General features: G+C 54.4%; 48 protein-coding genes (2 of these 48 running past the window's edge). 24 read left to right on the forward strand and 24 right to left on the reverse strand.

Going from position 1 to position 57,671, the window contains the following annotated elements; translation table 11 throughout:
• Positions 1-628, forward strand: partial view of a crotonase/enoyl-CoA hydratase family protein gene (locus GOX61_RS14410; protein ID WP_254436871.1) — the 3' portion only. It extends 203 nt beyond the left edge of the window; the window shows 628 of its 831 coding nt (coding positions 204-831); the start codon falls outside the window, past its left edge; its stop codon occupies positions 626-628.
• A gap of 75 nt (positions 629-703) precedes the next feature.
• Here GOX61_RS14410 and GOX61_RS14415 read toward each other — a convergent pair whose 3' ends face one another.
• Entirely contained in the window at positions 704-1,510 is an 807-nt protein-coding gene (locus GOX61_RS14415) for a ferredoxin--NADP reductase (RefSeq protein ID WP_170334786.1), read from the reverse strand.
• Positions 1,511-1,519: 9 nt separating this feature from the next.
• A complete protein-coding gene (gene fdxA / locus GOX61_RS14420; RefSeq protein ID WP_155149564.1) occupies positions 1,520-1,852 on the reverse strand; it encodes a ferredoxin FdxA in 333 nt (110 codons plus the stop codon).
• 160 nt (positions 1,853-2,012) lie between these two features.
• Between fdxA and GOX61_RS14425 the strand changes: the two genes are divergently transcribed.
• Both GOX61_RS14425 and GOX61_RS14430 read left to right on the forward strand, forming a co-directional pair.
• A complete protein-coding gene (locus tag GOX61_RS14425; protein ID WP_170334788.1) occupies positions 2,013-3,179 on the forward strand; it encodes an amidohydrolase family protein in 1,167 nt (388 codons plus the stop codon).
• 55 nt (positions 3,180-3,234) lie between these two features.
• A complete protein-coding gene (locus GOX61_RS14430) occupies positions 3,235-4,347 on the forward strand; it encodes a CaiB/BaiF CoA transferase family protein (RefSeq protein WP_170334790.1) in 1,113 nt (370 codons plus the stop codon).
• Here GOX61_RS14430 and GOX61_RS14435 read toward each other — a convergent pair.
• From GOX61_RS14435 to GOX61_RS14485, 11 genes are all read right to left on the reverse strand, one after another.
• Complete coding sequence (locus GOX61_RS14435) at positions 4,342-4,767, reverse strand: MarR family winged helix-turn-helix transcriptional regulator (protein WP_170334792.1); 426 nt, start codon at positions 4,765-4,767, stop codon at positions 4,342-4,344. The genes GOX61_RS14430 and GOX61_RS14435 overlap by 6 nt on opposite strands.
• A gap of 70 nt (positions 4,768-4,837) precedes the next feature.
• Positions 4,838-5,539 (reverse strand): ABC transporter ATP-binding protein, encoded by a 702-nt coding sequence (locus tag GOX61_RS14440; protein ID WP_170334793.1) that lies wholly within the window; start codon positions 5,537-5,539, stop codon positions 4,838-4,840.
• Positions 5,532-6,305 (reverse strand): ABC transporter ATP-binding protein, encoded by a 774-nt coding sequence (locus GOX61_RS14445; RefSeq protein ID WP_170334795.1) that lies wholly within the window; start codon positions 6,303-6,305, stop codon positions 5,532-5,534. The genes GOX61_RS14440 and GOX61_RS14445 overlap by 8 nt, the downstream gene beginning before the upstream one ends.
• Positions 6,302-8,146 carry an ABC transporter permease gene (locus tag GOX61_RS14450; protein WP_170334797.1) on the reverse strand — a complete coding sequence of 615 codons (1,845 nt, stop codon included), beginning with the start codon at positions 8,144-8,146 and terminating at the stop codon, positions 6,302-6,304. Before GOX61_RS14450 ends, GOX61_RS14445 begins: the two co-directional genes overlap by 4 nt.
• Before the next feature lie 67 nt (positions 8,147-8,213).
• Complete coding sequence (locus GOX61_RS14455) at positions 8,214-9,428, reverse strand: ABC transporter substrate-binding protein (protein WP_155149575.1); 1,215 nt, start codon at positions 9,426-9,428, stop codon at positions 8,214-8,216.
• Between the two features lie 88 nt (positions 9,429-9,516).
• On the reverse strand, positions 9,517-10,098 hold the full coding sequence (locus GOX61_RS14460) for an amino acid synthesis family protein (protein ID WP_170334799.1): 582 nt from the start codon (positions 10,096-10,098) through the stop codon (positions 9,517-9,519).
• Complete coding sequence (locus GOX61_RS14465; protein ID WP_170334801.1) at positions 10,095-10,676, reverse strand: amino acid synthesis family protein; 582 nt, start codon at positions 10,674-10,676, stop codon at positions 10,095-10,097. Before GOX61_RS14465 ends, GOX61_RS14460 begins: the two co-directional genes overlap by 4 nt.
• Positions 10,669-11,532, reverse strand: a complete 864-nt coding sequence (locus GOX61_RS14470; RefSeq protein ID WP_170334803.1) for a UPF0280 family protein — start codon at positions 11,530-11,532, stop codon at positions 10,669-10,671. The genes GOX61_RS14465 and GOX61_RS14470 overlap by 8 nt, the downstream gene beginning before the upstream one ends.
• On the reverse strand, positions 11,533-13,032 hold the full coding sequence (locus GOX61_RS14475; protein ID WP_170334805.1) for a 6-hydroxynicotinate reductase: 1,500 nt from the start codon (positions 13,030-13,032) through the stop codon (positions 11,533-11,535).
• Positions 13,022-15,772: a molybdopterin-dependent oxidoreductase gene (locus tag GOX61_RS14480; RefSeq protein WP_170334807.1), complete on the reverse strand. Its 2,751-nt coding sequence runs from the start codon at positions 15,770-15,772 to the stop codon at positions 13,022-13,024. Before GOX61_RS14480 ends, GOX61_RS14475 begins: the two co-directional genes overlap by 11 nt.
• Entirely contained in the window at positions 15,765-16,607 is an 843-nt protein-coding gene (locus GOX61_RS14485; protein ID WP_170334809.1) for an FAD binding domain-containing protein, read from the reverse strand. Before GOX61_RS14485 ends, GOX61_RS14480 begins: the two co-directional genes overlap by 8 nt.
• A gap of 371 nt (positions 16,608-16,978) precedes the next feature.
• Between GOX61_RS14485 and GOX61_RS14490 the strand changes: the two genes are divergently transcribed.
• From GOX61_RS14490 to GOX61_RS14510, 5 genes are all read left to right on the forward strand, one after another.
• Positions 16,979-18,226 (forward strand): branched-chain amino acid ABC transporter substrate-binding protein, encoded by a 1,248-nt coding sequence (locus tag GOX61_RS14490; RefSeq protein WP_170334811.1) that lies wholly within the window; start codon positions 16,979-16,981, stop codon positions 18,224-18,226.
• Positions 18,227-18,305: 79 nt separating this feature from the next.
• On the forward strand, positions 18,306-19,262 hold the full coding sequence (locus GOX61_RS14495) for a branched-chain amino acid ABC transporter permease (RefSeq protein ID WP_170334813.1): 957 nt from the start codon (positions 18,306-18,308) through the stop codon (positions 19,260-19,262).
• On the forward strand, positions 19,259-20,545 hold the full coding sequence (locus tag GOX61_RS14500; protein WP_170334815.1) for a branched-chain amino acid ABC transporter permease: 1,287 nt from the start codon (positions 19,259-19,261) through the stop codon (positions 20,543-20,545). Before GOX61_RS14495 ends, GOX61_RS14500 begins: the two co-directional genes overlap by 4 nt.
• On the forward strand, positions 20,542-21,306 hold the full coding sequence (locus tag GOX61_RS14505) for an ABC transporter ATP-binding protein (protein WP_155149595.1): 765 nt from the start codon (positions 20,542-20,544) through the stop codon (positions 21,304-21,306). The genes GOX61_RS14500 and GOX61_RS14505 overlap by 4 nt, the downstream gene beginning before the upstream one ends.
• Complete coding sequence (locus GOX61_RS14510; protein WP_170334817.1) at positions 21,306-22,007, forward strand: ABC transporter ATP-binding protein; 702 nt, start codon at positions 21,306-21,308, stop codon at positions 22,005-22,007. Before GOX61_RS14505 ends, GOX61_RS14510 begins: the two co-directional genes overlap by 1 nt.
• Positions 22,008-22,079: 72 nt before the next feature.
• Here the strand turns inward: GOX61_RS14510 and GOX61_RS14515 are convergent, their stop codons facing one another.
• Positions 22,080-23,519 (reverse strand): coniferyl aldehyde dehydrogenase, encoded by a 1,440-nt coding sequence (locus tag GOX61_RS14515; protein WP_217353869.1) that lies wholly within the window; start codon positions 23,517-23,519, stop codon positions 22,080-22,082.
• A 181-nt stretch (positions 23,520-23,700) separates the two neighbouring features.
• On the opposite strand from GOX61_RS14515, the gene GOX61_RS14520 reads away from it, so the two are divergent.
• Together GOX61_RS14520 and GOX61_RS14525 are read left to right on the forward strand one after the other, a co-directional pair.
• Positions 23,701-24,198 carry a flavin reductase family protein gene (locus GOX61_RS14520; RefSeq protein ID WP_170334822.1) on the forward strand — a complete coding sequence of 166 codons (498 nt, stop codon included), beginning with the start codon at positions 23,701-23,703 and terminating at the stop codon, positions 24,196-24,198.
• A 183-nt stretch (positions 24,199-24,381) separates the two neighbouring features.
• A complete protein-coding gene (locus GOX61_RS14525; RefSeq protein ID WP_170334823.1) occupies positions 24,382-25,941 on the forward strand; it encodes a class I adenylate-forming enzyme family protein in 1,560 nt (519 codons plus the stop codon).
• Between the two features lie 90 nt (positions 25,942-26,031).
• Here GOX61_RS14525 and GOX61_RS14530 read toward each other — a convergent pair whose 3' ends face one another.
• Positions 26,032-26,316, reverse strand: a complete 285-nt coding sequence (locus GOX61_RS14530; RefSeq protein ID WP_170334825.1) for a hypothetical protein — start codon at positions 26,314-26,316, stop codon at positions 26,032-26,034.
• 21 nt (positions 26,317-26,337) lie between these two features.
• On the opposite strand from GOX61_RS14530, the gene GOX61_RS14535 reads away from it, so the two are divergent.
• From GOX61_RS14535 to GOX61_RS14545, 3 genes are all read left to right on the forward strand, one after another.
• Entirely contained in the window at positions 26,338-28,107 is a 1,770-nt protein-coding gene (locus tag GOX61_RS14535) for a DUF1800 domain-containing protein (RefSeq protein ID WP_170334827.1), read from the forward strand.
• A 3-nt stretch (positions 28,108-28,110) separates the two neighbouring features.
• Positions 28,111-29,496, forward strand: coding sequence for a DUF1501 domain-containing protein (locus tag GOX61_RS14540; RefSeq protein ID WP_170334829.1), 1,386 nt, complete (start codon positions 28,111-28,113; stop codon positions 29,494-29,496).
• Positions 29,497-29,702: 206 nt separating this feature from the next.
• Positions 29,703-30,557: a glycosyltransferase family 2 protein gene (locus GOX61_RS14545; RefSeq protein WP_170334831.1), complete on the forward strand. Its 855-nt coding sequence runs from the start codon at positions 29,703-29,705 to the stop codon at positions 30,555-30,557.
• 436 nt (positions 30,558-30,993) lie between these two features.
• Here GOX61_RS14545 and GOX61_RS14550 read toward each other — a convergent pair whose 3' ends face one another.
• Positions 30,994-31,587 (reverse strand): TetR/AcrR family transcriptional regulator, encoded by a 594-nt coding sequence (locus tag GOX61_RS14550; protein ID WP_170334833.1) that lies wholly within the window; start codon positions 31,585-31,587, stop codon positions 30,994-30,996.
• Between the two features lie 117 nt (positions 31,588-31,704).
• On the opposite strand from GOX61_RS14550, the gene GOX61_RS14555 reads away from it, so the two are divergent.
• The 6 genes from GOX61_RS14555 (at position 31,705) to GOX61_RS14580 (ending at position 36,546) form a co-directional block, all read left to right on the forward strand.
• Positions 31,705-32,082, forward strand: coding sequence for a hypothetical protein (locus GOX61_RS14555; RefSeq protein ID WP_170334835.1), 378 nt, complete (start codon positions 31,705-31,707; stop codon positions 32,080-32,082).
• A gap of 1 nt (position 32,083) precedes the next feature.
• Positions 32,084-32,521, forward strand: coding sequence for a GFA family protein (locus tag GOX61_RS14560; RefSeq protein WP_170334837.1), 438 nt, complete (start codon positions 32,084-32,086; stop codon positions 32,519-32,521).
• Positions 32,518-33,408: a haloalkane dehalogenase gene (locus GOX61_RS14565; protein ID WP_170334840.1), complete on the forward strand. Its 891-nt coding sequence runs from the start codon at positions 32,518-32,520 to the stop codon at positions 33,406-33,408. The genes GOX61_RS14560 and GOX61_RS14565 overlap by 4 nt, the downstream gene beginning before the upstream one ends.
• Positions 33,409-33,530: 122 nt before the next feature.
• Positions 33,531-34,481, forward strand: coding sequence for an HlyD family secretion protein (locus GOX61_RS14570; protein WP_254436874.1), 951 nt, complete (start codon positions 33,531-33,533; stop codon positions 34,479-34,481).
• Positions 34,478-35,404: an ABC transporter ATP-binding protein gene (locus tag GOX61_RS14575; RefSeq protein ID WP_170334842.1), complete on the forward strand. Its 927-nt coding sequence runs from the start codon at positions 34,478-34,480 to the stop codon at positions 35,402-35,404. Before GOX61_RS14570 ends, GOX61_RS14575 begins: the two co-directional genes overlap by 4 nt.
• Positions 35,401-36,546: an ABC transporter permease gene (locus tag GOX61_RS14580; protein ID WP_170334844.1), complete on the forward strand. Its 1,146-nt coding sequence runs from the start codon at positions 35,401-35,403 to the stop codon at positions 36,544-36,546. Before GOX61_RS14575 ends, GOX61_RS14580 begins: the two co-directional genes overlap by 4 nt.
• Before the next feature lie 121 nt (positions 36,547-36,667).
• Here the strand turns inward: GOX61_RS14580 and GOX61_RS14585 are convergent, their stop codons facing one another.
• From GOX61_RS14585 to GOX61_RS14595, 3 genes are read right to left on the reverse strand one after another with little or no spacing between them, the layout of a single operon-like run.
• Positions 36,668-37,240 (reverse strand): DUF4760 domain-containing protein, encoded by a 573-nt coding sequence (locus tag GOX61_RS14585; protein ID WP_170334846.1) that lies wholly within the window; start codon positions 37,238-37,240, stop codon positions 36,668-36,670.
• Positions 37,237-37,671: a hypothetical protein gene (locus tag GOX61_RS14590; protein WP_170334848.1), complete on the reverse strand. Its 435-nt coding sequence runs from the start codon at positions 37,669-37,671 to the stop codon at positions 37,237-37,239. Before GOX61_RS14590 ends, GOX61_RS14585 begins: the two co-directional genes overlap by 4 nt.
• On the reverse strand, positions 37,658-41,794 hold the full coding sequence (locus tag GOX61_RS14595; protein ID WP_170334850.1) for a caspase family protein: 4,137 nt from the start codon (positions 41,792-41,794) through the stop codon (positions 37,658-37,660). The genes GOX61_RS14590 and GOX61_RS14595 overlap by 14 nt, the downstream gene beginning before the upstream one ends.
• A gap of 895 nt (positions 41,795-42,689) precedes the next feature.
• On the opposite strand from GOX61_RS14595, the gene GOX61_RS14600 reads away from it, so the two are divergent.
• The gene (locus tag GOX61_RS14600; RefSeq protein ID WP_217353870.1) at positions 42,690-43,676 is read left to right on the forward strand and encodes a metallophosphoesterase; all 987 of its coding nucleotides are present in this window, start codon (positions 42,690-42,692) and stop codon (positions 43,674-43,676) included.
• A 303-nt stretch (positions 43,677-43,979) separates the two neighbouring features.
• Here GOX61_RS14600 and GOX61_RS14605 read toward each other — a convergent pair whose 3' ends face one another.
• Together GOX61_RS14605 and GOX61_RS22360 are read right to left on the reverse strand one after the other, a co-directional pair.
• Positions 43,980-45,308, reverse strand: a complete 1,329-nt coding sequence (locus GOX61_RS14605) for a response regulator (protein ID WP_170334854.1) — start codon at positions 45,306-45,308, stop codon at positions 43,980-43,982.
• Between the two features lie 1,134 nt (positions 45,309-46,442).
• A complete protein-coding gene (locus GOX61_RS22360) occupies positions 46,443-47,030 on the reverse strand; it encodes a hypothetical protein (protein ID WP_217353871.1) in 588 nt (195 codons plus the stop codon).
• A 94-nt stretch (positions 47,031-47,124) separates the two neighbouring features.
• Here GOX61_RS22360 and GOX61_RS14615 point away from each other — a divergent pair, with 94 nt between their 5' ends.
• Positions 47,125-47,997, forward strand: a complete 873-nt coding sequence (locus GOX61_RS14615) for a LysR substrate-binding domain-containing protein (RefSeq protein WP_170334856.1) — start codon at positions 47,125-47,127, stop codon at positions 47,995-47,997.
• A gap of 347 nt (positions 47,998-48,344) precedes the next feature.
• Here the strand turns inward: GOX61_RS14615 and GOX61_RS14620 are convergent, their stop codons facing one another.
• A complete protein-coding gene (locus GOX61_RS14620) occupies positions 48,345-49,139 on the reverse strand; it encodes an Mbeg1-like protein (protein WP_170334858.1) in 795 nt (264 codons plus the stop codon).
• 728 nt (positions 49,140-49,867) lie between these two features.
• Between GOX61_RS14620 and GOX61_RS14625 the strand changes: the two genes are divergently transcribed.
• Positions 49,868-50,146: a hypothetical protein gene (locus GOX61_RS14625; protein WP_170334860.1), complete on the forward strand. Its 279-nt coding sequence runs from the start codon at positions 49,868-49,870 to the stop codon at positions 50,144-50,146.
• Positions 50,147-50,780: 634 nt separating this feature from the next.
• On the opposite strand, the gene GOX61_RS14630 is transcribed toward GOX61_RS14625, so the two are convergent.
• The gene (locus GOX61_RS14630; protein ID WP_170334862.1) at positions 50,781-51,707 is read right to left on the reverse strand and encodes a LysR family transcriptional regulator; all 927 of its coding nucleotides are present in this window, start codon (positions 51,705-51,707) and stop codon (positions 50,781-50,783) included.
• A 102-nt stretch (positions 51,708-51,809) separates the two neighbouring features.
• Here GOX61_RS14630 and GOX61_RS14635 point away from each other — a divergent pair, with 102 nt between their 5' ends.
• A complete protein-coding gene (locus GOX61_RS14635; protein WP_170334864.1) occupies positions 51,810-54,245 on the forward strand; it encodes a GcvT family protein in 2,436 nt (811 codons plus the stop codon).
• A gap of 837 nt (positions 54,246-55,082) precedes the next feature.
• On the opposite strand, the gene GOX61_RS14640 is transcribed toward GOX61_RS14635, so the two are convergent.
• Positions 55,083-55,589, reverse strand: a complete 507-nt coding sequence (locus GOX61_RS14640) for a ClbS/DfsB family four-helix bundle protein (RefSeq protein ID WP_170334866.1) — start codon at positions 55,587-55,589, stop codon at positions 55,083-55,085.
• 375 nt (positions 55,590-55,964) lie between these two features.
• On the opposite strand from GOX61_RS14640, the gene GOX61_RS14645 reads away from it, so the two are divergent.
• A protein-coding gene (locus GOX61_RS14645; protein ID WP_254436875.1) for an autotransporter family protein crosses the window boundary here: on the forward strand, positions 55,965-57,671 show its 5' portion. 666 nt of this gene lie beyond the right edge of the window; only the first 1,707 of its 2,373 coding nucleotides appear in the window; it begins with the start codon at positions 55,965-55,967; the stop codon falls past the right edge of the window.

The raw sequence follows: 57,671 nt of genomic DNA on the forward strand, positions 1-57,671 counted from the left end.
CGCAGTTGTGATCCGCAGCTCGGGCCAGCATTTTTGCGCTGGTCTGGATTTGTTAGAGCATTCGATGCGCGATACCGCAGGGGCCATGCAGGAATGCCGCCTGTGGCACAGAATTTTCGACAAGATCGAGTATGGCAGAGTGCCGGTTGTCGCTGCGATGAATGGCGGTGTTCTGGGCGGAGGGATGGAGTTGGCGATGACAGCTCATATCCGGGTCTCGCAGCAGGACACATTCTACGAATTACCCGAAGGACGCCGTGCGATTTTTGTAGGCGGCGGCGCTACCGTGCGCGTGGGGCGGATCATTGGTGCCAGCAGGATGATGGAGATGATGCTGACTGGACGTCGCTATGGGGCCGAGCAAGGGTTGCAGCTGGGTTTGGCCCATTATGTCGAGCCGAATGGTACCGCTTTCGACAAAGCGATGGAACTGGCCCGGCGCGTTACTGAAAACGCACCTTTGTCCAACTACATGATGATGCAGGCGATCACGCGCATCAACGACATGTCGGCCAGCGATGGATTCTTTGCAGAGAGTCTGGCTGCGGCGATTGCTCAATCCTCTCCCGAAGCGCGGGCGGGGATGGAGGCGTTTCTGACTAAAACAGGGAAGCGGGACAATCAGTGAGGTCCGAAACACGCGGGATCTGGCGTGAGAGCGTTTCACCAGATCCCGGTGTCGGGCGGGGCAGAGCCCCGGTGGTTAGTCGACGAAGGCGCGTTCGACGACAAATGTTGCAGGCTTGTTGTTGGCGCCCTCTTCCAGTCCGAACCCTTCCAGCGCGGCCTTGGTATCCTGAAGCATTGCCATCGAGCCGCAGATCATTCCGCGATCATGTTCCGGAGAGATCGCGGGTACGCCCAGATCATCGAACACTTTGCCCGACGCCATCAGATCGGTGATCCTGCCCTGAAACTGATAATCCTCACGCGTGACGGTGCAATAGTGGCGCAGGTTCTGGGCCATCTCACCCACCAGCGGGTCGGATTTCAGTGCTGTGACCAAGTCTTTACCGTATTGCAGTTCAGCTGTCTCCCGACAGGTATGAGTCAGGATAACTTCATCGAATTTCTCATAGGTTTCCGGATCGCGGATCAGGGACGCAAAAGGTGCTATGCCTGTGCCGGTTGAGAACATCCACAGCCGCTTGCCTGGCAGCAGCGCGTCGTTCACCAGCGTACCTGTCGGCTTTTTGCGCATCAAAACGGTGTCACCTTCGCGGATCTTCTGCAGATGTTCGGTTAGAGGACCATCCGGCACTTTGATCGAATAGAACTCGAGCTCTTCATCCCAGCTGGGTGAGGCGACAGAGTAGGCACGGAACACCGGCTTTTCGACATTCGGCAGACCTATCATCACGAATTCACCGGACCGGAATCGAAAGGTCGATGGGCGGGTGATACGGAATCTGAACAGGCTGTCAGTATAATGCTGAACTTCGGTCACCGTTTGGGCAAACACGCCTGCCGGTATGTGAAAATCCGTCTTTGATTGGGTGTCCAGCGACATCATGCTCTCCTATGCGTCCGCGGGGGCTTCGGACAGAAGCTCCAGTTTGCTGTCCTTGCCGTTCCAGTCATCGGCGTCGGGCAGAGGGTCTTTTTTTTCCGTAATGACGGGCCACTGTTCTGCATATTTACGGTTCAGATCGACCCAGTCTTTCATTCCTTCTTCGGTATCCGGGCGGATTGCATCTGCAGGGCATTCCGGTTCGCAAACGCCGCAATCAATGCACTCATCAGGATGGATGACCAATGTGTTTTCGCCTTCGTAGAAGCAGTCCACCGGGCAGACTTCGACGCAATCGGTAAATTTACAGTTGATGCAGTTATCCGTCACTACATAGGTCAACGCGGCTATCCTTATCATTAGTATACAAATGAATATTTCTGAACCGCGTCGCCTGTCAATACGTTTTTGTACTAACGATTATTTGGAGCGCTTCGTGCTTGACCCAGAGACTTATATAATTAGTATACTAACGAAATATCCAAATCTTCGAGAGGGACAGATGGCTGATAAACTGGTCGTGAAAAACATCGGACTGCTGCTATCAGGAAAGATGGAGAACCCGATTCTCGATGCGGACTGCGTGATTGCTATAGACGGCAAGATTTCGGACTGGGGATACGAAAAGGACCTCGATTGTGACGATGCGGACACCGTGGTGGACGCCAATGGTGTGACTCTGGCACCGGGCCTTATCGACAGCCATATCCATCCGGTCGTTGGCGACTATACCCCCAGACAACAACAGCTTCACTGGATCGATTCCACGTTGCACGGCGGCGTGACCACACTGATTTCGGCGGGTGAAGTGCATATGCCGGGTCGGCCTAAGGACGTGGTGGGCCTGAAGGCGATGGCGATTGCAGCGCAGCGTTGGTATGAGAATTTCCGACCTTCTGGCGTAAAGGTTCATGCCGGAGCGCCGGTAATCGAACATGGAATGGTCGAGGAAGACTTCAAAGAGATGGCTGACGCTGGCGTCAAGCTGCTGGGTGAGGTCGGGCTGGGTACGGTCAAGGACGGCAAGACTGCCAAACAGATGGTCGACTGGGCGCGAAAGTACGGTATCCAGTCAACAATCCATACTGGAGGGCCGTCGATTCCGGGGTCCGGCCTGATTGATGCGGATATGGTTCTGGAAACCGGAACCGATGTGATTGGGCATATCAATGGCGGGCATTCCGCGTTGCCTGACGATCAGATCACCTGCCTTTGCGAAAGCTGTACCGCCGGGTTGGAGATTGTGCACAACGGGAACGAACGCGCCGCACTTCTGACTCTGAACACCGCGCGTGAGCTCAAGCAGATGGATCGGATCATACTGGGTACGGATGGACCAGCTGGCTCTGGTGTGCAGCCGCTGGGTATCATGCGGATGGTCGCGATGCTGTCAGCTTTGGGCAACGTTCCCGCCGAGATCGCGTTTTGCTTTGCGAACGGAAATACCGCACGTCAGCGCGAACTGGATACGGGCCTGATCGAAAAGGGGTATTGTGCAGATTTCGTGCTGATGGATCAGGCGCAGCACGCACCAGGTAAGACGATTCTAGAATCTGTTCAGTTAGGAAATCTGCCGGGTGTCGGCATGACCATCATCGATGGTGTTGTGCGTTCGGAACGCAGTCGCAATACGCCTCCGGCAACGCGTTTGCCGCAGATTGTTAGCTGAACAGATCACTTCTGGATGTTGAAGACATTAGGGCACGACGAGACTAGGACATAAGATGAGCGCACCTTTGCAGGGGCTGAAAGTGGTCGAGCTAGCCAGGATTCTGGCGGGTCCGTGGATCGGTCAGACATTGGCTGATTTGGGGGCCGAAGTCCTCAAGATCGAAAGCCCGGATGGTGATGACACCCGCAAATGGGGGCCGCCATTTATCGAGCGTGACGGAGATCGGACGGCCGCATATTTTCACGCCGCAAATCGAGGAAAGGACAGCATAGCACTGGACTTTGCGGATGCGGAGGACCGGTCAAAATTGCTCGACCTGATCCGCGAGGCGGATGTTCTGGTCGAAAACTTCAAAGTCGGCGGCCTGCAAAAGTTTGGCCTGGATTATGACAGCGTCAAAGAAATCAATCCCCGCCTGATCTACGCCTCTGTTACGGGGTTTGGTCAGGACGGGTCATATGCACATCGTGCCGGTTATGACTTTCTGATCCAGGGCATGAGCGGCATCATGGATCTGACCGGCGATCCACAGGGCGAACCGCAAAAAATCGGTGTGGCTTTTGCGGACATATTCACCGGGCTTTACGGGGTGATCGGAATTCAGGCTGCACTGGCGGAACGAGAAAGATCAGGGCAAGGGCAACATGTGGATCTGAGCCTGCTGGATTGCATGACAGGGGTGTTGGCCAACCAGGCCATGAACTATTTGGCTTCGGGGATTTGCCCGACCCGTCTGGGGAATGCGCATCCAAACATTGTCCCGTATCAGGTGTTCCCGGTTGCGGACGGCCATATCATCATCGCGTGTGGAAATGACCGTCAGTTCGCATCTCTTTGCGGGATTCTGGGGTGTTCCGAACTGGCCGATGATGCGCGGTTTGCAACCAACCCGGATCGCGTGGCCAACCGCTCTGAACTGAGCGATATGCTGACCGAAGCCTGCCAGAAATGGACCAAGGCTGACTTGTTGGCAGCGCTTGAACACGGTGGAGTGCCAGGGGGGCCGATCAATACGGTCGCCGAAGCGCTGAGTGATCCGCAAATTCATCATCGTGTTATGCAGATCGAGCCGGAAGGTGTGCCGGGGCTGCGCACACCAATCCGGTTTTCACGGTCGGCGTTGCGTCTGGACAAAGCATCGCCCAAACGGCCGGTCAGATCATGAGATTTTGCGCAGGATTTTGATCAGGTTGCGTTGCTCGGCGGCGGTCAGGGGTTTCAGCGTTTCGCCCGTGATCTTCTGGCCGACTTCTTTCATCCGTTCAACCAGCGCCTCTCCGGCCGGCGAAAGCGAAATCAAAGTGCGGCGTTTATCGTCCGGATCGGCCTCGGTAATCGTGAAGCCCTTTTGCTTCAAGCGGTCCACAACACCTTTAATCGTCGCGACATCCATGGCGGCCAACCGGCCCAGGCGGTTTTGCGAACATTTGCCGAGCTCGGCAATTCGCACCAGAGCCGCAAATTGAGTGGGCGTCAGGCCTTCCAGGGTGTGCGACTGAAAAATCGAAGCGTGACGCTGATTGGCCAGACGCAACAAATAGCCGACCTGACTGTCGAGCAGATAGCTGTCGTCTGAGTCTGTCATGGTTGCTCCTGACCGGTATTTTCGTTTGTGTTATAATAAACGTCCGGGCGACCGCTACAATAGCCAGGGGTCATACCGCAAGGTAGGAATTGGAAATCTCAGGATTTTCGTCCAGATCCGCGAAACTACCTTCGAACCTCATCTCTCCTTTTTCTATGATATATGCCCGGTCCGAGACCAGCCGTGCAAAATGCAGGTTCTGTTCACTGATCAGTACCGACAAACCTTCGCGTTTCAATTCGGCTATGACACGCGCCATCTGTTCGACAATTACCGGAGCGATCCCCTCGGATGGTTCATCCAGCAAGACCAGTTTGGGGTTGCCCATCAGGGTGCGGGCTATTGTCAGCATCTGCTGTTCACCCCCAGACAACTGCTTGCCGAGGTTTTTCCGACGCTCATCAAGGTTTGGGAACAGCTCGAACAGATGTTCCAGCGTCCATTCCGGGGCACCCGGGCGGGGTGGGCGACGACCGACCTCCAGATTTTCTTCAACGGTCAGATCACCAAATATCCGCCGTTCTTCCGGAACATAGCCGATGCCTGCGCGGCAAATGGCATGGGGCGTGCCACCCAGGATGCTGCGTTCGTCATAGTGAACTGTACCTGCAGTGTGGCGTACCAGCCCCATGACTGATTTCATTGTCGTAGATTTTCCGGCGCCATTGCGCCCCATCAGCGCGACAACTTCGTTCTCTTGGATATTCAAGGAGACGCCGTTTAGAATCTGTGCGCGGCCATACCATGCACCGAGGTTGGTGACTTCAAGCATAGGCACCCTCCGCTTCGAAAACGCTGCCGCCACCCAGATAGACTTCCTGTACCGTGGGGTTTGCCCGGATTTCCGAGCCGTTGCCTTCAGCGATCAATTCACCACGATTCAGGACAAGTATGCGGTGGGCATGGGCAAAAACCACATCCATGTCATGTTCAGTGAAGACGACGCTGACCCCTCCCTTTGCAACGATTTCTGCGGTCAGGGACATTAGCGCAAGCCGCTCGGAAGGGGCCATACCAGCGGTTGGCTCATCCATCAGCAACAAGGCGGGTTCGTGGGCGAGTGCGATCGCCAGTTCCAGCCGTTTGAGATCACCGTAGGCCAGTTCCGAACAGGCGCGCCCGGCCTGATCCTGCATCGAGACGAGCTCCAGCAATGCCATCGCCTCATCCACGTACAAATGTGTCGCACGAGAAAACAGGTCAAACACCCGACGATGATGCGAGATCAGCGCCATCTGCACGTTTTCGACAACTGTCATCGAAAGGAAAGTCGCCGTGATTTGGAACGTGCGGCCTACACCCATTCTCCAGATTTTCCGCGGTGGATGGCCGATCAGGGCCTGGCCACGCAGCGAAACCGAGCCACTATCAGGTTTCAAATACCCGTTCAGCATGTTGAAACAGGTTGTCTTGCCTGCACCGTTTGGGCCGATCAGGGCCAGAAACTCACCTTCGTTCAGATCAAAGCTGACATCCTTGACTGCCTGCACGCCTCCAAAGCGTTTGGAAAGGTCACGTACCTCAAGAACCCGAGTCATGCCCTCTCTCCCTTCAGCATGCGCAACAGTCGCTGAATGCCACCTGCGATTCCATCCGGAGCCAGCAGAACGACGACCAGAATGATGGCGCCGAAGATGAATCGCCAGTAGTCCAGCCGCGTGACCCAGTCCTCAATCAGAACAAAGGCACCGGCACCCAGTATTGGTCCAGCCAGTGCGTGAATACCGCCCACCAACACCATGATCAGGCCGTCGATACTCTGAGCAATCCCCAGACTGTCAGGAAAGACGCTGCCTTTGGAAAAGGCAAATACAACGCCGGCCAAACCTGCAAAGCCTCCGGCCAGAACAAAGCCCATCCATTGGTGGAAGCGGGTATCGACACCGATCGCTTCGGCCCGGGTCTGGCTGTCGCGTATGCCGCGCAGCACATAACCGAAGGGCGAGAATGCCGCGCGGCGCAACATCCAGATACCGCCAACACACAAAACAAAAGCGATATAGAAAAAGACCTTGTCCGAACTGGCCCACTTGGCAGGCCATACCCCAAGGATTCCATCATCGCCTCCGGTAAACTCCTGCCACTGGAAGGTGACACCCCATAGGATTTGAGCGGCGGCCAGCGTGAGCATCGCCAGATACACGCCGGAAAGCCGTACGCAGAACCAGCCAAAGAACAGGGCTGCCATAGCGGCGCAAATCGGGCCAAAGATCATCGCCGGGAGCATTCCAAATCCGAGAAACTTGACGGCCATCGCCGCAGCATATGCCCCGACACCAAAGTAAGCGGCATGCCCGAAGCTGACCATGCCTCCGACGCCCATCATGAAATGCAATGACACTGCAAACAGCGTTGCCACCATTACATCCACCATTAGGACGGTCGTGAAATCGGCGGTGAAGAACGGGCTGAGTGCAAGTACGCCCAAAGCCGCGAAAAGAACCATTGCCGATTTCTGGTCCATCAGCGCCAGAGGCCGCTCGGGTTCTTCTGGCGCGCCTTTCTCGCTGCCCGGTTTTCCGAACAATCCATGAGGCCGGAAGATCAGGACAATCGCCATCACGATAAAGGGCAGGACAATCGAGATTTGGGGGAAAATCAGGATCGCAAACGCATTGAGAACCGAGATGAGAACTGCCGCGACAAATGCCCCTGAAACACTGCCCATACCGCCGATAACGACGACAACGAAGGCTTCGCCGATGATTGAAAGGTCCATTTGCAGCGACACCGCTTCACGCGGAATTTGAAGCGCACCGCCCAGCCCGGCCAGAAATGAACCCAGCACAAAGGCCGCCGAGAACAACCAGGCCTGATTGACGCCAAGCGCGCCGACCATTTCGCGGTCCTGTGTGGCTGCACGGACCAGCACACCCCAGCGCGTCTTGTGGAACAGCAACCAGATCGCCAGCAGCACGACAGGTCCGATCGCAATCAAGGCGAGATCATATTCAGGGATTGGCTCACCCATGATCCGGACCGCTCGATCAAGTCCAGGCGCGCGCGGCCCCAGCAGATCCTCAGCCCCCCAAATCGCCAAAGTCGCATCCTGAAAGATCAGTACGACCCCAAAGGTTGCGACCAGCTGGAACAATTCGGGGGCGTGATAAATGCGGCGCAGGATGGTCAGTTCGATCACCAGACCGATCAGCCCGACGATCATCGCAGCCAGAATCACACTGCCCCAAAAACCGATGATGCTGCCGCTCCAGATTGAGACCAGCGTATATGCGAGATACGCGCCGATCATATAGAACGAACCATGTGCGAAGTTCACGATCCGCGTAACGCCGAAGATGATCGAAAGCCCGGAAGCGATGAGAAACAGCGAAGAAGCATTCGCCAATCCAGTCAGTAGCTGAGCAAAATAGAACCCCATCGGGCCACCGTCCCTTGTTCGTGTTCTTATTGTGGGGCGGGGCAACATATGCCCCGCCGATTTCGGCTTATTCCGCCGGACGCAGGGCTGTTGCGTCTTCTTCACTGGGCAGATAATCGGCCCCATCAGCATAGGCCCAGTCGACCATCACAGGGTTGCCATCCACCATGCCGGTCTTGCCGACATAGGCACCCATCGTGGACTGGTGGTCCGCCGCGCGGAAAGTGAATGGGCCTGTGGGGCTGGTGTCAACGGTAAGTCCCTCCATTGCAGCCAGCAATGCCTCGGTGTCTGTAGAACCGGCTTTCTCGAGTGCAGCAGCAATCGCCAGAACTGAGTTGTAGCCGACTATCGAACCCGTCTTGGGTGCTTCGCCAAATTTCGCGATATAGGCATCGGCAAAGGCTTTGTGGTCGTCGGTCTCGATATCTGTTGATGGATACCCGGTTACGATCCAACCCTCAGGCGCTTCACCCCCCAACGGAGCAAGATACTCGGGCTCACCAGTCAGAAGAGACGCCACATCGCGGTCTTCGAAGAGGAAGCGCAATGACCCTTCACGGACGAATTTTGCCAGATCACCACCAAATGTGACGTTGTAGATCGCATCCGGTTTGGCCGCTTCCAATGCGCGTACAGTTGACCCTGCGTCGATCTTGAACAATGGGGGCCACTGTTCTTCGACAAACTCCACATCAGGGCGCAATTTGGTTAACTCCGATTTGAAAGCCTTCACCGCATCCTGCCCATAAGCATAGTTTGGCGCGACGGTGGCCCATTTCACCGCGTCCAGCTTTGCGGCTTGTTCGGCCAGCATGGCAGCCTGCATGTGGGTCGAGGGGCGCAGCCGGTAGGTGTATTTGTTACCCTTGGACCAAACGATCGCGTCTGACAGAGGTTCGGACGCGAGGAACAGAACCTCTTTCTGTTTGGCGAAATCCGATACGGCCAGGCCGATATTGGACAGGAATGTACCAAAAATCAGCACGGCTCCGTCTTTCGAAACCAATTCTTCAGCGATGCGGATTGCGGTCGCCGGATCCCCGGTATCGTCGCGGCTGATGACTTCCAGTTGTTTGCCATTGACGCCACCTGCGGTGTTGATTTGTTCAACAGCCAGCTGCCAGCCTTTTTTGTAAGGCTCCGTAAAAGCCGGAAGCCGGGTGTAGCTGTTGACTTCGCCCAGCACAATGGTGTCTTGGGCCAAGCCGCTGCCGGCTGTTAAGCCGGTCAATGGCAACGCGGCGAGCGCGCCAAGTACCGTGCGTCTGATCAGATTCATATCTAGTCCTCCCTATGATCATTTTTCACGGCCAGTTGTGCCCGGCTTCTTGGTTGTTGTCAGTGCCAGATTGAGGTCAATTACATTTTTAGCGAAGCCCGTCCTTGCCTTTGGCATCTTCAGAGGTTAGCCCTCCAACGCGTGGCAACGGGCGGCCACTGTCTGTGACCGCTACGGCCACCATGATTTCATTGGCCCGAGGAGCGTCGTTCAGCTGCACTTCGATCCCATCAAAATGAGAACGTACATAGGCCGCATCCTTGTGGCCCAGAGGTACGTCCAGCACTTGTCCGGGACTGCCCATCTTCTTTGATGACGGAACCAGAGCCGCACCTTTCTCGACCTCTTTGCGTAACGGAGCGCCCAGTTTCGGATGCAGGATCGCAGCGGCATGCTCCAACTCGCCGTTTTCACCGACCATCGCTGATTTGCCATAACTTTCGGCTTGTTCCGGTGTGATACCCAGGGCTTCGACGCAACGGCGGCCAAGTAGTGCGCCCAGTTCCGCACCTGTCTCCATCAACGGCGTCAGATCCTCGACATACTGTCCAGCGAACGGGTTTTCGATTACTGCGACGGCCACTGCCTTGCGGGTGGCAGGTGATATCTGCCGTCCTGCCTCGATGTGTGTTTCTTCGATGTTGACGGCAATCTTGCGAATTTTGGTCATCGCAGCCCATCCTCTCCTTTGATATCCCAAGCTTCAAGCCCGCCCGAACGCGAATGAACACGCGGCCCGGTGGTCATGACCAAAGCGAATGCAAGCTCTCCTGCGCGCGGTGCATCGTTGCTTCCGACCTCCATGCTGTCGAAATGACTACGAACGTAAGAAGCGTTGATGTGAGTGATTGGCACATCCAGCCGCGCACCGACGCCACCCACTTTCTTTGAGGACGGGACGATTGCATTTGCCTGGCCCAACAATTGCCGCATCGCGTAGCCACCGGGAGCGTGCCACAGCGCGCCATGCTCCAACTCTCCGGCTTCACCCACAAGAGAACCCTTGCCATAACCCTCGATGATGTCGGGTCCTCCCAGCATGTCGATGAGCTTTTGCGCCATTTCCAGTCCCAGTGGCTTCAGGTCTTCCATGAAGCCCGTGATTTCAGGCTCATAGCGCCCCGCGAACGGGTTGGAGATAATAGCGAGTGCCGATGCGCGGTATAGAGGTTTGTCCGGGGAGGGTCCGCCTTCGTGAAAAACTTCTTCCAGCGAAAAAACCGTTTTCCGCAGTTGAACGTCAGGCATATTCGGGAATCCTTTGTATTGAAGAAGATACCATCCGGGTCGGCCCGATCTGGCAGCTATGACCCTGAAGCGAAAGATGAGCGGCGCTGATCAGGCCCCTGGCTCTCATGTCTTCGGCTGCATCAAGACCGCGCTGCAGGGCGTCGCGGATTACTGGTGCAGTGAGCGCGCCAAATGAAACCGGGACCAGGCGCGTACCCAGATCGGTGTCATCTCGTAGCTCAATGGCCGGGACGCGATGGATTGCGGGGTGATCGGGAAGATCGACGGCATTGGCGATCAAGGTTGCCGCCACATCTGCTTGCGCCGCGCTTTGTGCAAGCACGGTCACGCTGTCAGCAATACCCAGGCTCAGACTGCGCCCACCGCGACCGGATGTGGCTACCCCGCCGATTCTATCTTCGGCGCAAAGAGCGATGCGCCCTAATTCCTGTCCTTCAAGACCGCTCATCGAAATGTTGAAGGTCTGGCCCGGCCCGAGAAAAATGGCTATATCGCCGCCGTTGTTGACGGATGCACGGTTCAGAGATGCGGCATCGCGCATCGCGCTCAGCACGTCGTCGGCAACTGCCCCTGCGACAGCGGCCATGCGAGTGACAAAAACACGAGCATGAGCGCGCGCGGCCTTGTCCATGCGTCGGGCGATCTGGCCATTCGGGTATGGGCAGTCCGAGGTCAGGGGTTGTCGAAGTAGTTCAAGCTCTTCCACCAGTTCCTGCAGCACCGATTGGAACCGGCAGTGCGCGGCCTCAAACGCATGTTCCCGCTCACCTTCGGCGTCGACGATCAGGTCGATCGGCCCATGCTGCAGATGCAGCCGCTGTCCACAAGGAAGTATGGCGGAAACCGGTTTCATCTAGCCCGAAGTGCCTTTCGCCCATCTGTAGTTGGCAGAGGCCATCGGGTCTGGCTGGTTTTGGAACTGATCTACCTTGCGGGTCTCGTCTGAGACAACATCCGCAACGGGCTTGATTTCGTTCATGTGCCCACCCAGTGTCCCGTAGTCACTGACGCGCATGGTGAACTCGATCGGAGCAACAAGGGCAGGGGTCGGCACATATCCGAACGAGCCTGTGGGCATATCCAGGACATCCACCATCACGGTAATCCCACCACCAGGCCAGACAAAAGCTTCGGCCCCGCCGCAGGAGACGAATGTCAGTGAATCCTTGACGGATTTTGTCAGCCGCACCGGGTTTTCGGTGACTCCGGCGCGCAGGCTTCCGCCCGCGCCTCCCATGAACAGAACCGAACAGACCGAAGGTTCGCAATTCTCCGCAATCAGTTCAGCCGATGCCTTGAGCGCTGGAGGGATATCCGCAGACAGTGGTTTCAGATCAGCATCGAGTTCATAATATCCGTATTGTTCACCTGTGGTCGAGACCATCAACAGTTTCAGGCCTTCCCGGGCAAACTTCGCGTTGAAATCACCCAGTATCTTGAGCGGATCCTCAATATCCGTGCCGCCCCAGCCAGTCCCCGGTTCGGCCACATTGAAATAGCGCCCGGGCGTCGAGCGGCGTCCGTTAATTTTGATGCCGGTCGGTTCGACATCCAGCAGTTTGCCAGCCTGATGCTCGGACAGTACTCCGGTGATGTGATCGTCTACCACCACAACATCATCCACGTGATCGACCCACTGCTTGGCAAACATGCCGATCGTGGCGGATCCGCAGCCGACCCGCATCAGCTTTTCCTCGACTCCGTTGATAATGGGTGCTTTACCTGCCTGAACGACGACGGTGGTTTCGTGGCCCTCATCGCCGATCACCATCTCGACAGCCTCGCGGTTGCACAGCCGCAGAAGAGCGTCGCAGGTGACCCGCCCCTCTTTCTTGCTGCCGCCGGTGAGATGTTCAACCCCGCCCAGAGATAGCATTTTCGAGCCGTATTCTGAGGTCATTACATGACCGATCGGTTCGCCATCAACACGGACAATATCGCGCTCGTGCCCGATGTGACGGTCGGTGTCGATCTTAACCTTCACGCCGCAATACGAGAAAATCCCTTCAGTCACGACCGTGACCATGTCCACACCTTCGACCTCCTGGCTGACGATGAAGGGGGCGGGTTTATAGTCCGGATATGTCGTACCTGCGCCCACAGCGGTCACAAATGGCCGTTTACCCTGAACTATGTCACCGTCCCAGTCATTCGGGCCGGAGCTGTCCTTCATGAACGGCACAAGCCGGGTGTTTTCAGTACTTTCGATGATGGTCAGCGCGTCGAGGCGTACCAGATCTCCACCATGGTTGGCATAGCGATCGCATGCTCCGGCTTTGCCGTCTGCGATGAAGCACATCACCGGGCAGGCGTCGCATCGGATTTTCTCCGGCTTTGCACGATCAGTTGCCATTCTCGTTTTCCTTGATTGCCGCGCGCAGTCGGGAGGGTGTCGCGGGAAGTCGTTTCAACCGGACACCGCAGGCGCGTTTAATTGCATTCAGAAGAGCGGGCGCAGTTGGAATAAGCACATGCTCACCCAACCCTTTGGCGCCGTAAGGGCCATGGGCGTCTTCTTCTTCGATGATGATCGTTTCGATCGGAGGAATGTCACCTATGGTTGGGATCAGATAGTCGTGCAGGTTTTCGGTGCGGCCCGGGAGGTATTCCTCCATCAGCGTCATACCAAGCCCCTGGGCAATGCCGCCCTGCACCTGTCCTTCTACCAGCATCGGGTTGATTGCCTTGCCGACATCATGGGAGGCGAAGAATTTCACAGGTTTCACAGTGCCCAGCTTTGTGTCCACTTCGACCACCGCCAGATGCGCGGCATAGCCGAATTGTGCGTAGGGCACGCCCTGACCGTTTTCGTCCAATGGCTTGGTTGGCGGGTCATAGGTTTCCTCAGCCCGCAGGACATATCCCTCTGCATCGGCGGCGAGCGTGCTGAGGTCGATCCGGTGGGATTGTCCGTTTTCGTTCACCTCTAGCATACCTGCTGAAAACGTGATCTTTGCATCCGGCCCGGCATTCACACGGGCCAGAATCTGCGCGCGCAATGCTTCACCTGACAGGCGCGCGGCGCTGCCCGATACATAGGTCTGACGTGATGCAGATGTTTTGCCCGCGTCCGGCGTGACGTCCGTATCGCTACCGATCAGCTCGATTAACTCAACAGGAACTCCCAAAGCCGTTGCAAAGATTTGAGTGATGACCGTGTTTGCACCCTGACCGATATCCATCGCCCCCTGATGCAGAACCAAAGTGCCGTCCGCCCGAATGCCGGACTTTATGGTCGAAGGGTTGGGCAGAGAGGTGTTGCCGCACCCATACCAGCCCGCAGAAACGCCGACGCCGCGCCTGAGAGTATCATTGCGCGCGTTGAATGCCTCTGCCGCGTCACGTTCCGCTTTCCATGCGGGTTGCAACGCCTCGAGGCAAGCGCGAATGCCGACACCCTGCTCGAAGACCTGACCGCAAACTGTAGGTGTTCCATTTTCAAGGGCATTTCGAATGCGAAACTCAAGCGGGTCCATATTCAGTTTGTCCGCCAGCTCGTCAAACAGGCTTTCCTGAGCAATTGCGGATTGAGGAACACCAAATCCACGAAACGCCCCGGACGGCGGACAGTGCGTGTGAATGCCTTTGGCCTCGGCGCGATAGTCCGCAATTTTGTAGGGGCCTGAGGCGTGGACCGGCACCCGATTTGCGACGGTTGGCCCCCAACTTGCATAAGCACCTGTGTTGAACAGACCGTCAAATGTCATGCCGCTGACCCGGCCATCGTTTGTAGCGCCAATCGTTACCCAAATGTCCGACGGATGGCGTTTGGTTGTCGATTGCATAGACTCGGTGCGTGAGTATGTCAGACGAACAGGTTTTCCGGTTCGTAAGGCTGCAAGAGCAAGATAGGGCTGCACCGAAAGGTCAAGTTTGGAGCCGAACCCTCCTCCGACACCCGTCGGTATGATGCGTATTTGATCACGGGGCATGCCCAGAACGATTTCCAGCGAATCCAGATCCATGACCGGTGCTTGAGTACATGCATGCACTTCAACGCGGCCATCCACGATCTCGGCATATCCGGCTTCCGGCTCAATATAGCCATGCTCGATGAAACCTGAGCGAAAGTAACCTTCGGCAACCACGTCAGCCCGCGCGATGGCTTCATCCGGGTCACCGCATTTGACGAATCCGCCACACATGACGTTGCCGTCACGCCCGTCATGCAACTGCGGCGCCTCTGGTGTCATTGCTTCCTGAATAAGCAGGGAAGCCGAGCGCTCGTCCCAGCTTACAGGGAAGGAGTTCGGATCGAAGGTCGCCATCATCTCAGGTGTACCAACAACTGCGGCAACCGCCTCGCCGCGAAACCGCGCCTCGGTTTCAGCAAATACCGGCTGGTCGGCGAAATCGGGGATTACACCAAATATGTTACGGCCCGGAACATCGGTTGCTGTCAGAACCGCCTCGACGCCCGAAGTATCCTGAACCCATGTTTGCAAATCCCCAAAGGTGAAACCCGCCCGATGATAGGGCGAGCGGATTACGGCGATTTCCAGCGTGCCAGATGGTGCGACATCGTCGCCAAACAGCTCAGCCCCGGTCACCTTGTCATGGCCATCCACCCGGCGGATGGCATCTCCTGCATGACCGATGGATGGTGTCGGTTCAGTTGCGGTTCCTGCTGCAACCACTGCATCGATGATCTTGCGATATCCGGTGCAGCGACAGAGGACGCCTCCAAGCGCATCCTGAACCTGTTGAACGTCTGGTTGGGGCGTCTCGCGAAGCAACGCAACAGCTGCAGTCATCATTCCGGGCGTGCAGATCCCACATTGGGCGGCACCATGGTTCTGAAAACTCGTTGCAAGCTGTTTCGTGATCAGATCGTTCTGTGATAGTCCGCCGAGCGTTTCAACCGAGCGACCTGCGACCTGTTGTGCCGGCATAAGGCAAGCACAGACAGGATCACCATCGACAAGTACTGTACACGCGCCACAGTCTCCGGCATTGCACCCAATCTTGACGTCACGCGCGTTGAGACGCTCGCGAAGAGTATCAGAAAGACGTTCGCCAACCCGGGCAACTATACTGGCGACCTGCCCGTTCAGAAGGAATTCGGTTGTGATTTCATCGGCCGGCTTATCCATGGAACTGACCCGCCTCTTTGATCGCTCTGGCACATTGTTCTGCGGCAGCTTCCAGCCGGTATCCGGCACTGCCGCGAACGTCATCAATCGGGCTGAGAGAGTTCAGATGATCCGGGCTGACCCTGACATCTTCGATCTGTTGACCAATTAACTCCTGCTCGAGTTCGGGCAGACGTTGCGCCACTGCGGAACACGCCCCCACTGCGACACGTGCGTGAGCGATGCAGCCATCCTGATCCAGACCTATGACCACCGAGGTCATCGTGATCGAGATTACCAGATACCGTCGTGCACCCAGTTTCTCAAAATGTCCGACGGATCCTTTTGGCGGATCGGGCAGATAGATCGCGGTAACCATCTCGTCATCTGCCAGCGCAGTCCGGCGCACGCCGGTAACGAAATCCTGTAGCGGAAGTTCCTGAACCCCGCGGACCGAGCCAATTTCTATGCTGGCATCCAAGGTCAGAAGGGGCGGAACGCCATCTGCTGCCGGAGACGCATTACACAGGTTTCCGGCAACCGTTCCGCTGTTCTGAATTTGCAGGCTTCCAACCTCACGGGCTGCGGCTTGCAATCCGCGAAACGCAGGGGGCAGATTTGCACGCGCTACGTCCGTCCAGCGTGTCGCTGCCCCTATTTTCCAGCGCTTTTGGTCAAAGGTGACGCCTGCAATCCCGTCAATCCGGGTGACATCCATCATATCGGTACACAATTCGTGACGCTGCCGGGATGGAAAGAAGTCTGTTCCACCGGCGATTATGGCAAGGTCCTGAGAGGCGAGCATACTGAATGCTTCGTCAAATGAACCTGGTGTTAGATACCGCAATGCTGTCATTCCTGATGGCGAGCTTTCTGTTTGTATACTAATGATATTAGGCAATCGAAAAAAAAGTCAACGATTTGTTTGAGGATCATTTGTTCTTCCGTGGAAGGCTGGCGCTGGGGGCTGCAATTTCACCAAGATTGCCGCCTACTGTCATATTTTTATGGCTCAACGAACCAGATGGCGGTTCCATTGGCCATTGCGTCGGGCTGGCTGCTCTTACTTGGGCGAGTCAAAGAAATGCTAATTCCGGAACTCACTTTTCATCAGTAATTCGTTGACACACTAACATTCCCTAGCAACTATAGTGATCGATCACTCACCTAGATGTGAATCCACTGGCGGATCAAAATCGACCGCTTGATGTCAAAAGGGAGGAAGAAATGAATAAGTTCAAATTGATGCTGGCAAGCGTTGCGATAACTGCATTGACCGCAGGCGCCTCAGTTGCGCAGGAAAAGGTGCGAATCGCATTCATCGATCCGCTATCCGGCCCATTCGCAACCACCGGCACGCAAGGGTTGGCTATCTACCGCCACAGCGTCAAAGAGCTGGTTAACGAGCCCGGTGCTTTGCTAGAGGGGCAAGCCGAATTTGAGATGGTACCCTTTGACAACAAGATCAGCGCCAAGGAATCATTGATCCAGCTACAAGTGGCGATGGATCAGGGTATCCGCATCATTGCGCAGGGCGCATCTTCTGGTGTTGCCAACGCACTGACCGAAGCGGTAGCGAAGCACAATCGCCGCAACCCCGATGATCCGGTCATCTTCCTCAACCACTCAGCTGTGGATCCAGCCCTGACAAACGACAAGTGTCAGTTCTGGCATTTTCGTTTTGATGCGAATGCTGACATCAAGATGGACGCCCTGACTGACGACATTGCAGCCAACCCGGACATCAAAAAGGTCTATATCATCGGCCAGGACTATTCCTTCGGCAAAGCCGTTGCGGCAGCGGCTCAAAGATTTCTTAAGGAGAAGCGTCCTGATATCGAGATCGTCGGGAATGAGTTGCACCCGATCGGCAAGGTCAAGGATTTCACACCTTACGCGCGCAAGATTGTAGGCTCGGGCGCAGACGCAGTGATCACCGGCAACTGGGGCGGTGACATGGTCGGTCTCGGCAAGGCGGTCATGGGCGCAGGCTTCGACAAGCCCATCTACACCTACTATGGCGCAACGTCCGGCATTACGGCAGCTTTTGGCGAAGAGGGTGACGGCATCGTAAAACTGGTTGGCGCCGGTCAGGTCAATCCTCCGGCAACCCCGGAAGCTCAGGAATTCGTTGCTGCGTTTTATGAAACCTTCCCGGATCTCGATTTTGGCCAACCGCAAATGGCAAACGTCGCCCCGATGCTGGCCGCTGCCATCAACGAGGTGGGCAATGCAACGGATATCAAAGCAATCGCCTATGCTCTGGAAGGTATGGAGTACGACAGTATCGTAACCGGCAAGACCGTCATGCGCGACAGCGATCATCAGGTGATCCAGACCGTGACGGTGCAGGGACAGACACCAGACGATATCTTGTTCGAGTATGACAAATCGGGCCGCGGCATGGTTGCCGAAACCGTTGTGGAGATGGCCTCTGCAGACTCGTCCACAACGTGCGAGATGAAGCGCCCTTAACCTTCTCACCACTCTGGCGGCCCATCTGCGTTCAGGCGGGCTGCTGGATCACCACTCTATCAATGCAGGGAGACAAGCAATGGCGCTGTTCCTCGTGAACGTGTTGGATGGGTTTGTGACCGGACTGTTGCTGTTCATGCTATGCAGCGGCCTGACACTTATCTTTTCCATGATGGGCGTTCTGAATTTTGCCCATGCCAGTTTTTACATGCTGGGTGCCTATTTCGCCTATCAGATCAGTCTGGTCACGGGATTCTGGGTCGGCCTGATCATCGCGCCAATTATTGTCGGGATCATCGGAGCCTTCATCGAACGTTACGGGCTCAGACGGGTGCATAAATATGGACATGTGCCCGAACTGATATTCACCTTCGGTCTTGCCCTGCTGATCGAAGAGACGGTTCAGTTCTTCTGGGGCAAAAGCCAGCTTCCGTTTTCAGAACCTGCAGCGCTGGACTTTGCTGCGTTTTCAATCGCCGGCAATTCTTTCCCAGCCTACAAACTCTTTATGATCTTTGTTGCGATGGGAATCTTCCTGACACTGCTTTACATCCTGACCAAGACCCGGATCGGCATGACCATTCAGGCTGCGCTCAACTATCCCGAAACCGTTCAGAATCTTGGCCACAACGTGCCTTTGGTGTTCATGTGTGTCTTTGGCGTTGGCACGGCCATGGCAGGTCTGGCCGGAGTCATCGCAGGGCCGGTTCTGGGGGTTTTCCCCGGGATGGCAGTGCAACTGGGATCAATCGTCTTCGTCACTATCGTGATCGGCGGGCTCGGGTCGCTTTGGGGTGCGTTGGTCGCATCCCTGATTATCGGCTGGATGCAGACCTTTGCCACAGCGTATGACATTACGGCCGAGCAGGTGCTGACCGCTATCGGCTTTACCAAGCCTGAATTGATCTGGGATCATCCGCTGCAGGATCTGTGGACCCTGACATTGCCGCAGTTGGGGCCGATCCTGCCCTATCTGCTGATGATCATCGTACTTGTTCTGCGCCCGCAAGGTTTGATGGGGAATCGCGAGTCATGAGTATCGCAAGTAAGACCCCTCTGACAGCGGGTACGGCGCGGCTGATTTCGCTGTCGACAACGGTACCCTGGGCCTTCGCTGTGCTATTTCTTCTGTGCCTGCCCTTGGTGTTTCAGACCAGTTCGGCACTCACAATCATGAACCAGATGGCCATCACCATCGTTTTTGCGCTCAGCTACAACATGTTGCTGGGGCAGGGGGGAATGCTGTCCTTTGGCCACGCGGTCTATATGGGCCTTGGCGGATTTTTTGCCATGCATGTGATGAACATGGTCGAAGACGGTTTGTGGTTGCCACTGCCGCTTCTGCCGGTTGTCGGTGGCTTGTTTGGCTTGGCATTTGCCTTCCTCATCGGCAGTTTTTCAACGCGCCGCGCCGGAACCGTATTTGCGATGATCTCACTGGGTGTCGGCGAACTGATCGCCGCCTGTTCGGTCATCATCGTTGTGTTCTTTGGTGGTGAGGAGGGGATTTCGGGTGATCGCACCATGGGCCCGCCGGTCTTTGGCTATGAGTTCCTGACTCAGCAAGAGGTCTATTACCTGACCATCTTCTGGCTGCTGCTGGCCACGTTGTTGATGTATCTGTTTTCGCGCACGCCTATCGGTCGGATCGCCAACGCAGTACGCGACAATGAAGAGCGCGCCGAATTTCTGGGCTACTCTCAACGCAATGTGCGCTGGATTTCCTTCTGTGCTTCGGGCTTTTTTGCCGGGGTGGCAGGATCCTTGTTTGCTATCAATTTCGAAATCCTGACCGAAGAAAACCTGAATCTTGCCACCTCTGGTTCAATTCTGCTGGTGACGTTCATTGGTGGGGCTGGCTTTTTTGTTGGGCCGATCATCGGTGCCGTGGTTTTCACTCTGCTGCAAACGGTTCTGGGGCTACATACCGAGCTTTGGGCGCTGTATCTGGGTATCCTGTTTGTTGCCTGTGTGATGTTCTTTCCATCTGGCTTTGCCGGGCTGATAGCGATGCACCGCCGACCGTTCTCACTTGGTAAACTGCACCTGCTGATCAAGCCATATCTCAAAGTTGCGATCCCCTCGACCACCAGTGTTTTGTCATTGGCGGCCATTCTGGAAATCCTGTTTCACAAGCGCCACGGCTATGGCGGAGATCACGGGATGGAGCTGTATGGGATCGCTTTTGACAGCGGCGGCTATCACGCCATCGCCTTTTCGGCGCTCATCGCTGCCATATCCCTGTTTCTCGTGTCACTTGTGCTGCCGGAAATCCGGGCCGTCTGGGAAGAAGCAAACCACGCAGGAGGTCGGGGATGAGCGTTCCGGCAATCGAGCTGAAAAAACTTCAGAAGAGCTTTGGCCTGGCCAGCATCATTCAGGGTGTGGATCTGCAGATCGCAAAAGGTGAGCGGCACGCGATTATCGGTCCAAACGGGGCCGGGAAATCCACGCTGTTCAATCTGATCACGGGTCGCTTTGCGCCAACTTCAGGTGGGGTATTCCTTCACGGTGAAGAGGTCAGCGGTATGAAGCCGTTTGAGATCAATCGCCGTGGCCTCAGCCGGTCTTTCCAGATCACCAACATCTTTCCGAACATGACCGTATTCGAAAATATCCGCTGTGGGTTGTTGTGGACGATGGGGTATCGCTATTCCTTTTGGCACATGATCGGGCGGCAGCATGATGTTACTGAAAAGGCTGATGAGATCCTTGAGCAGATCAATCTGACCCAGCGCCGGAATGAACTGGCGGGAACGCTGGCCTATGCCGAACAGCGCGCGTTGGAGATTGGGATTACCATTGCTGGCGGAGCGGACATCATTCTGCTGGATGAACCTTGCGCGGGTATGAGTCATTCGGAGACCGATTTGATAGTCGACCTGATCCGCAAGGTGACCGAAGGCAAGACACTCATGATCGTCGAGCACGACATGGGCGTGATTTTCGATCTGGCCGACAAGATTTCGGTTCTGGTCTACGGCGAGGTGATCGAGTCTGAAACGCCGGACATCGTGCGCGCCTCGGCCAAGGTGAAAGAGGCCTATCTGGGCGCAAGTTTGGAAGAGGAGGCGGTGTGATGCTTCAGGTCACTGACTTGCACGCCTATTACGGTAAGAGCCACATCTTGCAGGGGGTCAACCTCGAGGTGGGCGAGGGTGAGATCGTCTCGCTGCTGGGTCGCAACGGGGTCGGGCGATCGACCACCTGCAAGGCCATCATGGGAGAGGTCGCGCCACATGGTTCGATCCGCTTTCGCGGGGATGAACTTGCCGGGCGCAAGAGCTTTGAAATCGCCAAGGCAGGCATCGGTTATGTACCTGAAAACAGGGATATCTTTCCTGGCCTCACGACCCGGCAGAACCTGATGCTGGGCCTGAAACCGGGGCAGAAAGACGGCGATGGTCGATGGCGCATGGAGGACATGTTCGAGATGTTCCCCAACCTGCGCCGCCGCGCAGATGTGGATGCATCGGTCATGTCGGGTGGTGAAAAGCAAATGCTCACCATCTGTCGCGCGCTCATGGGGGATCCCGACTTTATCATGATCGATGAGCCAACCGAAGGTCTGGCCCCAAAGATCGTTGAGCAAGTCGGAGATCTGCTTGTGCAGATCGCCGAGCGGGGCGTTTCGATCTTGTTGGTTGAACAAAAGCTGACCATTGCCTTGCGCGTGACCAACCGGGTCTATGTCATGGGTCATGGCCACATGGTCTATGAGGGTACGCCACAGGATCTGAAGGAAAATGCTGACATCCGACAGGAATGGTTGGAGGTCTGACGATTTAGCTCTGTAGTGCCGGGGCAGTTGACAAGGTCAACGGGAGCCTGATCCAGGCTCCGTTTCATGTGATTATTTCTTCAGGAACGGGCCTATGACCTTGAAGAATTTCTTGCCATAGGGTGGTCGCAGGGCCTTGAAAACACCATCCATGTTGATCTGCTTGAAAACAGCTTTTGCATGACTGAAGCGTTTGAAGCCGTGGATACCGTGATATGAACCCATGCCGCTGGCCCCGACACCGCCGAAAGGCAGCGACATCTGAGTCATATGCATGATGGTGTCGTTGATTGTGGCACCACCGGAAATGGTGTTTTCCACCACCTTTTGTTGCTCAGCCTTGTCCCGGGCGAACACATAGGTCGCAAGGGGGCGCGCGCGATCATTGGCAAAGGCAATCGCTTCATCCAGCGAGTCATAAGGCAGGATGGGCAAGACTGGCCCAAATATCTCGTCCTTCATGGCTTCAAGTTCCGGGTCGGCGTCGATGATCAGGGTCAGAGGCAGGATTTTCTCGTTCGAGGCGGAAAAGTCCTCGTTTGCCGGGTTCACCTCGACGATACGCGCACCGGCGGACCGGGCCTGTTCGACCAGCCCTTTGAGCCGTTCGAACTGCCGATCCGAGATGATGTGGGTGCAATCGGGGTTGCCGGACAGGGTTGGAAGCGACTCGGCGACCTTGGCGGCAAAGGCGGTCGCGAACTCCTCCATCCGGGGGCGTGGGACCAGAATATAATCCGGCGCAAGGCAGACCTGACCGGCGTTGAAAATCTTGCCTGCTGCCAGCCGGGCGACCGTTATTTCCATATCTGCGCTGGGGGCGATGAAGGCCGGGTTCTTGCCGCCCAGTTCCAGTGTGGTTGGGACCATGTTCTCGGCCGCAGCGCGCAAGACATGTGGCCCGATGGTGCTGGCGCCAGTGAACAGCAGGTGGTCGAATGGCAGACCGGTAAAGGCCTGAGCCACTTCAATGCCGCCAGTGGCTACGGCAACTTCATGCGAGGCAAACTTGGCCTCGAGGAGCGATTTCATCAGGTCCGAAGTCCGGGGAGTGTACTCCGACGGCTTCAGCATGACCGAGTTGCCTGCGGCGAAGGCCTCGGCCATTGGTCCGATGGACAGGATAATGGGAAAGTTCCACGGGCTGATGATACCAATCACGCCCAGCGGTTGATAGTGAATCTGTGCGTGGGCGCCCAAAAGGCCCAAGGGAAATTCGGGTGAGGCTTTCTCAGGGCGCATCCAGCGGTCCAAGTTCTTCCGCGCGAACTTGATCTCTTTCAGGGTGCCCACAATATCAGCCGCGATTGTCTCATGCCGTGATCGGTTCCCAAAGTCTGCGGAAATGGCGTCGATAATGTCATCCTGGTTATCTACGATCAGATCAATCAGACGCGTCAGGCGATATTTCCGCTCGGACGCGCTTGGCGCGCCATGGATGGCCTGATGGGTCTTTTGTGTTTCCAGTAGCGTCGAGAGGCGTTCGAAGGGATTGGAGTTGTGCTCGTTCACTTGGGCCTCCTGTTTGGTCCTGCGGGCGTAGCTAACCTTATCGCTGGTTGGTGCGCCTGTTCCAATTCCTGAATCAACAGCCTGGGTTTTCATTTGTTTATGCCGGACCGCGATGACCGCGTTGACATTGGATCAATTATATGAAATTAAGTGAACGTTCACTTTTATGCAAGAGTGCAGAATGACCCTGACCACCGAAGACAGGTTCAAAACCGGCATGCAATTGCTTGCGGCCTCGACGAACATCGTGACCTCAGAATACCAAGGCGAGAGATCTGGTATGGCCGCGACAGCTGTTTGTTCGCTGACGGTTGATCCGCCCGCACTGCTGGTGTGCATTAATCGCACCGCCCGCACATATGGTACCGTAATGGATAGTCGAAAATTTGCTGTGAACCTCGTGCCTGACGACATGACTGAAGTGGTTGGCGCCTTCTCCTCAAAGGCAGACAAGGAACAGCAGTTTCAGATGGCCGGAACCTGGGGCAGGGGTGAATTGGACCTGCCTGTGTTGAAAGAGGCCGTCGCCTCTTTCGAGTGTGAGGTCGAAAGTTGGGCCAATACAAAAACACATGCGGTGTTCTTTGGATTGGTCAGGCAGGTTTATCTGAACCCGGATAAGTCGGCGTTGATCTATGGGCGCAAGGGTTTTCACAAACTGACGCCACTCGGCAAATGATCGAGTGATTATATGCGTGTTTGGTATTTTTGCGGGAGGTAGGGAGCCTCCCGTAAGCGCCGTCAAGCCCAGCCTGGGAATCTCCTGCCAAGATTGAAGAGTTCTTCGTTGACAGCCCAATGTATCTTGCTTGATAGTTAAAAAACGAACGTTCACTAACTTGAGTATTGATAGGAGGCGCCGATGCCGACGCTTGGCCAGTTGATTGATCGAAATGCAAATCGCTTTGGTGATCACGACGCATATGTCGAACTGGACCGCCGTCGCAGTTGGCGCGATCTTGGCAAGCATACAGATGCCCTGGCCCACGCCTTGCAGGGTTTGAATGTGAGAAAAGGAGATCGCGTTGGCGTTATCCTGCCTGACTGCATCGAAATGGTGGAGACGATCGGTGCCTGCGCAAAGACCGGCGCGATCCGCGTGGGATTAAACTATCGGTTGGCGCCGCGCGAGATTGGGGCCCTTATCGACGACGCCGGCATCGATGTTTTGTTTGCGCAGGCAGTTATGGTCGATATCGCCAAAGAGGCCCTGAATGCCAGCAAACGCCAGCCCATCCTGATTGGAATTGGTAGCGATCATGGTTTTGATCTGGACTATGAGGCGCTGCTCAGTGCTGAGATAGGTTCCGGGACGTTCGATCAAACACCGCATGATCAACTTATGATCTGCTATACGACCGGATCGACCGGATTGCCCAAAGGTGCCATCTATCCACATCAGATGATGATGGAGTCCATGGCCGCAATCGCGCTTGCCGAAGGTGCTACTCCGGATGATGTTTGGCTGCATGCGATGCCGGCCTCCGGTATTCCGATTATGCATCTTCTGCGCAACATGTTTCACGGTTCCAAGTGTGCAATCATTGGCGAGTGGGATGCTGAAATCGCGTTGAAGCTTATCGAACGTGAACAGGCCACCATTTGTGTTCTTGTTCCGACCATGTTGAATGGATTGCTTACCTCAGGCCAGATCGCCAGGTACAATTGTTCCTCGATCCGACAGCTTGGTTATGGATCGGCACCGATCCCTCCTGCGACTGTTCGCGAGGCGCTCAAGGCGTTTGGCTGTGAATTCCTGCAGATGTTCGGCACGACCGAGCTGATGGGGATGGGTATGATGCTCACAGCCACGGACCACGAGCGCGCGCTGAAGGATGGGCATGACTGCCTTGAAAGCGCGGGTAAACCTTTGTTCTTTGTAGATGTACGTGTGGTTGATGATACCGGGCAGGAGCTGCCTCGGGGTGAGGCAGGCGAGTTGCTGATCCGTTCGCCTTTTGTCATCCCTGGTTACTGGAATCAGGCCGTTGAGTATTCCGAGACTGTGCGCGACGGCTGGTTGCATACGGGAGATATCGCGCTGATTGATGCCGAAGGATATGTGCACCTGAAAGACCGTGCCAAGTTCCGGATCAAGTCAGGCGGATACAACGTATTCCCGGTTGAAGTCGAAAACTGTCTGGCTGAGCATGACGCGGTGGATGAAGTCAGCGTATTCGGCCTGCCGGATCCCAAATGGGGTGATCGCATACATGCGGTGGTTACGCTGCGCGCCGATCAAACCACCAGCGGTCCTGATCTGCGCGAGTACTGCCGGGGCAAGATTGCAAACTTTAAGATTCCCAAGCGTATAGAGATTTGGGAGACGCTGCCAAAAGGTCCGACCGGGAAGATTCAGAAGCGTGAGATTATCGATATCTGTGGAAGTTCAGATAACCGCGAGTTGACCGAGTATACCTAAAGTTCAATCTGGCGTGCCGATGAGGCATTCCAATAGCATATAAGTGCTGATGCCGTCAGGCGTTGCGCGCTTTGTCCACCCACTAACCTGTTAATTCGCCAGTTTGGTGATGCCAGTTGCTGCTCCTGTCTGCAGAATTCGCACTGCCGGGCGGTTATCATTTAGTTTGCCCGTAATCGATGGGCGCCGATCGGGAGCGCCAGTATATACGCCGTGTGAATGACCGCACATGCGCTTCGATTTGCCAAGGCGCGACAATTCATCCTGTCCGACAGAAAAAAATATCATCACAATTGACAATAAACTTGTAAGACATAAATTGTCAAAAATGATAATTAATGCCACTTCCGCTCCGCGGGCCTGGTCATCACCCATAATCCAACTCAGGAGATTCTGATGTCACAAAACGCGCGCGTCAGCCGATTTCTGATGCAAGCCACACTTGGTGCCGATCAAGCACTCGTGGATCAGGTCAAAGCCAAAGGCATGGAGCCCTGGCTGATGGAGCAACTCAAGTCCGCTCCGATTGCCAATAACGTGTATGAGACCAGAACGCGCGAGATCTGGCAGAGTTTCCGCCAGAGAATGGTGGCAAAACACGGAGCAGCCGCGCTGAATGGCGAAGGCAACAATCCGGCCCTGCCGTATAAATGGTATTTTCATATGGCTTGGTGGCAGCACTTGTTGTCTCAGCGACAGGACATGCTCCGGCAGCGCGTTGCATTGGCATTGTCCGAGCTTCTGGTGATATCGGATAACTCGTCGCTAGAACTCGATGCGGTGGGCATGGCCAGCTACTATGACGTTCTCTACCGCCATGCGTTCGGGTCCTACGCCGATATGCTCTACGAAGTGTCGATGCATCCCACGATGGGCATCTATCTGAGTCATATGAACAATCAGAAGGCAGTGCCGGAGAAATACATCCATCCTGATGAAAACTATGCGCGTGAGATCATGCAGCTGTTTTCCATCGGCTTGTTTGAGCTGAACCCCGACGGCAGTGAAAAACTGGATAGCGCCGGAAACCCGATCCCAACCTATGACAACTCGGATATCCGCGAAATGGCGCGGGTTTTCACCGGGCTAACAGCGGCTGGCTATCGATATGAGTGGACCACCAGCTTCTGGCAGGAAGACTACAACGGTTACCCTGTCGGCTTCGACGACGGTATCGAAAAATCGTACAAGACCGTACCGTTTGTCTCGATGACGCAACCGATGGTTTTTCACAAAGACTATCATGACCGCGGACCCAAAAAGCTCCTGAATGGGCATATCGATCTGCCGGGTGGACAAAGCGGCGAAGAAGAAGTTTGGGAGGTCGTTCAGCGCCTTGTGACGCATCCTTCGACCGCACCTTTCGTTGCCCGCCACATGATTGCGCGGCTGGTTACATCGAACCCCAGCCCAGATTATGTCAGAACCGTCTCCGAGGCGTTTGGACCAAACGGTGATATGGCCTCGATGGTCTATGCGATCCTGGCTTACCCGTTGGCGGCGCCGGTTTCAGACACCGTCTTGCCGGGTGGCCGGCAGGATGGTGACCTGTACGTGCAAAGCCAGAAGCTCAAATCGCCGCTGCAGCGCATTACTCAGCTTATGCTGGCGTTCAATGCCCGGAATGAAAGCGGCAAGTACTGGCTGCTGGGCGATGATATTCAGGATGCGCTGGCGCAGCACCCATTGTCGGCGCCAACCGTGTTCAACTTTTACAAAGCTGATTTCGTTCCTCACGGAGGGCTTGAGGACAAGGGGCTGGTTGCGCCTGAATTCGAATTGCATACGTCGTCGACTTCGATCGCTTGGATCAACCAGATGTATCAGTGGTTCTTCGGAGAATGGTTGCCCATCGTATCGACACAGATCGGTGCATCGGAAGAGGGCAAGATGGTCCCCGAGATGTGGCCCGAAGCACTGGAGAAAGAAACTCAGGATCATCTGAAACTTGATCTCGATGAAGCTATCGAGATTGCAAAGGATCCGGGGCAACATGATGTACTGATTGATCAACTGTCCGAGTTGCTGACCGGTCGACCGGAATTGGCGATCAAACCGCAGATCAAAGAAGCGTTCAGGCTCTATGCCAATGAACCGGCATGGGTCGTTCAGACCATCTTGTTCATGATTACGATTTCACCCGAATTCACCGTGCAGGAGGCTTGAGCCATGGCAAAATTCGCACTTTCCCGCCGTCAATTCATTCAGACCGGAGCTGCAGCCGGTGTCTGTTCCATGAGCCGGACTGCGCCGTCCTTTGCCCTGCCGGGTGGAACGTCCCTGTCGATTGCTCCCGCGCGAAAAGCACTGGTTTTCATCATGCTGGATGGCGGCAACGACAGCTACAATATGCTGGTGCCCATTGATGATATCCATCATCGCCAATACGCAGAGACCAGATCCAATCTTGCTCACAGCAAGAAAGAACTCTTGCCGCTTGAGGGTTATACAGATGCCAATGGCCGCACCTTCGGTCTGCATTCGGCAATGCCCGAGGTCCGGGATTTGTTTGATCAACGCAAGCTCAGTTTTGTCACCAATGTTGGCCCGATGATCGAGCGGGTGACAAAAGAGAGCTTTCTGAACGGCTCGGCCCGTATTCCTCTTGGCCTGCTGTCCCACGCTGATCAGTTCAAACACTGGCAAACCTCACGTCCGGATCAGCGTCTGAACAAGGGCTGGTTCGGGTATTTCGCAGATGCACTTCAGCCCTCGAAATCCGAACACGAGATTGCCATGAACATCTCGCTGGCTGGCAACAACATCGTTCAGAACGGAAACAGCAGCCTGCCTTACGCCATTACCGAAAAAGGCAGCACCGGCTTCTACGTAACCGAAGAGCAGTCGATCCTGAACGAAACCATCAAGGCAAGTTTCGATAAGCTGATGTCGGCAAGCTACGATGGCGATCCGTTCAAGGAAACCTACCTGAACCTGACCCGGACTGCTCAGGCGCAACACGAGGTTTTCAAAGCCGGCACCAAGGATGTTTCGGTTCCCACCGCTTTCTCGGAGACACCGCTCAGCCAGGAACTGCGCAAGGTCGCTCAAACCATTAAAGCGTCAAGCGAGCTGGGCTTGCAGCAGCAAACCTTCTTCCTGCGCTATATTGGCTGGGATCATCATGATGAACTTCTGGATACCCAAGCGGGCATGTTGCGAATTCTCAGCCGGGCATTGGGTGAGTTTCAGACCGCTCTCATCGAAATGGGACTGGACGACCAGGTCGTGACTTTTACCGGATCAGATTTCGGCCGCACGCTCACGTCAAATGGCAATGGCACCGATCATGGCTGGGGCGGCAACACGATTGTCATGGGAACGCCGGTCAATGGTGGGCAGGTCTTTGGTGACTACCCGGAACTTGGATTGGATAGTGACAATCCGTTGGATGTCGGAAATGGAGTACTCATCCCGACGACTTCGACAGATCAGCTATATGCTGGATTAGCCCATTGGTTCGGCACGCCTCATGATCAATTGGATATGCTGTTTCCGAACCTGCATCGGTTCTCGATGCCCGGGCAGAGCAGCAATCTCAAGCTGTTCGGATAGCGAGTAGCATTAGCGTCATCAGAAGAAACGAAACAAAATGCTCTGCGGACCTCCGCCGGAAAGCCGGGGGTCCGCTTTGTCTATCTGGGTGCCTCAAATCAATGGTCTCATTGAGCTTGCGCATGTGGGGGAGGGGGGTTGACCCTAACGGCGTTTGAGAGAAAGAAACGGATAAGGTCTAAACTCCATTGATTGGAAAGCTTGTCTTGTCGCAGATCACCGTCATAAGCGTTTGTTACAACAGCAGCCGGGTTCTGCCGGAGATGCTGAGTTCGATCCCCGAAGGCGTGCCCGTCATACTGGTCGACAACGCATCGGATGATGTCGAAACAATTCAGCAAATGGCCGATGCGCGGGGTGCGACTCTGATCAGAAGCTCTGAGAATGCCGGTTTCGGCCGGGCCTGCAATCTCGGCGCAGCCCAGGCTCAAACAGATTTGCTTTTGTTTCTGAATCCGGATTCATGCCTTCAGCCGGGTGCGCTAGAAGCACTGCAAAAAGGGGCTGACCGCCACCCCGATGCTTCTGCATTCAATCCCGGAATTCTAAAGGGGCGCGGAAAACCTCTGTTCAGGCGTTCCAGCGTGATCCTGCCGCGCAGTGAAGCCTTGCAGCAGAAGGAGGCCGATTCCGATATTGAGCTACCTGTTCTCGTAGGATCTGCCTTGCTGGTCCGACGAGTTGCGTTCGAAAAGATCGGAGGGTTTGATCCGGAAATCTTCATGTATCATGAAGACGATGATCTGAGCCTGCGATTGAAAGCGGTATGCGGTCCCTTGTATTACATACATGAAGCTCAGGTAAGCCATGCAGGAGGACAATCCTCTCCGCGCAGCACCGCCATCGCGGGATTGAAGGCCTGGCATATGGGGCAATCGAGGGTGTACGTTGCCCGCAAACATAGCGTTCCCTTCGCTTTTGGGCGGGCCATAGCGTCTGCCGCAATTCAGATGCTGTCTCCGGTTTTGTTGTTTTCGGCGAGAAAACGCGCCAAGCAGTGGTCTTTCCTGCGCGGTATCTGGCAAAGTCGGGATGTTCAACCAGTGCTATTCAAACCCTAAAAGTCGTACTGGAGTCTCGGTGGGCCTGTGTGAGTTGGCCTGCAAATTTTAACATAATGATAATTACGCGATACATTTGCGCCTGACCCCACCATTGTCGGAGTACGTAAATAATGGGACCGAATTTTTGAGACTCGTCTCCCATTGAATTCAACACTTTAAGATTCTTGCGCTTAATTGATGTTTCGACGGTTCAAGCGCTTCAAGTCGACGTTTAACAGAAAGCTAATGAGCCTCTTCGCAACCTGGAAACCGGCACAGTGTATCTTACTTGAATTTGGTTGATCAGCAAAATGCCCTGCCCCGGCACACGGCCCAAAGCAGTCACCCAATAGTCAACCGAAATGCTGCAGTGGCAGCCCACAATCCAGACATTCGCTGCAGGCGCGTAGTTCTTACGCCGCAAGACGACAGTCGCGCCTGTATGTTTGATAACTTACTGATTTTTCCACCCTTCAATCAGCCCGACCGCCGCCTCGGCGTAGCTCTGCGGAAACTGATCCGAGGTTCGGGCTTTCATGATCGTATGAAGGCCCAGCAAGAGACCGATCAGCACCCGTGCGGCCTCATCTGGATCAACCTCGGAACGGATGGCCCTGTCAGCCTTTGCACGGCTCAGTATCGCCGCAAACCGCCCCTCCAGTGCGGTCAGGTACCGCTCGATTCGTGCGTTAACCTCGGGATCAGAGCGGTCGAATGAACTAATCGAATTAAAGGCAAGACACCCAGCATCCTCAATCTTTGGCATCCGCTCGGTTGACGCGATGCCCCGGAACCAACCAGCCAGATCATCCAGCGAATAGGTGTCGGGGTCGGGAAAGTGTCGGGCCTCGGCATTGTCCAGATAAGTATCCAAAGTCTTTAGGAAAAACTTTTCTTTCCCGCCATAGGTGGTTTGCAATGTAAACCGGGTTAGCCCCGTCTCCTGCTCAAGCTCCCGCGTGCTGGCACCGTGGTATCCGCGCCGCCAGAACAGGTCCAGCGCACCTGCCACGGCACTGTCGTGATCCGTCTTGCGTTTTCGCGCCACAGATTTCTCCTTGCATTTTCTATCCGCATGGATAGTAATCAATTCCTATCCACATGGATAGCATTGTGGCCGCGCGGCTGCAAACGCCGTTTGGCCCAACTGAAACGGAGACCTGATATGACCGCCATAGACCAAACAACCGGGGCCTCAAAGCCCATCACTCTGCGCGTGATCTTCATTCTGAACGCGTTGAAGATCCTGCTGGCCTTTGGTTTCTTCGCCGCGTTCAAGTTCTACGGGCTACAGGTCGGAGAGCTGGTCGGCTCGCAGGCCGCCAACCTGATGCTCTATACGATGCTGGGGTACATGGTGACGTTTTCCTGCATCGTTGCGTCCATCCTCAAACGCAGCCTGATCGGTATCCGCGCTGCGATTGCCATTGATTTTCTGGTCTCGATCCCGGCCACCGCGGTCATCGGCTTTGTCATCGCGATCATCAGCATGGGCCTGACCTTCACCGCAGCTGTCCGCGCGTATTTTGCGCATCGCGGCTAAGATGAGCGCTCCGATGGTTCACCCGAACAAGATCGAGGGGCAATGTATCTGCGGCGCAGTGCGCTATCGGGTGCAGGACAACATGGCCGCCTTCAAACTCTGCTATTGCAGCTTTTGCCAAAGGGCCTCGGGCTCGGCCCATGTTGCGAATGCGTTCACCACGCCCGATCAGATCGAGTGGCTGGAAGGCAACGACATGCTGACCACCTTTGACGTGCCCAATTCCCAAGTTCGTCGGGTGTTTTGCCGAAACTGCGGGACGACGCTGCCATTCGAGACACGGAACGGCAAGTTTCTGGTTGTCCCCGTTGGCAGCCTATCACGCCCGCTGCCCCAACCCGTTAACGCGATTGTCGGCTGGGCGTCCCGCCCCGCATGGTATGATGAGGCGCTGGGTTTGATCGAAGAAACGCACAAAGCTGAAAGGGCGGCTCAATGAGTACCGAACAAGAGATTTCACCCGACTTCCCGTTTGACTCGAAGTATGTCGAGGTGAATGGGCAGCGCATCCACTATGTCGACGAAGGCGAAGGCGCGCCGGTTCTGTTTCTGCACGGCAATCCGACATCGTCCTATCTGTGGCGCAACATCATACCCTATACTGCCCGGCAGGGCCGCGCCATTGCGATGGATCTGATCGGCATGGGCAAATCGGATAAGCCGGATATTCCCTACCGCTTTGTCGACCACGTTCCCTACGTTGACGGATTCATCAAGGCGTTGGGACTGAAGGGCGTGACGCTCGTCATTCATGATTGGGGCTCCGCATTGGGGTTCCACTATGCGCACCGGCATCCTGAGAACATACGCGGCATCGCCTTCATGGAAGGCGTCGTGCGTCCAATGACCTGGGCCGGATTTCCGCCAGATTTCCGCGCCGGGTTTCGCATGATGCGGACGCCCGGTCTGGGGTGGATGATGATCTCGGGGCTGAATATGTTCGTCGAAAAAATTCTGCCAAACGCCATCGTGCGTGATTTGACCCCGCAAGAAATGTCGCAATATCGTGCGCCTTTTCCCACAGCACGAAGTCGCAAGCCAGTTCGGGTGTGGCCTTGTGAAATACCAATCGACGACGCACCTTCGGACGTTCATGAGATCGTCAGCGCCTACAGTCATTGGCTGGGAGAAACGCAAACCCCGATGCTGATGTTCCATGCCACGCCCGGAGGCACCATCGGGCCGAAAGAGGTCGAATGGTGCCGTCAAACCATCCAGAATCTAGAAGTGGTGGATATCGGGAAAGGTATTCATTTCCTGCAGGAGGATAACCCCCATCTGATCGGAGAAAAACTAGAGGAGTGGTTGGCACGACTGCCCGCATAAACCAGTGCTGCCGCGTGTAGCGGTTGAGCCGTATACATAAATCAGATTTCCTGATTGTATGCTTTGACTATTATCCAGCGCGTTCAAAGGCCAATCACCGGAGGGAAACACTGTTGAATCTGATGATCCCGATACCCTTGATACTGGCGGCTGTACTGCCCGCCTTTCTGGACCGGTGCTCCGGGTCCGATACCAGCGTTGCTTTGGGCGTGTTGGCGCGCGACCGGGTGGCCTTGACCGCGACGGCCAGCGAAATCGTCGTCGATTTACCGGTTGCAGAGGGAGCTGTGGTCAAGGCAGGCGACACACTGGTTCAGCTCGACCCCACCCTGCAAAGCGCAAAGCTGGCACTGGCGCAGGCTGAGCTGGAAAAGGCGCAGGCCACGCTTCTGAAACTGCAGGTGGGGCCGCGCGAGGAAGAGATCGCGATTGCCGAGGCCAAGGTCGCAGGTGCTGTTGCCCGGCTGGCTGACGCCGAAGCCATCTATGACCGAAACGCCAGACTGGTCGAAAACTCGGTCGTAACTGAAGCGCAGGTGGCAAATGATCTGGCCCTGCGGGATTCCGCGCGGGCTGAACTGGCCAGCGCGCAGCAATCCCTGAAAGAGCTGCAGAACGGCACCAGACCCGAGGACCTGGCGGTTGCCGAAGCTAATGTTCGAGCCGCCGAAGCGTTGGTTTCTGCCGAGCAAACTGTTCTGGACGACTTGACGGTTACGGCCACCCGAGATGGCGTGCTGGATTCCCTGCCGTGGAATCTGGGCGAGCGGGTGACGTCCGGCAGCCCGGTTGCCGTGATGGTCACGGGCCAGACACCTTATGCGCGCGTCTATGTGCCTGAGCCGCATCGCGTCAATCTGAAACCCGGCGACACGCTGAAAGTGCGCGTTGACGGGCTGGCCGATCCGTTGGGCGGCGTGATCCGCTGGATCAGCGACGACGCGTCGTTCACGCCTTATTACGGTTTGAACCAGGATGACCGAACCCGACTTGTCTATCTGGCCGAGATTGACCTGCCCACTGCATCCCCGGACCTGCCCGCCGGAGTGCCCGTGCAGGTCCCCATGCCATGAGTGATGTCGTCGTCTCGACGAAAGGTCTGACCCGGCGGTTCGGGGACAATACTGCCGTTAACAATCTGGACCTCGAAATCCGAACCGGCCAGATTTACGGATTTCTCGGCCCAAATGGCTGTGGCAAGACCACGACTATGCGGATGCTGACCGGGCTGCTCACCCCCAGCAGCGGGGCGATTTCAGTCTTGGGTCAATCCATGCCCGAGGCCGCGGAACCGCTAAAGAATGAGATCGGGTATATGACCCAGATCTTCTCATATTACCGCGATCTGACAGTACTGGAGAACCTTCGGTTCGCAGCGGAAATTTATGGCATCCCGGTGAAGTCGGCCAAGGACCGGATTGACGAATTGCTGCACACCTATGACCTGACATCAAACATCCATCAGCTCAGCGGTAGCATGAGCGGTGGGCAACGACAGAAACTCGCCCTTGCAGCGACCGTCATGCACCGGCCAAAACTGCTGTTTCTGGATGAACCGACATCTGCCGTTGACCCAGAAACACGTCGCACCTTCTGGGAACAACTGTTCGATCTGGTCGATCAGGGCGCGACCATGATTGTATCCACCCATTTCATGGACGAGGCAGAGCGTTGCCACCGGCTGGCAATCCTGCAGCATGGGGTCAAAAAGGCAGACGGGTCTCCGCGTCAGTTGATGGATGATTTGCAGGCCGATGTTGTCGAAGTAGAAGGTCCCGACCTGCGAAAGGTCAAACACGCGTTGGACGGAAAGCCCAAGTTGCTTTCGACAGCACAAGTGGGTTCGCGGTTGCGTGTGCTTGTCGACAAGTCCGAGCCTCAGCCTGTGGAAATGCTGCAAATGCGGCTTGTTGGGTTTCCGGACCTGTCGCTGACGCCGCAACGCCCAAATCTGGAAGACGTCTTCGTCAGTGCAACACGGGAGCAGGAACCGTGATCTCTGCGCGTCGCATAGTCGCTGTGCTTAAGAAAGAGCTGTTGCAACTGCGGCGGGACCGGATGACTTTCGCCATGGTCATCATGATCCCGCTAATCCAACTGCTGTTGTTTGGCTACGCGATCAACACCAACCTGCGTCACGTGCCCGTTGCGCTGGTGGATGAATCCAGAACCGAGCTGTCTCGCACGCTGGCGCAAATCGTTCAGGCCACGCAGGTCGTTACCATCACCGAAGAACTGACCACCCCTCAAGAAGCGGAACGCGCGATCACCGAATCCCGCGTGCGTGCCGCACTGATCATACCTCAAGACGTCAGCCAACGCCTTGCCCGCAGCCCGTCCGTAGGGCTGAGTCTGCCCAACGCAACGGATCAGGCCAGCAGCCGGCCTGTTGCCCATTGGATCGTAGATGGTTCAGACACGATGGTCGCCAGCGCAATTAAATCTCTGCGAACGATGCCTTTGACCGAATTGCTGAAACAGCCTCCAAACCGGCAAGTACCCACGTTCGAAGTTACGCTCTACTTCAACCCTGAACAGCGATCGGCGGTGAATATCGTGCCGGGCCTTGTCGGAGTCATACTGACTATGACGATGATCCTGTTCACCTCGGCTGCCATTGTCCGCGAGCGCGAGCGCGGTAATATGGAGATGCTGATCAACACCCCGATCAAATCGATCGAGCTGATGGTCGGCAAAATCATCCCCTACATCTTTATGGGTTTGATACAGGTCGCAATTATCTTTGGCCTTGGTCACTTCCTGTTCGATGTTCCGATCAATGGCGGGCTGGGCGTTTTGCTGGTGGTGACATTGCTGTTCATCATTGCCAGCCTGTCACTTGGGCTGGTGATCTCTACACTTGCGCAAAATCAATTGCAGTCGATGCAGATGACCATCTTCGTTCTACTCCCCTCGATCCTGATGTCGGGATTCATGTTCCCTTTTGACGGTATGCCAAAACCCGTCCAGATGATTGCTCAGGTCCTGCCGGCAACCCATTTTATGGACATGATCCGCGGCGTGGTTTTGCGCGATGCTTCTCTCTACGAGGTACGCTGGGGGATTCTATGGATGATCGGGTTTGCGGTATTCGGATTGTTGGCGGCCACTCTAAGATTCAAGAAACGGTTGGGTTGAAGACGGCCCAAAACCGACCCTATGCATAGCCGTTGCTTGCTGCAGTTGCGGCTTTCATTCCGGACATTAGCTATAGGGGCAAGAGCCAGAGATGATTGAACCAACAGACCCGCCACAAACATCAGTTTGCGTTTATGGAGAACTCATTCTTCAAAAATTGAAGGCCTTCAACATAGCCCGCATATTGTAATCCGCGCTCGAGAACTAAGCCGTCATAATAAAACAAAAATGCACCAAGTGTTGTTCTGAAATATACTTCAGCAGTTTTTTCGGAACAAAGTTTGGCCTGAATACAAAGACCTAAGCGATCAAAGAAGGAAACGATGTGGTCAAAATCTTCGAAATGGTCTCCGTCCGCAAAAACGCTATCGTACAGTTTCCTCTGGAAGTTCTCACGCGCAGTTGTGCTTGATCGTACAAGTTTCAGTTCATTTCTGGGCACCGTTTCCTGAAATCTGTCCGTCGCGTCTCGCAAAACGGCGAAGCTGTCTCTGTATCCTCCGGATTCCCATTTTTCGATCAATGCAAGCGTTTCTTTAGCCCGAGCTGCCTCAACTTGCTGTGTGTACTGAATCACCCCGATAAGCACACCGATTGAGGCGATCAGGGCCCCAATTGCCATCATGAATTGGCCGAAACTGTCCCACCACTCTGAGGATTTCCACAAAAATGTGCCACTGGGGTTATTTTTCATTTGCTGTCACACATTTCGGTAAGATCCACGCGGACGGTCGGATCAATAGGGCGATCAAGCCCCTCAAGAAACGCTTTCAAACACCTTGCATCGGTCTCATCCAAAATGAAAACCGACCTTAACTCTTGAATAGGTTCGAGGTTTGGGTCGGTGGACCCGGTTGGATTAGGAAGCTTTGTGAACCAATCAATACCGCGCGTTCCATCAGCAACATCATTGGCACATTCCGTGAGATCAACTTCTCCGCGCCCATCGCCTGTTTCGGAAATCCGTTTTTCGAATTCTGGGTATTGTTCCAGAAAACAGGCCGCCCTGACGTTGTCCAATTCGACAATCTCATCACAAACGAAACAAGCCTGTGCGCTTAGCGGAAAAAACAACAACGTAGCGAACAAAGCACGGCGAGCCAAAAATTCTTTAAAACAGTGCATAGTCACCCACCATTCGTTGTCTTACCATCCAGGGTGTCTGACGACCCTGCTGTTTTTGAACAACAAGGGACTTTACGCCTAGATACAATTCTGATGCTTCAATTCGTCCGTTAGCATCCAGATCATACGACTTCCGGTCGGTCTGCAAGACCTGTTGAAGCGCCCACGTGAACACGCCTCCGCCCAGCTCAGGCGTTTCCTCACTATATTCTCGTCCCTTGGATGCCGCGAGGATAGTGATGTTTGTGTTTAGCTGGGACAAGTCGGCAACCGCATCATCATTCGTCGCAAAAGGACCCGTTCCAGTTGCACCAGAATGGCATGCATCCAAGATGATCGTAATTCTAGCCTCTGTGCCCTCCAGCAATTTTGACAAGCGCCCAAATGCCAGGGCGGTCGCGCTCACATCCTCCAGTCGAGTTCCCGACGTACCAAAATAGAAATCGCCGCTTTCAGAACGCAGCCCATGTCCCGCGAAATAGAGAACCGCGTGATCTCCTTTTTCCATATCCATCAGCAATGTTTCGACACCCGCCAGAATAGCCTCCGGCGTTGCCCGAGTATCCTTCAGATAATTGATCTCATCAAAGTCAGGAGCGTCCTCCAGCCCGCCTGCAAGAGTCTCCGAAAATCTACCGCCGTCTCTTAGCGCGTAGTTCAACGATGGGATCGACGGGTCGTCATATGTGTTGATACCTATGATGAGAGCACGGTTTTTAACCTCTGCCTGCGGCTGCGGCCCAAGATCCCCGCTAATCGGAAGACTGGCCAAACCTGCTTTGTTGACAGCAACAACGCTGGCCCACCGCGCGCCTTTCAATCGAGACACACTAAACTGTTGCGGCACAAGTATATCCATACCATACCCATCGCCACCTCTGTCCATCGCCATAAGCATTTTCAAGGCCATGGTGGACCCGGCACCCAACTGTTCTTTCATTTCAGGTGGGATCGAGTTTGCGGTCATCCGCGGGTTTGCTTCCACACGTTCCGTGATCACGCCATCCTGAAAAACCAGATATTCAATTGCATCAGTGTCATCTGGCATAAGGAACAAACCAACATCGCCATTGTTCGTCAAGCGAACCTCGCCGGCCATGAATTGCGGAGGAATTCCTGCAATTGTCGCCGTTGGGATCGGCTCTTGCTCCAATACCAGTTTCGTCAGGCCCTGAACGCGTTGCGCCTCACCAAAGCGATCCAGACTGTACTGGCCATCCAGACCGTCAAAGCGCAAGTCGATCTGGGCGGCAGCTTCTGCAGTCGCATCAAACCGAAAATCGTCCAGCCATGTGACAATTTCATCTTCGACGATACGGCCAGAGATTACTTTCTTGCCATTTTGGATCTGGTAGATGTGTAGCCCGCCATCAGAGTTGACTTGCACAAGATGCTTGTGGTCTTCGGTTAATCCAGCGTCAATCAGGAGGTCTCCGTCCGGCAGGCCCTCTTCCAAAAACACCATTTTTTGTTGCGTTCGATCGTAGACTGCCACCACGCCATTTCCCGGTGAAAACAAAACCAGCTTCTGACCAGCATTCCGTAGATGGAGATCATGGTCAAACCACAGCGGTGCTGGATCATTCTCAAAAAAGAACACTTCACCCAGAATTGTGGTGCCTGGATTCTCTGGCTTGGCTGTTGCCAAGTCCAGAATATAGGCTGACGAAAAGCTGCGGAGCGAGCCTAAAGTCGCACCCGCAACGCATGATGCACGTGTAATCCAGACGGGTCCGGTCTCGGTTTCAAGACGCGACGCCGAAACAAAGTCTCTTACTGTAGGCAAGCCGTTTGACGGGTCAAAACCACGGTCCATATCCAAAACGGTGTGGTCGCACTCGGATTCCATTGCTTCATCTGCTGGTATCTTCCATTCCAGTTGCAAACCGCTGGCCCGCGCATCAGCCTCCAAGCGCTTAGCAGCGTCTTCGGACCAATTCATGCGAACCCGGTATGGTTTGACATAGGCACCCGTTTTTGAATATGAGGCGGCCTCCCTTTCATCCTCGCTCATTGGCTTGAGGACAACTTCTCCTTCCTGCATATCCGCAAGACGAACTCCCAAACGTTCCAGCTGGTTTTCTGCGGTTCTTACGGTGAATTCAGAATTGTACTGCGGCTGATCCAATGGGGTCAGAGAAATCCCAACATGAGCCAGTCGCCGCGACAAAGCCGAAACGCTGTCCAGTTTTTGCCAGACCCCGTCAGTGACCTTAAATTCATCAGCCTCCGTACGGGTCGCGTCCATTCCCCCGACCACATGAAACCCATTATCCAGTGTAGCCGGCGCAACCGGACCAATCGAAGACATCATCAGCTTGAACAAAGCGGCGCTGCCCCGCTTATCGGACGAGTAGCCACTGCGAGGGGATTCAGTGCTGGCGTAGGCCGGGTTTTGCAATGAACCCACGAAGTGTCCGAACATGCCCCATATTGTAACCAAACTGTTTTCCAGACTGACGCCGATATGGGTTTGATCGACCGTGGCTGTGCAACAGGCCGGGCCAGTCACTTGCTGGTTAATCCGAAGTCCGTCCGAGAACAGTGAATGCAAATTGACCTCGGCCCATGGGGCTTTGGTTGTCATCACGTAGCTGTCGCCCAACATCCAATAGGTATGCCCGCTGTCTATTGTCGTCACAGTACGCCCGTCTGTAACGTCGACAATCTCGGTTCTGCCATCGTGATCAAGGGCCAGAAATCGATGCGTAGGAGATATCTGCAGATTGGTGCCTGCTTTTTGGACGATTTCGGTTTCTCTTCGGCCTTTCGCACCGTTCAGCCCCATAACCGGCGTTTTCTTCATAAGGAGAATGCGGCGGTCATTGAGCAAGACATAGTGATCGGATTTCAGATCAATCCGGTGTGTGAAAGCACGACGCCCAAGTTCTGAATTCAGAACAAGCTGCGCTGGTCCAGGCCTGACATTATATAGCGAATGTCCTGCAGATGCTGTTCCTGCGCCGCCGAATAGGGACAAAAGCCCTGCAGCGACTTTGGCAACCATTTCTTCTTCGCAAGCTCGGTTATAGCCCACCAGGTGATATTCCAGATCATCAGATTCAAGATGCAAAGGAATAACAGACAAATCACCTTGCGGCCCTGCCCCCCGGGCGTGCAATGCAACAAGGGCTCTTGTTCTTCCTGCGCCTTGTGCCAGGCCAAATGGGTTCGGCGCCATTGGCCCAAGGGCGACAAACCCTTTCCCTTCAAATCTAACCGGTCTCCAAGAACTTACCATCAACCAGATCGGGGCGCGTTTTTGAAGTGTGTTGCCTTCCCATTCGATATTGAGATGTTGACCGAACGAGATATCGCGGCTGCCTGTTAAACCAACACGAAAATCTCTTGCCAACGCGTCGAATGCGGCCCGTTCTGCTTCGCATGTATCTGCGAGTGGTCTCGAAGTATTCTTCAAACCGGCAATCCACTCCAAAGAGTCTTCGATATTCGCCGAAAGATCACTTTGGACAGCGATGTCCGCGCCGCTCGTAGGCGCGGGTAAAAACCGCCCCGCCTTATCGTTGATGACGCCGCTCGTTGCTCCCTGAAAGGGCTTGGACTCGTCCGGAATTCCTTTCAGAAAGCACGTGTCAGTTCGTCCGTTATGGGTGAAGTGAGAGCAACCCAGGGTCGCGATGCATAGGGCTTCGCACTGATTTAATGATAGGTCCTGAAGTTCCGGGTCGGATAAGCCGTCGCGAATATCACCTCCCCAGTAGTCAGTGTTTTCTAAGCGTTCCACCTGATGCAACGCTGGCTCAAGCGCCAGATCGACCTCGTTATCATAGCGAGGATTTAAACTTGGCTCCGTTTTGCCAGAAGCTTGCGCCTGGTCTCCAACCCAGATGTTATTCCCCTCGCCAGTCCAGTTTTCAGGAACCGAACAGATCTGTTGGACACGGTCGATTTCCTGTCGTGACCCATTCAGCGTAAAGACGAGTGGCGCGTCTTGAACGGACGGCTTTTGAAACGTGACCCATGCGTATCGACCAGATTTCAAACCATCCAACAGGGGTCCGGACGTTTTGGTAGCGTAACTGAGGCGACCCGTTTCGTCATCCACCCGAGCCGCATATGGGCCGTTGCCAGTCACATCCACTTCAAGGTGGCTTCCGCTCATATCCACCGGGCTTAAATCAGCACTGCTCAGTACAACTTCGACACTTTCGAACGAAACGCATTCAACCCGCAGGCAGATCCGTTTCTCTGCACCATTCGTGCAAATTTCAGCAGCAAGGCCGCTGGGATCCGTTTCAGGTTGGTGCCACTTGAAGAGGTTTGCAGATGCCGGTTTTGCTAAAAGAAAAGAACTAAAGATTAACGCAAACAGCTGGGAATAACTCACAATCACACCACACAAAATCACACAGGTCATCAGGCGAAGAAAATGCCTTTGTCAGATACTGTAGTCAGCAGAAGTCATTACAGAAAGAGATTTTTTCAGCCCTCAAAAACTCGTTCAGCCTTAAATGGTTGAACGGGATCGGCTTTTGACTTTGTGATCCCCGGTAAAGCACTCTTGCCACATTCAAACGAAAACCCAGGCCCACTTAGACGCTGCTTGAATTAATCACGGCCAATATGGGCAACCTTCAAAATCCTGCCTCCAAATTTGAAAGCATTCCCTGCCCCGCATGAATACATAAAAGCCTCTTCAATGAAGTGAAAACAACTGTGATGCGTGTCTCCAAATCACTACATGAAGGAAACTCTCCGCCGGGCCTACCAGAGCTTCCCATGGGTCGGATGGTACTCAAAACACCCCGCAAACCCGCTGGATTTCTTTACCCCGGAGACAAGGATGCGCCGGATCCCCCAGAATGGGTCACGCCTGACCGTGAAGGCCATATCATCTCAGTGGCTCCAACCGGATCCGGCAAGGGGGCTAGTCACCTCATACCAACTCTTCTCGCCTAGCAGGGTCCGGCCGTCGTACTTGACGCAAAGGGCGAAGCTTGGGCCACGACGGCCAATGCCCGAAAAAAACGGCAGATCGGGGCTCTTATCTCCAATTGATGCCCGTCGCAGCTAATGCCCGCCGTGAGCCTAAAGTCACCGATGCTGCATACGGAGCAAACAGCACCAATTCCGCGCGAAGCTGCCGTCGCGGCGGACTGGCTAGAATCTCCATACAAGACTGGCAGCTCTTCGCTATTGCGGTTAGCGTACCCGAAGCTGGCGACAATTATTTGACCCAATTTGAAGGGATTAGAATGACCAAAATCATTTGGATGTCCGATCCTCATTTCCAGAATGAAGGTACAATCGACGGGCTAAACCCACGAGTGCGGCTCGCTGCTGCCATCAATCATGCAAACACCCATCACGCTGACGCTGATTTCGCGATACTGTCCGGAGATTTGGTTGGGGATGATATCGAGGGTGACTATACTGCATTGGCGGGATACCTCGCCAAGTCTGAGTTGCATATCTATCCGATGATGGGAAACAACGATGACAGGGGCGGACTTCGATCCCGTCTTCCTTTGCCCGAAGACACGATGCCGGATTTTATCCAATTCGCCCTAGAGACCACTGACGGTACAGTGGTTTGTTTGGACACCCATAAAGTTGGCTCCCACGCAGGCCAATTTTGCGAAGTGCGGCGAGACTGGTTGGATAGCCTGTTGAGCAGGAATGACGATCGCCCCGCTTACATCTTCATGCATCACCCGCCGTTCGCGCTTGGATTGCCTAAACAAGATGAAATCAGACTTGAGGACGAAGAAGCTTTTTTGAACGTCGTTTGCCGCCATACAAACGTGAAGCACTTATTCATGGGCCATGTTCATAGGCCTACCTGTGGGACAGTTCGTGGTATTCCTTTTGCGACGTTGGGTGCGTTGTCGTTTCAAGCGCCAGCACCGCGTCCTCCTTGGGATTGGGATAGCTTCAAGCCTCCCAAAGAAGCACCACAATACGGAGTGCTTGAAATATCGAACGGCAATGTGACCCTGCAATATACGCAATTCTGCGATTTCACCCTCGGTATGGACGACTAAGCGGGAATAGTAGACCTCGGCGCATCCCCCGCGAATTGGCACTTCGTCCGCTCACCAGCCATCCGAAACTTGGTTTGAACATCCGGAATGAGCGGTTGGCGACTTGCTGCACGAGCGAGACTTTGGGTGCTGTCAAAGGTCAGGTAAGGGCTCGGCGCTGCCATTGGAGGTGTCGATAGAAGGATTGAGCCCTTAGCAGCCCCTTGTTCACCAAGATTTTTCGAGAACTTTTCGTCTTTCTCAGCACCGTAGACAACCTACAATGAGTCACTTGCGAACGGTATTCAGACCTAATGCTCAGTTTCATTTGGGGCTGCACTGAACTTGCGGAATATGTTCCACCCGTGAAGAGCCAACGGGGACCATTCGCACGACCTCGTCACAGGGGTCATACAAAACATACAAATCCGCGTTGCCGCCAAGATATAGCGCCTCCATCGGGTCAAATGTCCCATTCAAGTCCGTCAAAACGACCGGTCGTGCGGAAAGATCAAGCACTTTCGGAGCAAGAAACCCGTGCAATCCATCCTGCCGCAGATCTGGGCCCAAAAGAAAAACTTCGGCGCTCAATATAAGCAACAAAACTAGGAATAACATACCGTCGATAAACAGTGCCTTACCGATATGTTGTTTGGATGGGCGCAGCCAATCAGGTAGATAGTCGTCCAGCGAGAATAGATTTGCGAGCAACACCAGCGCAACGACTGCTCCTATGATGATGGTCAGGATTCTACCGCCAGAAAAATCCAGTGGAATTGTGATTGCAAGAACCACGGCAGCAATCGCCAACCACTGGACTCTTTCGTTCGCAGCGATGCTTCCGATCGTCGTTCGACCAATCTTTATGGGCTTCAGGTCTTTGCCCAACTTACGAAGTCGGGCGCGACGGTTTGCCCATGAACTTAATGCATCTTTCCAGTTGTTGACAAAATGGAGCGGCCCGAGGATTCCCAGTAGTACGAGAAATGTGAGTACAAACTCGGTTACGCGGGTGCTGGCATCCACACCGATGTCCACCACACGAACACCGATCTGCCCCCAATACTCGCGCCACAGGAAACCGGTAACTGCCGCGATAAGCCCTGCGGCGGGAATGAACCCGAGCAACGCCTGGAACATGAAGTTCAATCGCTCTTTGGCGGAAGCCGCGAGCTCGGGAGCAACGTCCTTAAAAACATCCATTGTGGTATCGGTGGGAAGATAAGGCTCGCTTTTGAGCACTTCAGCCACGGCCCCTTGAATTTCATCGGCTTCAGCATTCCTACACACATACCCAAGAGCACCTGCTTGAATGGCTAAGATGACACGATCATGAGGTGGATCAGCCGGACTAAGCGCGAGTATCTTGAGATCTGGCAGTGTTGTGGAGGCGTAAGAAATCACGTCGATACTTCGAAGTCCTTGAAGCATGACATCCACCAGAAGTAAGTCGGGCTGTGTGCGGTCAAGGATCTGCTTGGCTGTTCTTAAATTGTACGCGACGCCAACGATTTCAATTCCTTTGAGTTGCGACGCTAGTTCTTGAATGGTCGATCGCGCCTCATCCGGTGCAACAATTAGGGCACGAATTGGGGTCATGGGTTCGAGTTTTCTTTCAACGCTGTGCGAGATGTCGGTGACGGGCATGTTCATTTTAATTGCTCCCAAGACGCTCCAATTGTCGGTCCTTCCCGAAACTGGACTGCTGTTTGAATTGCATAGGGTGAGATGGAAGGTTTCGGACGGGCTTGCAAAAGCCGCCATCGAACCAGCAAGATCACGCAGCCAAGGGCCAACCCCAAAGCGACAGCATTGGCGAAAAAGATACCGCCAACTAAAGTCGCAGCTGTGCTTCCGACCTGTTCAATGACCATTCCGTCAGCGAGTGATACCCAGTCTTGAAGATACAATGCGAACAGGACAGACAGGCCTACGGGTGACACAATGAGCGCTGTGCTAAGACAGGCCAATCCTCGCCCAATAACGGCCCTCCAATTCGATCCTCTCAGTATAATTGCCGCTGCGGCGGAGAATACGACAAGCGCCGTAAAAAACACCAACCACACATCCAAAAATGGCGAGAGGTCATTCGTCAAGGCACCAGGCAAGGCCGACGTGAAGGGCAACAGAACCAAGGTCACAAGTCCGGCAGACAGCAGCCCGGCAGATAACCTTGGTATTCGGCCTGGCGAACGGCTGTGGCTCTGGTTTTGTTCATTGAGCGCCGAGAGCGTTTCAGGAACAATCTGATTCCAGTGCACTGACAGGTTGTTTGGACGAGAAAGCACAAGAGCCCCCGATTGTTGTTAACGAAGAGACGGCCCAGCGGGTCGACTGTCCTTAGGAATTGGGCGGATAGGGATCGGGTTTCTTTTGACGCTTGGACAAATACTTGTGGGAGCTGGACAAGCCAGGACATGAGAACTGGCACCCGTAAGTTCTCTTGAAATGAATAATCTGATTGGGTGTGCGACGAAATCTGGGGACAAAACGTTGCAAAACCTGACCCAAGTGCGGCCGCAGCGAAATGGTGCTTTGTCCACTTTCCGGATTTGCAAAGCAAGATCGTCAATGTCTGGTTTGAGCTGCGAACTGCCCAATGCAACTGCAGCAGCTCAGTTGCGAGGCAATGACCGCTAAGGGCCTAAACCACTATTTGAATCCACTGCAGAGAATGGCTGCTCCGAGCTCACTCCGCCGAATGATGCATGGGCACGAATGGCTGCGCACCGGCTGCCAAGGACGGATAGTCATCGGTTGTGACAACCCACCGCAATCGTTGCGAGATCAGTTTTCCGCGTTTGCCTTGTCGCGGTTCCACCAACGATTGGGATTGGAATTGTGCGGGTCGTAGTCGGCGCGGCTGGCCCAACAATCCTTGATGAAGATCAAAGGTTCTTCGTAATGATGTACATCGCGTATCGCATCCAGAACGCGCCCCAGCGTTTCAGAGTCTTGCGAGACTGAAATGACTATAAGGACGCTTGGGAAGGTCTGAACCTTGTTGGCGGCCCCCAGATGCACAGCACTGGTTGAGTTGTCTTCCGGCAAGTAAGTCTCGCTGCCTACAGCACTGACAAATGCGTTGCGCCTGTACCGGCCATAGATCAGTGGATCGACCTCCATCACATTGTCTATGATCTTGTCCGCGTCTTCAGGTGTCGCCTGAATCTCGATTTGCCAGACGCGTTCCACTGTGCCAGTTCGTGTCTTGAGTGTGCTGATGTCGATGCTTTGCATTTTCTTGTCCGTTCCCTTCTTTGTGCCATGGCCCATTGGGCCTGTTGCTGAGCGCCAGTCACAACCTGAAGCCGAATTGTGCGGCGGTGATATGCGTGTCGCCACGAAGATCGTTTGCGCGATCAAACCAAGCATTGAGCGGGCCTCCTTCGGCGACAGTAGGCTTGAGCAGGTTATTTCTGTAACGAATAATATTGCTAACCGTGATGAGATATGGAAATCTTACTTTATGAAGCGTGATCTCGAAATCGACCTGCTGCGATCCTTCGTCGCCGTCGCGGCGCATCGAAACTTCACGCATGCTGCACAGGCCATTGGGCGCACGCAATCAGCTGTCAGTCTTCGGATCAAACGGCTTGAAACTATCGTGGAGAAACGCCTCTTTGAGCGGAGCCGTCAGTCCGTGTCGATCACACAGGCCGGCGAAGCGTTGTTGGTCTATGCAAACCGCATTCTGGCTGCAAACGATGCTGCGCTGTCACATCTGCAACGCCCAGAGGCGGAAGGATTGATCCGGGTCGGAGCGCCTGATGACTACGCGACTTTCCTGCTGCCTCCAATTCTGTCCGCCCTGGCGAAAGCGCATCCCAGATTGCAGTTCGAAGTGACATGCGACAACGCCAGCGATCTGCTGCCCATGTTGACGCGAGGCCAACTGGATGTGGTCGTTGCAACGCACCGTCCAGATTCTGTCGCGGGACAGGTCGCGAGGCATGAGCCGCTTCATTGGGTTGCCTCGCCCGATTTCATCGACGACCACGATCAACCTCTTTCGCTCGTTCTGTTCCCATCTGGTTGTGTGTGCAGGGAAATTGCCTTGGATGTATTAAAGCGCATCGACCGCCGATGGCGCGTTGCATATTCCACGCGCAGCATAGGGTTGATCGAGAAAGCCCTTCTTGACGGATCGTCGGTGTCCGTGATGGAGGCCTCTGTCATACCATCTGGTCTCAGGATCATTGACGGACAGGCCGGTTTGCCCTCGCTGCACGAGGTGGTGATATCCGTTCACCAATCGAACTCCTGCGAAGCGCACGTGTCCCTCGCGGCCGACTTTCTGGTAGAAAAACTGGGAAGGGCCCCTATGCGAGCCGTTTCATAACACGGGCCTGACAGCAACGCTGAATTGAGACCGGACACTGGAATTGTCGGCCTGTTTGCTGACTCTGTCCGCTCTCGCGCTACTAGCAATCTGGTTTTAAACGTCCGGAATGTGCGGTTGGCGGTCCACTGCATACGCAAAAGGCGGAAAAGGGATCAATGGCAGGTTGGGGCTAAACCTTCTATCGACACCCCCAGCAGAAAAAGACAGCGTCGAGCCCATTCTCACCCTAAGATGTGGTGTGGCGAATTTCCGGCTGTAGGACAGCCGGTTTGGTACCCTTTCGATGCAAAAAATTGGATACCAAAGTGGATCAACCCCGATTGGGAAAAACCGTGACGATGCGGTTATTCTGAGCGCTCAGCACACAAACTCTCGGTGAGAGAAACGATCTTCTTAGCAAGCCCCGTCATTTCATGTGCGGCCGTGCCCGTTTCCGAATTGAGGTCCAGTCGGTATTCGTCGAAACGTGGGTCTATGTTTAAACGCGGGTTCAAAGCATAGCCCGGCTTCATTAGCAGGCGCGGGAATTCAAGAATTTCCTTGTATTCGTTGATGCGTGTCACGGTTGTTCCGGGCAGGTCGCCTTGCTGCAATTCGAAATCTGACCATCCTGTCACAGGAGAAGAGTTAAAAACGAAAGCATGTTTCACTCTTCGATTGTTAAGGTCTGCATCCCTGTACAAGGAATACTGCGCCAAGCCACCTCCAAGCGAATGACCAACTGTGTGGACTTCGGAAACGTTACCAATCGCCTGATCCATGAACTCCATTATTCGCGGCAACGCATCGTACAAAACGTCATATTGGGTAACAATCGGGGTACGGCCCACCAGCCAGTGCAAATTCGACGTCCAGTCTTTCAGGCTTTCCTGCAGATTGCGGGTATCAGTTCCGCGAAAAGAGATTACTGCAATCTGGTCATCAGCATGATACCAGATGTCAAAAGCTAACCCGCGAGAGCTATGGGCACCGAGGATATTCTTGTGAACGGCTTCGGATAGTTCAACTTTCTGCCATTGCGGCGACAAATACGCCATGAGCGTTAGTCCTTCGCTCGGATAGGCCAAGGCTGCCATGATTGCACGATCTACTAGCGCTTGACCTTTACGTTGACCTGAACCGCAGAACAAATTTTCCAATGGTACTGGCTCGGAATCGTTTCTCAAATACGCTTTGTTCGATGGAGGCTCGTAGCTCCGATAGGCAACGACCGCAGCTCCCAGATTCCACACTCCGATGAATGCAAAAAGGATCACGAGAAATCGAAATACCCTCATCGCTTATTTCGCGCCCATAGCTGACAATTCGTGTCCAATCGATTTGGAGGTGTAAAGGCCTTTCAACGCCAAGCTGCACCGTTGACACCATCAGTCCAAACAAAACGTTAAAAAACCGTCTAGCACAAGGCTTCAAATATTGAGACAAGTATGCGGAGAGGACTGAATGCGACCAACCTACTACGGACTGATATGTCTGCTCATCCACTATTCGTCACCTGGCACCGAATGTCCGGAATGTGCTGTTTGCGGTCCGCTGCATGTGCTTAGGTAGAAGCGTTCGTATCGACCATAGCAACCATTGTGACGCTACCACTCATACCGGTGCTGGCTGAACCGTTAAGAAACGCTTCATGGAATTTAGCTGAAATGGCGTTTGCCCTGGCCGACCTTCCTCTTTGACTCGCATAAAAGACGTCAAACCTCGTCGCAGGGATTAGGGAGGGTCGCGATCGGCATCGAAAGCAGCCATTAGCTTGATGGCTTTCCGCAAAACGTTGACGTGCTAGCACAATAAATCTGAGGCGCAGATTACCAAGTTGGTTTCACACACAGCGTATCAAACACGCTCAACCGAAAGGGACCAAGAAATGAAAAAGACACTGATTTCATCCGTCACCGCCTTCGCAATTGTTTTGAGTGCTGGAATGGCGATGGCGCACCCGTCGGGTGGTCACGGGCACCACGAGCATGCTCAGGATCTCAACTCAGCCGCATCGCAGACACGCGATCACACCGATGTAAAATCTGACAACAATCAAACCAAAAAAATGTCTACTGATGCAGCCACCAGTGAACAGTCAATTTCTCTTTCGTCAACGCCACCTAGCGGCAGCTATCAATGGAGCCATGACTACAATAATTATTAATAAGTGCGGCTTGAGATCATCTGAACGAGAGCGCAAAAAACTTGCCAAGTTGACCACAAGCCGATCCAGCCGAAAGGCTAGGTTTGTGATCAACTTGCCTGCTCTAGTTTTCGGAGTTGACCAGGTAAGGGCTCTTTCCAGCCATTCTCTGGGAGTTAAGTGAAAGGCTGCTTCCTAATTGTTCGGTTAGAAAATCGAGGATTCTAGAGTCTCAAAAATTCAAACCTCTAAGAAATCAATTTTATTCTAACCGCAGTCTCACCACTAAGGTGATCCGACAACCATTGTCTGAGTACGTAAATAATGGGACCGAATTATTGAGACTCGCTTCCCAACGAATTCAACACCTAGAGATTTTTGCGCTTTTTGAGTGTTTCGACGGTTCAAGCGCTTCAAATCGACGTTAAACAGAAAACTAATGAGCCTCTTCACGATCTGGAAACAGGCGCTGTGTGTCTTGCTGGGACTTGGTTGATCGGCAGAATACCCTGCCCCAGCACACGGCCCAAAGCGGCCATTTGCGCCAGCCGCATCGAAGGTCTGGTTCGAGCTCAATCTACCTCGTGCCGCGCGATGAACAAATGTCTGCGATGACATCTTTTTTGCAAGTACGGTCCTGCTCTTTTTCGGCGCTCTAAGCTATGGAGACGGTCAAATTCGCGCCCGACGGTCCGTCACAAAATACGACGCAGCTTTCAACGAAGGTCTGAACCAGTTTTCGTTTCGGTCCTGGTGCAAACCCGAGCGAAAGGGTGACGCCGCTGTTGCTGTCCCGGATTGGCAGGCAGCGTACGTCGTTTCCTGTATAGGTCGGTACGTCACGTGGTTTCATGTTCAACAGGGAAATCCCAATCTTTGAGGCGACAAGCGAGCGGACCATTTCGGTCGAATTGGTGGTTGCCACGACGCGAGGGGCTCCTCCGCCCTGTTCAAGAAGTTCCAGATAATACCCACGCGCAGCGGGTCGGTCCAAAAGGATCAAGGGCTCGGCCACGATTTGGGGCACGCTCACTGTGTTTTGCTGAGCGAGCGCATGGTCCGTTGGACACAGGCAATACGTAGGGGCATGGAAAATCGGTTGCGTTGCGATTTGCGGATTGGGCAGCTCTTCAACGAACAGGATCACATCGAACTGCCCGTCCACCAAACCGGTCTGGACAAAGTTGTTGTCGCCCTCAGTCAGCGTGAATGTCACGCCAGGATTGGACTGCTGCATTTGTGCTGCAAGCATGGGTAAAAATGCTGGAGCAATCGGTGCGTTGTATCCGATGCTAAGATTTCCAGAAAGGTTTGATTGGAGATCGGAAATGCTTGTGAGCAAAGTATCGTACCGTTCCAATAAATCATCAATATGCCGTCCGACATCGCGGCCCGCGGCGGTCGGAAAGACGCCCTTGGCCCGCGCTCGCGTGACAAGGGCCATACCGAAAACGGCTTCGGCCTGATCCAACGCAGCGGCGATTGCCGAGGGTGTCACGTTGGTGGCCTGTGCCGCTCCCGTGATGCTGCAATGCTTCAATGCAGCCTGCACGTAACGCATCGCACGGATTGAGAGTGTCATACCAATACCTCAGGTATTTTGAGATTATACCATACATAAAACAATTTTTCGGAGATTAGAACATTTGGCAGAGTGCCAGCCAGAAACACAAAGGAGTCTGACATGAAAACCCGGACCAAAGTTGTCGTCATTGGTGGCGGCATTGCGGGTTGCTCGACCCTGTATCATCTCACGCAAGAGGGATGGTCTGATGTGGTCCTGGTTGAACGTGATGAACTGACGTCGGGCACCACCTGGCATTCGGCGGCTCAGGTCACGAATTTCGGCTTGACCCAGACGATGGTTGGCCTCAAGTCCCACTCCATCGCCCTTTACAAGAAACTACGGGACGATCCCGACTATCCGGTTGGCTATCACCACGGTGATGGCGGTATTCGCCTGGCTAATACAGAAGAACAGATGCAGGGGTATCGCCACTTTGCGTCAATGGCACGCGGGATGGGTGTTGAGTATGAAGTTATCGACGCCGAGGAATGCGCCCGCCGCCACCCGCTCATTTCGACTGAAAAGCTTTTGGGCGGCCTTTGGGATGGCGAGGACGGTGACATTGACCCTGCCCAGCTATGCCAGGCGCTCGCGTTTCATGCGCGCAAAGCCGGTGCAGAAGTCTATCGCAATACTCCGGTCACCGCGCTGACCCAGCAAAGGGATGATACGTGGACCGTCCACACCGAGCATGGTGACATCGATTGCGACATCGTGGTCAATGCAGGCGGATACCGCGTGAACGAGATTGGCCGGATGATGGGGGTGGAGCATCCCGTGGCGTCGATGGAACATCAGTATTTCATAACCGAGGATATCCCGGCGATTGCAGAGGCCGGGCACCGTATGCCTCTCCTACGCTGCCCGATCTCGGACTATTATTCCCGCCAGGAAAAGGACGGTTTGCTGGTCGGGTTCTACGAACAGGATTGCAAAACCTGGGGGATGGACGGGATCAGCCCAAGCTTTTCGAACGATCTATGTCCTGATGATCTGGATCGTGTGATGGACGTGCTGGAAGGCGCGTTCAAACGCATGCCTGCCTTGGCCGAAGTCGGGATCAAGCGGATCGTGAATGGCCCGATCACCTACACAATCGATGGTGCGCCCTTGGTTGGGCCGATCCCCGGAAAGCGCAACGCCTACTGTATCATCGGCCTGCGTGCTGGGTTGGGCGAAGGGGGCGGTCACGGTTGGCTTCTGGCACAGCAGATTGTGCATGGCGAGGCGTGCTATGACACTTGGGTGATCGATCCGCGCCGCTTCACCGGTCATGCAACCGTCGAATTGACTGCGCTCAAAGCGATAGAGGATTACCAGAACGAGTTTCGCTTCCATCTCCCGCACGAGCATCGCCCCGCAGGACGTAATGCGAAAACAACACCTCTGACGCCTGTGCTAGCAGCCGAAGGCGCGGAATTCACGGTTGTAAATGGCTGGGAGCGTGTGGACTACATCAAGCCTTCGCCTGCGTTTCATCCATCGCTAAGCTTCAATTTTGATGAGACGTTCGATGTCATTGCTGCCGAGGTCGCCAATGTTGCAACGAATGTAGGCTTGGCAGAAGTGAATGGTTTCAACCGTATCGAGATCACCGGAAAGGATCGTCACGCTTTCCTTGACCGCATGATCTGCGGGAACGTTACTAAACGAGATGGCCGCGTCGGGCTGGGGTATCTGTTGAACGAACACGGGTGCATCAAGGGCGAGGCTACGGTTGCCAATCTATCTGCCTCGGAGCGCGGGCCAGACAGAGTCTGGTATGGCTCAGCTGCCGCGTCTGAATACCATGACATGGATTGGCTCACTTTGCATTTAAGGCAAGACGAGGATGTGCAACTTCGCAGCCTGACCAACGATCATACAATACTGGTCCTCGCCGGGCCAAAGGCACGGGCGGTCCTGTCTGACTGCGCGCGCGGGAACTGGTCTTCGGACGCATTCCCGTGGTTGTCGGTCCGTGAATGCTGCATCGGGTTCGCACCTGCAGTGGTGATGGGGGTGAGCTTTTCAGGGGAGCTGGCATATGAAATGCATGTGCCGAATGCATCGCTTTATGCAGCTTACCTCGCTTTGCGCGAGGCCGGGCGGGCGCATGGTTTGGAACTCTTCGGCGCGCGCGCCATTGAATCCATGCGCATGGAGAAGGGGTTCCTACATTGGAAAGCCGACCTGATTACCGAATTTGACCCGTTCGAGACGGGTCTTTCACGGTTCGTGAAGCTGGAAAAACATGACTTTGTCGGCAAAAAAGCCCTGCTGGAACGGCAGTCCGCTGGACCGAAAAGAAAGCTAGTCACGCTGAAGATCGACACCACTCAAGCCCCAGCACATCCGGGCTCATCACTGATGCAAGACAACGCGGTGGTTGGCACCATCACGTCCGGCGAATACGGCCACCGTGTCGGAATGAACCTCGCATACGCGTTCGTAAAACCCGATTGCGCCACCTCCGGATCAACACTACTGCTTGACCTATGCGGAGAAGACATTGCAGCGCATGTGATCGATAACTCACCTTATGATCCCAATTTCGAACGCATGCGGAGTTGACCAGTACTTCTAGGAAGGATTTCCAAAAGCAGACTTTGAACCAGCCGCAGCGAAAGGAAGTTTCGTCCGCATAGCGGCCATCAGAAATTTGGTTTTGAACGTCCGGAACGTCCGGTTTGCGGTCTGCTGCATGTGCGAAACACGGAAAAGGGATCAACGGCAGGTTGGGGTTCTTATCTCCCATCGATGCCCACCGCATAGAAAGGCGGCAGTGAGCCCAAAGTTACCCTTGGTCTGCTGTTCCAACCGGATCGTACCAAACTAAGAACTGGTCACCGAGTTCGGTTTGAATTGTTTTGAGAATAGCGTGCGCTTCGACCTCGAACTTGTCAAAGTCATTCTTTGACCAAGGACTAGGCCCACCCGGATCTGCCCAATCTAGAGCTGTATCGTGAGCAGTTATGAGTTCAATTAGCTTCGCCTTTGTCTCGTTTGATAAAGGCAAGGAACTCTCCAAGTCTGAATAACCCCCAAATGCGGATTGAGTCGCTTCATTCATGCCCCACAAACACGGCCCTCCCCACTCAAACATTAGTCGAACTTCGAATTGCGCCATAGAATAGGCCAAGCCCTCTTTTGCTGAGCGTTGTTTCGGTTCTGCTAACGATAAAATTACAACTTTGTCAAAGTCGGCAAAGTCCGCTTATCTGCCATCCGACACCGGACTCTGAACTTCCGAAATATGCGGTTTTCGACGTGCCGCACATGCGAAAGATCGATGCTTGTTAAACGGCAGGAATGGGTTCAAACGAGCAGTTGGGCCATGTCGCAGAGAATGACGGGGGTGAGCCCACGTTTGTCTTGAAATCTTGATAGTCAGCTTTGCGAACGGCAGAACTAGCCTGTGCTGGCGCTACGCAGCGCCTTACGGATGTAGGTGTTGGCGGACCGAAAATGTGATGGACCAGATGCCTCGGCAAACCGACCTAGGGACCATTTACCGGTCCATGCGTGCACCCCACTTGAGTAAAGCGTGACATCGTCTTGAGCTTCGATAAAACGACGCAGTTTATCGCAGGCGGACTCAAACTCCGAGAGCAGGCCAGCCCAAGGTGTCTCGTTGCCTCTCGCATACAGTGATGCGTTGTATTCTTTGAGTTGGTTCCATTTATAGCCCTTGGCTGGCACATGAACCTCGCGCCCCGCAACGCCATCTTCGTACCAACCGTAGAACATGCCCATCCAATGGGTTCGGTGAGCGATGACACCTTTGATCGTGGTTTCGTCTTCAGGGGTCGACAAACAGGAATGCGCTTCATCGACGCTATCGAGCGTCTTGCGTAGCTTTGCCAATTCCTTGTCGAAGACGGCAAGCAAATCGGTCTTGTTCGTTGCTGCAGGCATTGCTTAACACTACACCATTCAACCGGTTGGTTTCTTGATTTGGGTCAATGGCACTTGGTCTTGTCTGACTAAGCAGTAGCGACTTTTTAAGTAGATGCAGCGAGAGGCCTTTCTCCCGCCATTTGCCGCCTAGAATTGAATGTCTGGAATGTGCAGTTCGCTGCGTTGGCAGTATCGAGCATCATGAATGGCAGAAATGCGAAAAATTATGCTTTCCCGTTCTTAGCGAGCACCCTTGGTGGAATTTCTTGCATATATCGACAAAGGTCGTGGGTGAATAAACATTCAAACCTTCGATTTTTATGAACTATCCCCGCAAAACCTCTGTATACTATCAAAGGTATAGCCTCGTTGTAGCACTAGAGGAGATGACTGATGGAGGCCAGCGGCCAGGCAAGTGTAATACGAAGCAAACAGAACGGTTTTTTCATTAAGTTCATATTGGGCAACTTGGCTTGTTTTTTTATGCCAGTCGGCACACACGCTCAAAGCTCACAGGCGTGCGTGGAGTTAGGTTCTCCCCGGATTGAGTATTCATCAGGTTCTGAAAGCACTCTAGTTAACCAAACAATCTCGACGACCGAGCGAACGTGCCTACCGATCCCAAACGGACCCATAACAGGATTAACAATTGGAAACTCCACCATCACGTCCTCTGGTGAAATAGAGTTGTATGTTCCTGGCCAAAATACCGTTCCGAGTAATGCTTCAGTGTTAACTCTTCTGAATGTTGATGTCGCGGCGGGAAGCGGAGACTTTGTTTCCCGGGAGGCCTTGGCAACAAACATCAACGGGAAGCTCAGAGTGAACCTCATTGGAACTTCGATTGGTTCCGGCAGATCAATGACGTTCGCTCCGTTCAACGGCGCGAATATCGACCCCACTGAAGTTTACTTCCAGTCAGATCGTCCCTTAACCTATGACAACCTGACTGTTATGGGAGCTACCGAAGTAGTTTTCGGGGCGTACTATATCCAAACTCGGGTCGCCGAGGCCTCCGATTTCACACTTAAGAATAGTTCGATTTCTTCAACCAGCGATATTGCGATAGCGGCAGGCACGACTGTTCGGCTTGATGCCACAAGCAGTTTGAACACCGTAAATTTTGAGAATTTTGGTACGCTGGCCGGAACGGGAACCGTAAACGCATTCAACTTCACAGTTAAGAACGGAGGGGTGCTTTCGCCGGGCTTTTCAATTGGTACGCTCAACAATAGTGGCGGAATCGCCTTTGAAACTGGGTCAAGGCTTATAAGTGAAGTCGACCCGACGGCCGGTCAGAAAGCTGACTTAGTGTCATCCAGTGGCCCGGTGACAGGAATTAACCGCGCTACCATACAAGTCGAAGCCGCTCGTCCCGGTTTGACTGCGCAGGACTATGCTGCTGGCAACAACTACACGGTTTTTCAAGCCTCGAGTTTTGATGGAGATTCGCCAACACTTGTTGCAGGTGGCTCTCTTCCGGCTTTGTCCCATCTGACGATAGCGAATACGCCCTCTGCAGATGGTCAGATTGATATTGCTTTTACCGCGTTGCCAGTCTCAAGCTTACCGCAGAACCCGGTAGTTACCAATTCGCCAAATGCCAGCAACCTTGCTGGTGCGGTTGCCAACACCACAAACACGTCGCCTGGTACGGGGCTTACTAATGGCTCAACAATAGGTACCGCTGTCAATACTCTCACCAATTCAGGCTTAGCTGGGTTTAATCGTGTGCACGCTGAACCTTACTCCTCCAACCTGACCATTGGGCTTGAGCAACTAGACCTTATAACCAACACTGTGCTGAGCCACGCTGACTGCCGCAAGTATCAATCGGTTGGTTTCAACAATCAGGACAGACCCGTTGCCTCAGGTGGCATCGACCCGGTCCAGAGTCCTAGTGGCGCAATAGACTGCTCTGATCGACGCTGGTGGATCGACACGGCCTATGTGAGCGGGGACGTTGATGGAAGCAACGGTCTTGGGACATTCGACTATTCGCTGGGCACCATTTTGGTCGGAGCGGATGTCGCAAGTACCGATAGAGGTGTGGTCGGCGTGTACGCAGGCTTCGGGACATCCTCCATGGATGAGCACGAT

The sequence above is a fragment of the Ruegeria arenilitoris genome, from assembly GCF_013030265.1.
Taxonomy (GTDB): domain Bacteria; phylum Pseudomonadota; class Alphaproteobacteria; order Rhodobacterales; family Rhodobacteraceae; genus Ruegeria; species Ruegeria arenilitoris_E.

Coding starts and splice junctions, on each gene's coding strand:
- GOX61_RS14415 (WP_170334786.1), bottom strand. CDS start 1,510: ATGTCGCTGGACACCCAATCAAAGACGGATTTTCACATACCGGCAGGC.
- GOX61_RS14425 (WP_170334788.1), top strand. CDS start 2,013: ATGGCTGATAAACTGGTCGTGAAAAACATCGGACTGCTGCTATCAGGA.
- GOX61_RS14430 (WP_170334790.1), top strand. CDS start 3,235: ATGAGCGCACCTTTGCAGGGGCTGAAAGTGGTCGAGCTAGCCAGGATT.
- GOX61_RS14435 (WP_170334792.1), bottom strand. CDS start 4,767: ATGACAGACTCAGACGACAGCTATCTGCTCGACAGTCAGGTCGGCTAT.
- GOX61_RS14440 (WP_170334793.1), bottom strand. CDS start 5,539: ATGCTTGAAGTCACCAACCTCGGTGCATGGTATGGCCGCGCACAGATT.
- GOX61_RS14445 (WP_170334795.1), bottom strand. CDS start 6,305: ATGACTCGGGTTCTTGAGGTACGTGACCTTTCCAAACGCTTTGGAGGC.
- GOX61_RS14450 (WP_170334797.1), bottom strand. CDS start 8,146: ATGGGGTTCTATTTTGCTCAGCTACTGACTGGATTGGCGAATGCTTCT.
- GOX61_RS14455 (WP_155149575.1), bottom strand. CDS start 9,428: ATGAATCTGATCAGACGCACGGTACTTGGCGCGCTCGCCGCGTTGCCA.
- GOX61_RS14460 (WP_170334799.1), bottom strand. CDS start 10,098: ATGACCAAAATTCGCAAGATTGCCGTCAACATCGAAGAAACACACATC.
- GOX61_RS14465 (WP_170334801.1), bottom strand. CDS start 10,676: ATGCCTGACGTTCAACTGCGGAAAACGGTTTTTTCGCTGGAAGAAGTT.
- GOX61_RS14470 (WP_170334803.1), bottom strand. CDS start 11,532: ATGAAACCGGTTTCCGCCATACTTCCTTGTGGACAGCGGCTGCATCTG.
- GOX61_RS14475 (WP_170334805.1), bottom strand. CDS start 13,032: ATGGCAACTGATCGTGCAAAGCCGGAGAAAATCCGATGCGACGCCTGC.
- GOX61_RS14480 (WP_170334807.1), bottom strand. CDS start 15,772: ATGGATAAGCCGGCCGATGAAATCACAACCGAATTCCTTCTGAACGGG.
- GOX61_RS14485 (WP_170334809.1), bottom strand. CDS start 16,607: ATGACAGCATTGCGGTATCTAACACCAGGTTCATTTGACGAAGCATTC.
- GOX61_RS14490 (WP_170334811.1), top strand. CDS start 16,979: ATGAATAAGTTCAAATTGATGCTGGCAAGCGTTGCGATAACTGCATTG.
- GOX61_RS14495 (WP_170334813.1), top strand. CDS start 18,306: ATGGCGCTGTTCCTCGTGAACGTGTTGGATGGGTTTGTGACCGGACTG.
- GOX61_RS14500 (WP_170334815.1), top strand. CDS start 19,259: ATGAGTATCGCAAGTAAGACCCCTCTGACAGCGGGTACGGCGCGGCTG.
- GOX61_RS14505 (WP_155149595.1), top strand. CDS start 20,542: ATGAGCGTTCCGGCAATCGAGCTGAAAAAACTTCAGAAGAGCTTTGGC.
- GOX61_RS14510 (WP_170334817.1), top strand. CDS start 21,306: ATGCTTCAGGTCACTGACTTGCACGCCTATTACGGTAAGAGCCACATC.
- GOX61_RS14520 (WP_170334822.1), top strand. CDS start 23,701: ATGACCCTGACCACCGAAGACAGGTTCAAAACCGGCATGCAATTGCTT.
- GOX61_RS14525 (WP_170334823.1), top strand. CDS start 24,382: ATGCCGACGCTTGGCCAGTTGATTGATCGAAATGCAAATCGCTTTGGT.
- GOX61_RS14530 (WP_170334825.1), bottom strand. CDS start 26,316: ATGGGTGATGACCAGGCCCGCGGAGCGGAAGTGGCATTAATTATCATT.
- GOX61_RS14535 (WP_170334827.1), top strand. CDS start 26,338: ATGTCACAAAACGCGCGCGTCAGCCGATTTCTGATGCAAGCCACACTT.
- GOX61_RS14540 (WP_170334829.1), top strand. CDS start 28,111: ATGGCAAAATTCGCACTTTCCCGCCGTCAATTCATTCAGACCGGAGCT.
- GOX61_RS14555 (WP_170334835.1), top strand. CDS start 31,705: ATGACCGCCATAGACCAAACAACCGGGGCCTCAAAGCCCATCACTCTG.
- GOX61_RS14560 (WP_170334837.1), top strand. CDS start 32,084: ATGAGCGCTCCGATGGTTCACCCGAACAAGATCGAGGGGCAATGTATC.
- GOX61_RS14565 (WP_170334840.1), top strand. CDS start 32,518: ATGAGTACCGAACAAGAGATTTCACCCGACTTCCCGTTTGACTCGAAG.
- GOX61_RS14570 (WP_254436874.1), top strand. CDS start 33,531: ATGATCCCGATACCCTTGATACTGGCGGCTGTACTGCCCGCCTTTCTG.
- GOX61_RS14575 (WP_170334842.1), top strand. CDS start 34,478: ATGAGTGATGTCGTCGTCTCGACGAAAGGTCTGACCCGGCGGTTCGGG.
- GOX61_RS14585 (WP_170334846.1), bottom strand. CDS start 37,240: ATGAAAAATAACCCCAGTGGCACATTTTTGTGGAAATCCTCAGAGTGG.
- GOX61_RS14590 (WP_170334848.1), bottom strand. CDS start 37,671: ATGCACTGTTTTAAAGAATTTTTGGCTCGCCGTGCTTTGTTCGCTACG.
- GOX61_RS14595 (WP_170334850.1), bottom strand. CDS start 41,794: ATGAGCGGAAGCCACCTTGAAGTGGATGTGACTGGCAACGGCCCATAT.
- GOX61_RS14600 (WP_217353870.1), top strand. CDS start 42,690: ATGCCCGTCGCAGCTAATGCCCGCCGTGAGCCTAAAGTCACCGATGCT.
- GOX61_RS14605 (WP_170334854.1), bottom strand. CDS start 45,308: ATGAACATGCCCGTCACCGACATCTCGCACAGCGTTGAAAGAAAACTC.
- GOX61_RS22360 (WP_217353871.1), bottom strand. CDS start 47,030: ATGCTTGGTTTGATCGCGCAAACGATCTTCGTGGCGACACGCATATCA.
- GOX61_RS14615 (WP_170334856.1), top strand. CDS start 47,125: ATGAAGCGTGATCTCGAAATCGACCTGCTGCGATCCTTCGTCGCCGTC.
- GOX61_RS14625 (WP_170334860.1), top strand. CDS start 49,868: ATGAAAAAGACACTGATTTCATCCGTCACCGCCTTCGCAATTGTTTTG.
- GOX61_RS14630 (WP_170334862.1), bottom strand. CDS start 51,707: ATGACACTCTCAATCCGTGCGATGCGTTACGTGCAGGCTGCATTGAAG.
- GOX61_RS14635 (WP_170334864.1), top strand. CDS start 51,810: ATGAAAACCCGGACCAAAGTTGTCGTCATTGGTGGCGGCATTGCGGGT.
- GOX61_RS14640 (WP_170334866.1), bottom strand. CDS start 55,589: ATGCCTGCAGCAACGAACAAGACCGATTTGCTTGCCGTCTTCGACAAG.